Here is a 55,514-nt window from a genome sequence, read left to right on the forward strand (position 1 = left end):
CCCGGTCGACGACGAGGCGAACGAGGCGCCGGTGGAGTCGCCGGGGGTGGGGTCGTGAGCGAGCCCCGGCACGAGCCGCGGTGGCGGACGGTGGTCGCCCCGGCGGCGTTGCTCGTGGCGGTCGCGCTCTGGACGGGGAGTCGCGTGCTGTTCGTCGCCGCGGCGCTACCGCTCGGGTACCTCGCGTACGGCGCGCTGTCGTCGGTGCCGGACGTCTCGTCCGCGGTCGCCATCGAGCGGACGCTGTCGACGGACGCGCCGTTCCCGGGCGAGCACGTCCACGTCTCGCTGCGGGTGACGAACGAGAGCGCGACGGCGATCCCGGACCTCCGCGTGGTCGACGACGTCCCCGACGGCGTCGAACCAGTGAACGGCCGCCCGGAGGCCGTGGTCGGGCTGCGGCCCGGGGAGTCCCACGAGGTGACGTACGATCTGCTCGCGCAACGCGGCGCGCACGAGTTCGGCGACGTCTCGCTGCGAGCGCGGAGCCTGAGCGCGGCTGCGGTGTCGAGCGCGGACGTGACACCCGCCGGGGCGTCGGGGCTGTTCTGTCGCGTGCACGTCGAGGACGCGCCGGTGCGCGACCAGACGATGCAGTTCGTCGGCTCGATCCCGACCCGGACCGGCGGGTCCGGGATCGAGTTCCACTCGACGCGGAACTATCGACGCGGCGACCCGATGAACCGCATCGACTGGCGACGGCTCGCGAAGGCCGGCGAGTTGACGACGATCGACTACCGCGTGCAGGAGGCCGCTCGCGTGATGGTGGTCGTCGACGCGCGCGAGTCGGTGTCGGCGTCGGCCGGTCCCGGCTATCCGCGTTCGGAGGAGCTGGCGTCGTACGCTGCGGAGCTCCTCACGGGGACGTTGCTCGACGAGGGCCACGAGGTCGGGATCGCGGTGTTCGGCATGGACCTCCCGGGGACGCGGGGGACGCGGTCGCCGTCGGTCCTGGAGCCGTCGGGCGGGGAGACGTTCGCGGCGCACGTCTCGGCAGTCTGCTCGGCGGTCGCGGAGGCCGACCCGAGCGTAGCGGACCTCGGCGGGAGAGGCGCGAACGCGTCGGGTGGCGAGGGAACGAGGGCGGCGGCGACGACGAAAACCGACGGCGGACTCGCTGACGCGGCCGTGGAGACGGCGCGGCTGCGCGCGTTCCTGGATCGTCACACGCAGGTCCTGTTCGTGACGCCCGCACTCGACGAGTTCCCGGTGACGGTCACGGAGACGCTGGAGGGTCACGGACACGCGGTGACGGTCGTTTCGCCGGACGTGACAGACGGGGAGTCCCTCGGTGGACGACTCGCCCGCGTGGAGCGCTCGGAGCGCGTCCGTTCGCTCAGGGGACTGGAGGCGACGGTGGTGGACTGGGCGCTCGACGACCCGCTGCCGCTCGCGCTCGCACCGGCGTTCAGGGAGGTGCGCTAGATGGCGGACGGAGTCGGAGACCGTCCGTCGGCGAGAGGTCGCGACCGAACCCTGGTCACGGAGGCAGTGGCGACGACGCCGGTCAGCGGGAGCGTGGTCGTCGGCGCGACCGCGCTGACCGTGCTCGCCGTCGGGGTCGTGCTCGGCGTGCTGGAGGTGGCGGCGCTCGGCCTGGTCGCGGGTGGCGTACTCGCGGTCGCGGCGACGCTCTGCAACCGCGAGGGACCGCTGGCGACGGCCGCGGGGAGCGTCGCGGTCGCGGTCGGCGTGCTCGCGACGGCGGTCGCGCTGTCGCGGCCGCTGACCGATCCGACGATCCCCCTGGAGCTCGGGCCGGCGATCTTCGCGGTCGGCGCGCTCGTCGCCGGACTGGGTGCGGTGGCGACGGTGCCGGGGTCGCTCGGGGACGGACAGTGGCGGCGGACGGTGATGCACGCTGGCGCGTCGACGGTGCTCCCCGGCCTCGTCGTCGCGTGGGCGGTCCTGGGTGCCGTCAGGGAGAGCGGGGAGGTGGTCGACGCGGCCGCGTCGGCTGCCAGGGAGGGCGTCGACGCGCTCGTGTTCCCGCAGGGCCCGAACGCGAACGTCGGCGGGTTCGTCGTCCTCGCCGCGCTGGCGGCGCTCGCGCTCGCGTTCGCGCTCCGGACGCTCCCAGTGGCGAACCTCGTGGCGAAGACCCGGCGAACCGCGGTCTCGAAGCAGGTCGACGTGGCGCGACGCTGGCTGTTCCGCGCCGGAGTCGCCGGCGTCGGCCTCGGCGTCCTCCTGACCGCGGTGCCGACGATGGCACTCCACGACGCCCTCCGCGACGCGGGCGTCGAGACGATGCTCGGCATCGCCGTGGACGCGGGCTGGCTGCGAGCGCTGCTGCTCATGGTCGCGGTCGTCGCCGCGAGTGCGACGGTCGCGACGGTCGCGGTCCGCCGGGTCGCGCAGCTCGACGGCCGCCGGGTCGTCCGCGTGCTCGCGACCACCGTCCCCGGTGGTCTCCTGCTCCTCGCGGGCGGCGCCGTCAGGCCCGAGTTCGTCCTGTCGCGGTTGCGGATCGGGCCGGTGTCGAACGTCGTCGACGCCGGCGTGGACGCGCTCGGTGCGGCGCCGCTCGCGCTCGCCGTCCTCGCGTCGCTCGTCCTCGCCGTCACGGTCGCCCTGTCCGCGCTGACGACCGCGGCGGCGATGGGGTTCGTCCCGAACCGGACGGCCGCGCCGAGCGTCGCCGCCGGGGGCGTGCTGCTCGTCGCCGTCGCCGCCGGCTTCTGGACGGGCGAGCACGCGCTCGCGACGTTCGCCGCGGTGGTCGCGTCGATGGTCGTCTGGGACGTCGGGAACTACGGCGTCGACGTGACCGCGGAACTCGACGGCACGACGTCGCGCGTCGTCGAGGTCCTGCACGCCGCGGGGAGCGCCACGGTCGGCGTCGCGCTCGTCGGCGTCGGCCTCGGTGCGCTGTGGGCGTCTGACACGCTCGCCGCCGGTGGCGGCATCGACGGCCCGGGATTGCTGGGGCTCGTCCTCCTCGTCGTCGCGGCCGTCGCCCTCATGAGCACGCTCCGCGGGTGAGAGTCACGGCGACACCGGGAGGGACGGCGTCCGGCGACAACGAAGAAGTCGACCCGGTCGTCGCCCATCAAGGATAAGGCGACGCCTCGCTACGATTGGGCCATCAGATGGCCGCAATCCGCACGCAGAACCTCCGGAAGACCTACGGCGACGTGACGGCGCTCTCGGACCTCTCGCTGTCGATCGAGGCCGGCGAGCTGTTCGGCGCACTCGGGCCGAACGGCGCCGGGAAGACGACGACGATCAAGATACTCACCGGCCAGCTCCAGCCGGATTCGGGGACGGCGTCCGTGCTCGGCCACGACCCCGTCGGCGACCCGGTGGAGACGCGCCGGCACGTCGGCATCCTCCCCGAGCAGGAGTCCCCGCCGTCGTTCCTGACGCCGCGCGAGTACTTCGACTTCGTCGGAACGGTCCGGGACGTCCCCGGGGACGTCGTCGACGACCGCGTGGCCGAGTGGACCGACCGGTTGTCGTTCGCGGAGAAGCTCGACACCGTGTCGACGGACCTCTCGCGCGGCCAGCAGCAGAAGGTGATGATCACGCAGGCGTTCCTCCACGAGCCCGAGGTCGTGTTCATCGACGAGCCGCTCGCGAACCTCGACCCGATCGTCCAGGAGCGCGTGAAGGAGTTCCTCCGATCGTACCAGGAGGACGGGAACACGATCTTCATCTCGACGCACCACATCGAGGTCGCCGAGGAGCTCTGTACGCGCGTCGGCATCGTCTCGGGCGGGGAGCTCATCGCCGAACGGCGGCCGCGAGAGATGGGTGCGAACGAGTCGCTACTGGACGCGTTCGTGGAGAACGTGGGGGGATCGACTGCCAGTGCCGCCCCCGAGGGCCTCGTCGGGCGATGACGGCGTCGCTGAACCGCCGGTTGTTCGTGGAGATGCTCCGCGAGGAGTGGCGGATGCACGCGGACCTGTTCGGCGGGGTGCGGTTCGCGGCGTTCCCGCTGTTCGTCCTGGGCCTCGGCGGCGGGGCGGTCTGGCTGTTGACGACGACGTCGGTCGCGACCGTCGACGCACTGATTCTCGGCGTGCACGCGCTCGCGTTCGCGTTCGGGCTCCAGACGGGGACGACCGCGTTCCTCGGCCGGGACGCGATGCGGAACCTGCTCGGCGACATGACGCTGCTGTTGTTCACCGCGCGGACGCTACCGGTGTCCCAGCGGCGCCTGCTCGCGGTGTTCCTCGTGAAGGACGCGGTGTACTACTCGGGGCTGTTCATGCTCCCGATGGCGCTGTCGTTCGCGCCGGCGGTCGCCGCCGGCCTGCTCGCGCCCGTCGAGATCGCCGTCCTCTGGGGGACTGCGACCGCGACGTTCCTGCTCGGGGTCACGGTGACGTTCGCGGGCGTCGCGCTCTCGACGCGCGGCGTCAGCGGCCGCGTGGTCGCGCTCGCGCTCGCCATTGCAGTCGGCGTCGCGTTCGCCGCAGGCGTCGACCTCGTCCGGTTCACGCCCTACGGCGTCTACGCGGGCGCGAGCGTCCTCGAAACGGTCGCGGTGGTGGCCGCCATCCCCGTCCTCGGCGTGCTCGGCGTCGCGACGTACGACGCGAACTACAGCGCACCGGCCAGGACCGCAGCCGACGCCTACACGCGCTGGCGCAGTCGACTCCCGTTCGCCGACGACGCCGTCACCGCGAAGACCCTGCTCGACCTCTCGCGGTCCAGCGGCGGCGTGTTCAAGGTCGCGTTCTCGGGCGCAATCCTGCTCGCCGTCGGCGTGTTCCTCCTCGAACTCGCCGGCGAGATCGCAGGCGTCGACCCGTCACCGGGCGTCACGCTCGGCGCGATCCTCGGCCTGTCGGCGTTCACGACGTACAACTGGCTGACGCAGTTCGACAGCCTCGACGAGTACCGCCTCTACCCGCTCGACGTCGCGGACGTCCTCCGAGCGAAGCGTCGCGCGTTCCTCCTCGTCGGCCTCCCGACCGGGCTCGCGTTCTACGCCCTGGCTTTGGCGTTCCAGTTCGCGTCCGTCGGCGACGCGCTCGCGGGCGTGGTCGTCCACGTCGGCATCCAGACGTACCTCTTCGGCGTCACGGTCTACCTCGCGGGGTTCTCGCCGAACGAGTTCCTCTTCGACACCGTCCTGTTCGCGGCGTTCACGCTCGCGGTCGCCGCGCCGCTCGTCCCGATCGTCGTTGCCGGGTTCGTCGTCAGCGCCGGCACGCCCGTCGTGCTCGCGGGCATCGCCGTCAGTGGCGTCGTGCTCGCGTTCGCGGGTGGCGTGCTCGTCCGCCGCGCGACCCCGAAGTGGGAGCGACTCACGCGGACCTGACCGGCGCGGCCGCTGTGACGAACTCCGAAAGTGATCCGCGACGGGAGTTCCCGTCGCGGGCGGCAGCATGGTAGCGATGGAAGTGGTGTTACTTCGCACGCTCTCGCGTGGCGCCATTGCAACCGACGTGGAGGAGTCCCTTGGTGGTACGTCACGGTGCAACGTTTGCCGGTCGATCCGCGAGGTGGACTCTGACCCGCGCGAGCCGCCCAGCGGTCGCGGTGCCGCTGGAGGGTCGTTCCTCGAAGCCCCGGTTCGGGTTCAGGCGCCGCCGAAGTCGCCCGCGACGTGGAACGTCCAGGCGTCGTGTCCCGACTTGCACTCGGCGCTGGTCTCGATGTGGTCGACGAAGGCGACGCCGGGGTTCTCGAGCGTCGAGTCGCAGAACGGGCAGTTGTACTCCGACGTCCAGTTGGCGGTTGGGGTTCCTACTGACATGCCGCTACGTTGGCGGTGAACCCTCAAGAAACCCGCCTACAAAGTAATAGGATACCTTAATTGGCCTATTATGCCAACCCAGTATTTCGGTGAGTCGCGTTCGACCGTTCAAACGAGGGTTTGAGGTTACGTGACTGATACAAATACGGCACGCGACGTCACGACTGCAATGCGAGGAATGCCCTCCACCGCACCGCGAGGTGCGGACCGGTACGTCGACCGACACGCGACCGCGGCGAGCGGGAGCGGGAGCGGTCGGTGCGGCAGTCGAGTAGCGGCCGAGCGGAGGTGGGCGACGTGAGTCGCCGCCCCGCTCGCGAGACAATCGCGTTCGCCGTCGCACTGGCGGCGCTCGCGACCCTCGGCGGGGTCGCCGCAGCGTCCGTCGCGTCAGCGGCCCCCGCAGCATCGACCGCGGGCGGCGGGGGCGCGACGGACGGCGTGGCGCCTGCGAACGTCGACGCGAGCGCGCCGAACGGCTCCGTCGACTACGACGGCGAACGCCTCGTCGTCCAGCCGGCGACCGGGCAGTCCATCACCGGCACGACCACCCTCTCAGAGGGCACGCAGGTGACGGTTCGCGTCCGCTCGAGCGACAGCGCGAACCCGTTCCTCCGGTCGTCGGTCGCCACCGTCGACGGGGACGGAACGTTCGACGTGACGATGAACTTCGACGAGGTCGAGCGCGGCACCGAGTTCGAGGTCTCCGTCCACTACAACGGCACCAGGTTGGCGACCGCACCCGGCGTCGTCGGCGGCTGCGACCCGTCCTGCGACGACGGGTCGGGGTCAGCGAGGTTCGCGGAGCAACTCTACACGGCGACGGCCGGCGAGACGGTGTCGATCCCCGTGACGCTCAGCGACCGCGAGACGGCGACCGTCGTCTTCGGGAGCGACGCGACGAACGTCGTGATCCCCGTGACCGTCGAGGACGGGAACGGCGACGGCAGAGTCGTCCTCCAGTTCGAGACGGCGGTGGACGCGCCGAACGAGCACGGGATGTCCGCGAAGGCCGACGCCGACGAGGTCACCGTGCCGCAGGACGTCGAGCGGCCGGAGTCGCTCGCACCCGGGAACTACGACCTCGAGATCTACGAGAGCGCCGACTACGAGCGCACCGACTACGAGGGCGAACGGCCCGCCGACGTCGGCGCGGTCGTCCTGAACGAGCCGACCGACGACCCCGCGACGACGCGCGCGACGGACGACGCGAACGGGACGACGACCGTCGGCACCATCTACGGAACCGGGACGTCCGCCGTCGGCGACTCCTCGAACGGCGTCTCGCTCGTGACCGTCGGTGCGCTCGGGCTCGGCGGCTTGCTCGCGGTCATCGGCGTCGTGGCGCTCGTCGGCAGCTTCGACTAACGAACCGAGCGCTCGCGCCTGAAACTATATCAGCGGGGCGCTTCGACGTCGGAATCCAACCGTGGTCGACGACACCGACGGCGAAGGCGACGGACGCGGCGACGACGGCGACGTGCGGAGCGGGTACGACGCGCTCTCGCGCGCCGCTGACGCGGACGACCTGTCGGCGACGACGAGTCCCTGGGGCGACAGTCACTTCCAGCGCGAGTACGCCTGGCCGGGGGTCCGCGAGCGCTTGCCGGCCGTCGATGACGCGGCCGTCTTGCTCGCTGGCTGTGGCCGCGGGGACCACGTCGGGTACTTTAGGGAGCGTGACGCGACGGTGACGGGCGTGGACGCGAGCCCCGACGCGCTCTCGACGGCGCGCGAGCGCCACCCCGGTTGCGAGTTCGCCGCGTGCGACCTCGGGACCGGGCTGCCGTTCGACGACGGCGCGTTCGACGTGGTACTCTCGAACCTCGTCCTGAGTCACCTCCCGGACCTCGACCGCGCGCTCGCGGCCGTCGAGCGCGTGCTCGCCGACGACGGCGCGTTCGTCGCGGGCGTGATCCATCCAGCGTACCAGCGCTCGCACTGGGACCTCGAGGCGTACGCGGAACCGACCGCTCGCGTCGTGGACTGGGGCGCGGCCACGCTCCGCTCGCACTACCGGCCAACGAGCGCGATCGTACAGGCGTTCGTCGACGCGGGACTGAAGCTGGAGCGCGTCGCCGAACCGACGCCCCTGGCGTCCTACGCGGACGCGAACCCGGAGCGGTACGCGGCCGCGATGGCGGAACCACAGGTGCTCGTCGTTCGCGCCCGCAAGCAGTAAGAGACGGTCAGGCGGCCTACTCGTCGTGCGTGCCCTCGACGAGGCGCTCGAGGTGCTCGGGCGGGACGGCGCCGCGGGCAGCGTACCCGTCGTACGCGAACGTCGGGACGCCCGTGACGCCGTCCTGCTGGGCGGCCGCGAACTGCTCGTGGAGTTCCTCGCGGAGGACGTCGTCGTCGAGCGCGCTCCGGATCTCGTCGGCGTCGACGCCCGCGTCGGTCGCGAGCTCCACGAGGACGTCGCGGTCGCCGATGTCGCGGCCGTCCTGCCAGAGCGCGTCGAACACCGCCTCGTCGAACGCGAGCCACGTCTCGTAGTCGTAGTGCTCGTGGACGTAGTACGAGGCGACCTGCGCGGACAGCGAGTCGACGTCCGATGCCATCTCGAGGGACATCTCGACGCCGTACTCCTCCTGGAGGCGTCGAACGTTCTCCTTCGCCTGCTCGTAGTACGAGTCGTCCTTCCCGTCGTCGACCGAGTGGTCGATCTCGCCGTCGGGGCCGCGCTGGCCGCTCCGGAGGTCGAACGGCCGCCAGTCGATCCGGAGCGGCTCCTCGCGCCGGTCCTGGTAGCGGTCGAGGGACGCCCGACCGAGGTAGCAGAACGGGCAGACGTAGTCCGAGTAGACGGTGACGACGTCCGATCGCGAGTCGACGTCGCCGGTGGTGGATTCGCTCACGGCGGTATGTAGGCGACGCGAACGGATAACGGCCCGGCCGGTCTGTTCCCGGGACGCACGAGCGCGAGCGGTACGTCGACGCGTTCACAGTGCGGAGGGACGCCGTGGGAGTCCCGTTCACAGTAGCTCTATCTGTACGGCGAGCGTATACGTTGACGATGACGAGCGAGGACGACGGGACACCCCATCTCCTCCTGCTCGCGCACGACGGCGAGATGGCAAAGGAAGACGTCGCCGTCCTGGAAGCCGCAGGTGCATCCGCCGAAGTACGCACGGTCGAGGACGGGCGGGTGCCGGCCGCCGCGGCCACAGCGGCGTCCTGCGTCGTCTGCCCGTACGACCTGGGGGACGCGTCGGGCGTGGAGGTACTCCGGTCGCTCCGCGAGCACGCGGAGCGAGTGCCGTTCGTGCTGTACGCCCGCGACGGCGACGAGGCAGTCGCGACCGAGGCGTTTCGTGCGGGCGTGACGGACTACGTGCCGGTCGAGGACGGCGTGACGCCGACGGTCGCCGAACGGGCTGTCGCGGCGGTCGATGCCGAATCAGGCGCCGAACGCCCAGGGCGCGATGGCTCGGTCGCGGACGATCGCCGGGCGGTCGAGGACCGCGAGCGCGCGCTCCGGCGGGCGTACGAGGTGGTCGCCGACGGCTCGCTGTCGTTCGACGAACGCATCGAGGACCTCCTGGGGATCGTCCGCGAGGCGGTCGGGACGTCGTACGCGACGCTATCGTACGTCGAGGACGACGACTACACGTTCGAGGTCGTCGACGCGCCCGGACAGGACGACGTCGCCGCGGGCGACGTGACGTCGCTGTCGACGACGAACTGCGAGCGCGTGGTATCGACCCAGCAGACGCTCGTCCTCGAAGACATTGAGCGCGACGCGCCCGATCTCGCGGAGCGCGCCGGGAACGCGGACCGGGGGATCTCGTGCTATCTGGGGGCGCCCGTGACGGTGGACGGGGAGCCGTACGGGACGTTCTGCTTCTACGGCATGGAACCGCGCCGGGAGGCGTTCTCGGAGTGGCAGGTGACGTTCGTCGACCTGTTCAGCGACTGGGTGAGTCGAGAGCTGGAGCGCGAGCGCTACGTCGACCGGCTGCGGGCGTTGAACGACCTGCATTCGGTGGTGCGGACGTTGACGGACGCGGTCCTGCATCGCGAGGACGGCACGCGACTGGAGCAGACGGCGGTCGACCGACTGGTGCGCACCGACTCGTACGCGCTCGCGTGGGTGGACGCACCGGTCGACGACGACGCGGACGCGACGTCGACGGTGGCTGCGGCGGGCGCGGACGCCAGCGAGCTCTCGGACGCGAACGCAGGAACGGGCGCGGACGCTCACGGCGATGCGGACGCACACGTCGATGCGGACGCTCACGGCGATGCGGACGCACACGGCGATGCGGACGCTCGCGGCGATGCGGACGCTCACGGCGATGCGGACGCTGACGTGGACGCGGCAGCGCACGTGAGCGATCCGAGTCGGCGGGCGTTCCGCGAACGCGAGACTGTCGCGGTGGCCGTCCCGACCGACGGCGGTTCGGGCGGCGGCGGCGCTCGCGGGCGCGACCTCGCTGCGCGTGGCCTGGAGCGACGGGCGGCGGTCCCGGTCGCGTTCGAGGACGAGTCCTACGGCGTCCTGAACGTCGCGACGGCCCGCCGGGACGCGTTCGGGGACCGCGAGCTCGCGGTGCTCGGGCAGGTCGGCGAGATCCTCGGCCTCACGATCGCGACCGTCGAGCGCGAGCGGTCGCTCGAAGCGGAACGCGAGCGACTGGAGTTCGTGAACCGCTTCGTCCGCCACAACCTCCTGAACGGCCTGAACGTCGTCGACGCTCGCGCGGAGATCCTCGAGTCGCACGTGGACGCGGACGGGCGCACGCACCTCGACACGGTCCGCGATCGGACGGCGGAGATGGTCGACCTCGTCGAGACGCTCCAGGCGCTCATGGAGGCGTTCGTCGCGAGCGAGTCCCGGCAGACCGAGCGCGTGGACGTTCGGTCGATCGTCGAGGCGGAGGTCGAGGAGGCGCGGGAGGCGTTCGAGCACGCGTCGTTCGAGCTGTCCGTGGATGCGGCGGCAGCGGCGGCGCCGGTGCGCGCGGACGCCCTGCTCGGGGAGGTGTTCGGGAACCTGCTCGCGAACGCCGTCCAGCACAATCCCGACCGGGCGCCGTCGGTGTCGGTCGACGTGGTCGCGAGCGCGACGTCGGTGACGGTGCGCGTGACCGACGACGGCCCGGGCATCCCCGAGGACGTCCTGCCGTCGATCTTCGAGACGGGCGAGCGCGGGTTCGACAGCCCCGGGACGGGGTTCGGGCTCTACCTCGTCCGCGAGATCGTGGACGCGTACGGCGGGAGCGTTGCGGTGACGAACCACGACGACGGCGCGACGTTCGCGGTGACGCTCCCGCGAGCGGACGCCGAAGGGACGGGCAGCGAGTAGCGCGGTCGTTCGATCCCACGGGAGTGCTCGGGGCGGTCAGCGACGGACGACGGCGAGCGCGGCGACGAGGGCGAGCGTCCCGAGGAAGAACACGAGACCGGGTTCGAGGACGTCGAGGACGAGGTTCGCGAGCGTGCCGTCGGGTGCGACGCCGTCGACGGCGCTCGCGGGCTGGGCGGCGTCGTCGCTGAGGCGAGCGCCGCGCGCGAGGCGTTCGACGCCGTACTGGACGAGCAGGCCGGCGGCCGCGAGCAGGCCGACGCCGCCGACGATGCGCGTCATCGAGCGCTCGACCGCGGGCGCGAACTCCTCGTTCCCGACGAGGACGATCGGGTCGCTCGCGGGGCCGTAGACGGCCATCTCGTTGCCTTTCTCCGAGTACCGGGCGTCGACGTGCTCGACGAGGCCGGCGTCCTGGAGCGTCGAGAGGTGGTAGTGGACGGTCTGGACGCTCTCGTCGAGGCGGTCGGCGAGCGCGCTCGCGGTCGCCGGCTGTTCGAAGAGCGCGCGGAAGACGCGACGGCGCGTGTCGGCAGCGAGCGCGTCGAGGACGACGTCGGACTCGTCGCCGACGACGTCGAGGACGAGCGGTCGCTCCTCGCTCTCGGCAACGTCCCCCTGAACGCGTTCGATGAGGCTCCCCATTGCTACTCCCTCGTTCTCGCGTGACGGATTTAATTGTGGTCGTAACTCAAACCTCGCCTTGAGTGGTCGTAATCCGGGCGTACCGCGGCCGAACGAGCGGCGAACGGCTCCCTGGCGGCGAACGCGTCGTCGACGACCGAAGGGGCGTCGATGACCGACGGGGCGTCGATGGCTGGCTGGGCGTCGATCACCGACTGTGCGACTATCGCCGATGGCCCGTCGGCCCCGGATGCGTCGGTGGTCCCGGTCGCGTTCGTCTCGTTGCGTGCGTCGCGGAGTGCGGCTGAGACGGCGCGCTCAGGCCTGAGGCGGCCGCCGCCGGTGCGTGCGTCGAGGCCTTCGACGCCGACGTCGCGCGCGGTCGATTCGAGGTAGGATTCGACGGTCGCGGGCGACGCGTTGGGCCGAACGGCGCGGACGAGTGCCGCGACGCCGCCGGCGCGGGCGGCGGCGACCGAGGACCCGTGGAAGCCGTCCTCGGCGCGTGCGGTCGCGAGGACGTCGACCCCGCGTCGCCCGTCCGCCGTGGGGCCGCTGGCGCTGTAGGCGGCGAGACGCCCCCGGACGGGATTCCACGCGCCGACTGCGAGCACGCCCTCGGCGGTCGCCGGGGCGACGAGACTCCCGCGGACGGTGACGTGCTGGAGGTCGTGCGTCACGGACGTGACGCGGACGGACGCGCCAGTCGGGCGGTTCGGGCCGCGGACGACGAGGAAGTGCGTGTCGTCCTCGACGCGGACGTTCAGTCGCGCGTTCGGTTCCGCGTCGGCGTCGTACGGCACCGAGCGTGCGACGAGGCGCGGGCCGTCGTCCGTGACGCGGTAGAGTTCGAGCGCGTACGATTCGTCGGCGTGCGCGCGATCCCAGGACACCCAGGCGCGGACGACGCGCCCGCCGCCCCGGAGGTAGTTCCGCGCACCGTCCTCGACGACGAGCGCGCCGTCGCGAACCCGGTCGTAGCGGTCCCGGTACGTGCCGCGGGCGGTGTTGCCAGCCGCGGCGACGACGACGACGCCGCGGGCGACGGCGCGCTCGGTGACGTTCTCGACCGTCGACTCGCCGGACCCGTGCTTGCCGTGGAACGCGGCGGGGACGACGACGACGTCCGCGCCCTCGCGGACCGCCCACGCCATCGCGCGCCCGTACCCGCGCTCGCCGTCGAACTCGGCGAGGTAGAGGTCGACGTCGGGCGCGACGTCGACGACCTCGCGCGCCGACCGGGTGCCGTGGCTCGCGCCGGCGTTCGGGCCGACGGCGTCGCCGTCCCCGAACGAGCGCGCGGCGCGGACGCGGTCGGCGTACGCTGCGTCGGCGGTGTCGAACCCGGTCGGGTCGAGGACGGCGACGGTGACGTTCTCGCCCGTGACGCCGTCGGCGTGCACGCTGTCGACGTCGTCGTTCGGTGCCGGCGGCGCTTCGGGCGCCGGGGACGAGTCGGGGAGGGCGACGCCGGCGAGGCTGGCGACGAGCGCGAACACGACGAGCGCGACGACGAGGACCGTTCGGGGCGACTGCGTCGACATGTCGGGGTCGTGGCCGGTGGGTCGACCGGTGCCCGAAAAGGTCTATCGATGACGTGCGGGCACCCGTAATCGGGGGAACGCATAAGCCGCCCCCTGTTCAATCGGGGGACATGTATCACGTACTCCTGCCGATCGACGACAACGAGGGGCGAGCGACTGCACAGGCGAACGCGATCGCGGACCTGCCGGCCGCGGACACGGACGTGGAGGTGACGGTGCTGCACATCTTCCAGGACAACCCGTCGGGGGCGTCCGTGCACCAGGTCGGGTCGGTGCGGCGCGCGACCGAGGTCCTCGAGGCGGCGGGCGTGGAGTACGCGCTCGACGAGGAGTCGGGGAGTCCGGCGTCCGAGATCGTCGAGCGCGCCGAAGATCTGGACGTGGACGCGATCTGCGTCGCCGGCCGGAAGCGTTCGCCGACGGGGAAGGCGCTGTTCGGGAGCGTCTCGCAGAACGTCATCCTCGACACGAACCGGACCGTGCTGTTCGCGCACGTCGAATCCGAGGAGTGAGCGCCTCGCGGAGATCGGCGCGTTCGGTCGCGTAGCGACTTCCATTCGGTGTCCGGGCGTTTGCGGGGTCGCGAATCGTGGCGTCGTCCGCTGGCTCGGTCAGGTGCCGTCCGCGGATTGACGGGGTCAGTCGTCGTCCGTGGGCTTCTCGAGGTCGCGCTCGGCGGGCGGTCGCTGGACGTGGAGGACGATGCTGGCGTCGGTCGAGACCTCCATCTCGTACTCCATTGGGGTCTCGTCGGTGGGTTCGAAGCCGAGTTCGCGGTAGACGTGGATGGCGGTCGCGTTGTCGCGGGCGACGTCGAGGGCGACGCCGTCGCAGCCGCTGCTGGCGGCGTGTGCGAGGACGTGCTTGGTGAGCTCGGTGCCGAGTCCGTGGCCGTGATGGTCGGGGTCGACGTACACGAGCATCTCGGGGACGTCGGCGTCGGCGGGCGCGTACCCGGCGTGGCCGACGACGGTGCCGTCGAGGGTGGCGACGAAGTTCCGACCTCGCTCGAGGAGGGTGTCCAGCCAGTCGCGGATCACGGGCTCCTGGGCCGGTGGGATGCCCATCGACCGGTGCTCGGCGGGGTAGTCGCGGTACATGTCGACGACGCCGTCGAGCGAGTCGTCGGCGGTCGGCTGGACGAGGTACGGGCGGCCCTCGGCGTCGAGGAACCGCGGACACCGTGGGGGGCAGTGCTCGGTGCCCTCGCAGTCGCCGTGCCACCACGAACTGCACGCGTTCGACGCCATTTCGCATGAGATGACGTCTCACGGGAACGTGAAGGGGCGGGGGCGTTCTATATATCTGGGAATGGCGTGGGGCGGGGGCCTGGTTCGACGTCACGCGGATCCGACGACTGCGAGGACGTCGGGCGCTTCGTAGACCCGGTAGCGTTCGCCGCCCGAAATCTGTTCGACGATGCCTTCGGCTTCGAGCGCCTCGATGGCGTCGTAGACCGCCTGCCTGGAGCGGCCCGTCGCCTCGATGGCGCGCGGCGCGGTCAGGTACGGTTCCTCGAACACGTACTCGACGACGTCGCGGACCGCGGGGCGCTTCGGGAAGCGCTCGAAGTACGACTCCTGGAGGGACTGGAGTTCGACGCCGCAGTCGTACGCGTCGATCGCCTGTTCGGCGATGGCGTTCAGTACGAACTCGATCCACTGCGTCCACGCGCCTTCCCGACTGACTTCGAGGAGGTAGTCGAGGTACTGCTGGCGGCGGCGATTGAAGTACGCGCTCAGGTAGAGGTACGGCTCGGGGAGGAGGCCGGCGTCGTACAGCTGGAGCATCATGAGGAGGCGACCGAGGCGGCCGTTCCCGTCCCGGAACGGGTGGATGGTCTCGAACTGGTAGTGCGCGAGCGCGACGTCGACGAGCGGCGGATAGGAGCCGCGGTCGACGTACGCGAGGAGCTGCTCGAGGAGGATCTCGACGGTGTCCGGGTTCGCGGGCACGAACCGCGCGTGCTCGATGGAGCCGTCAGGGCTCCCGATGTAGACGGGGACGTCGCGGAGTTCGCCGGGGCGGTCCTCGCCGCCGCGGACGTCGTCCATGAGCGTCTCGTGGAGGTCGCAGACGAGGTCGACGCTGAGCGATTCGCCGTCGCTGAGACGCGAGAACCCCTGGCGGACAGCGTCGACGTAGTTGTAGGCTTCGCGGACGTCCTTCGAGTCGGCCGCGGATCGCTCGGGCGAGGAGTCGATGTCGTGGAGGATGATGTCGGAGACGGTGACGTTCGTGCCCTCGATCTGCGAGCTCATCGCGGCTTCGCGGACGACGAACGGCGCGATGAGGAGGTTCTCGTTGTCGACGTTCCCGTGGAGCGTCGCGAGCCGCCCGAGCGCGTACTGGGCGTCGCCGTAGACGGCGAGGAGGTCGTTCGTCAACTCGACGTCCGGGGGGAGACTCGGTGGCCTGAAGCAGGGGATGCCGTCGTAGTGGTCTATCGAGCCCGGGCCGTTCTCGAACTCCGCCGGATCCATCTTGACGTAGCCTCCGGCCCACGGCAACCTAAGTCTGCTGGCTATCGATTCAGTTGACTTAGCCCCGGACGTTCGAGCGTCTGCGTCTGCCGCCCGCTCGAAGGTCGGCGTCTAACGACCGCTGGCGCCGCGTGGCCGTCGTCGTCGAACGCAGCGGCATCGGAAGCACCGCTTAGTCTACTACACGCCATATAGTTGACTTAGCGCCGGACGGGGCGCTTTCGCGTCCACGGTCGTCACCGGTGCGACGACCCGTCCTCCTCGTCGACCACCTCGGGCGTCCCGCTCAGGATCCCCCGGAGGTCCGAGAGCGGTTCGCCGACCTTGAGGCCGTGCTCGGTGATCTCGAACCGGCGGAGCGTCCGCTCGTAGTCGCTCGTCCGCTTCTTCAGGACGCCGATTGCCTTCCGGAGTTCGCCCTGCACCTCGAGGTGGCGGAGGAACACGATGTTGTCCGCGAGGTAACTGATGTTGTCCTGGGTCACGTGGAACTCGCCGGTCACGTCCGTCGTCTCGTCTATGAGCAGCGTCGTGACGCCCTGGTTCTTGAGGTAGCGACCGAGCGCGTGCAGGCGTTCGGCGGTATGTTCGGACTCACCCCGGAGCGACATCCGGTATCCCGCGATGCCGTCGATCATCACGATGCTCGCCCCCGCCTCCTCGACCTCGCGCACGACCTTCGACGAGAACTCCTGGGGCGACACCTCGAGCGCCTCGACCTCCTCGACGTGGAGCGTCCCCCGGTCGAGCATCCGCTTCACGGGGAGGTTCACGCCCTCCGAACGCTTCAGGAACGTCCGCTTGCTCTCCTCGAACAGGTACACCACGGAGCGTTCGCCGCGTCCCGCCGCCTCCTTCATGAACTGCGTCCCGAGCGTGGTCTTCCCGACTCCGGTCGGGCCGCTGACGACGCTGACGGTCCCCGTCTCGAGGCCGCCGTTCAGTATCTCGTCGACCTCCGGGACGCCCGAGGAGATCGTCTCCCAGTCGAACTCTCGACGTCCCTCGCCGGGTCGAAGCTCCGGGTACACCGTGATGCCGTCGTCTCGTATCCGGTACGCGTGCGTGCCGGGGTTCGTCGACGAACCGCGGAACTTCGGTACCGTGAGCCGGCGACCGACGTCGGTGGTGGCCAGCTGTATCGTGCCGTCGCTGATGTACTGGAGGTCCTCGGTCGGGAGCCGCCCGGTCTCCTGTGCGGTGAAGAGGACCGTCGCGCCGTGTTCCTTCAGGAAGCGCATCACGCCGATGGCTTGCTTCCGGAACTGGTACTCGCCGGTCGTGAGGTAGTGCAGTTGCGTGAGCGGGTCGATGACGACGCAGTCCGGTTCGACCGACTCGACCGTGTCGATTATCGACTCCCGGAGCGGTTCTTGTTCGACGTCGGCCGGCTCGAAGAGGTCGTAGTCGCCCTCCGAACTGAACACCTCGCTTCCGGGACTGAGGTCGAGGAATTCGATGGCGTCGACGTCGAACCCGAACTGTGCCGCGTTCGCCTGGAGTTCCGTTACGTCCTCTTCGAGGTTGATGAAGAGACTCGTCTCGTCGGCCGCGACGCCCGCCTGGAGGAAGTGGAACCCGAGCATGGTCTTGCCCGCGCCCGCCGGACCGTTCAGCATGTAGCCCCGGCCCGGGATGAGTCCGCCGTGCAATATCGCGTCCAAATTCACAAGACCAGTCGATATCCTTTCACTTTCGTCCACGACCATACGCCGTCCACCCGTGGAAGCGCATCAAATGTTTCTGTTCGCCTGGATGCGAGAGAACCCGCCGCCCCCTTCCGGTTTCGGAAGGGGGACCTCGAACTGAAGGGGATAGATTCATTATAGATTGAGAGACGAGTTAGAGCCAGGACATTTGATGGCAGCCGACGAAACAGATGACGTATGTATTCTACTTGATCTCGAGAACCGGCGGAACCGAGAGGAGGCAATCCGGCACCTCCCCGCCGAGTCCGAGGTCGCGTCTAGTGCCGATTGGAACGCGGTCGAGGACGAGGTCGACCTCTGGATAGTCGACGCGGCGACGCTCGAACGACGCGCAGAAGACGTGCGAGCGCTGAAGGAACGAATCGAACCGCTGTTTCTCCCCGTTCTCCTCGTCTTCCCGGAGGACCGCGTCTCGGCGCTCGACTCGTCCATCTGGGACGTCGTCGACGACGTCGTCACTACCCCGATATCGCCAGCGGTCTTCGAGGCGAACGTCGAGAGCGCGCTCCGAACGCGACGGTTGTCCAGGGAGGCGTTGCGGTCCCAGCAGCGGTTCGAGTCGCTCGTCCGGACGACGTCGAGCGCGATCTTCTTCCTCTCCCCGGACGGCGACGTGAAGTACGCGAACGACGCCGCCGAGTCCCTCTTCGGGTACGACCGTGACGAACTCGTCGGCGAGGAGATCACGCAGCTGATCCCACCGGAACACCAGGACGCGGCGGCGGCCGGAATCGAAGGGTATGGTCGGCGGATCGCGCCCGACGTTGGGGGCGGCGTCCTGGAGTCGACCGCCCAGCGCAAGGACGGGGACGAGATCCCGATCCAGCTCTGCTACGGGTGGTTCGAGGTCGACGGCAGGACGTACCTGACGGGCGTCGTCACCGAGATATCCGAGATCAGGAAGCGCGAGACTCGTCTCCAGGTGTTGAATCGCGTCCTCCGGCACGACGTCCGGAACGACATGAACCTCATCCTGGGGCACGCGGAGACGCTCGCCGACGAACTGGACGAACCGTCGCCGCATCTGGAGACGATCCAGTCGGTCGCGGAGGACGTGGTTCGATTGAGCGATCAGGCGCGAGAGCTCGACGAACTCGTCCGCAAGGAGGAGGACGCGACTCGTGAAGTCGACGTCTGTACGCTCGTCGAGGCGAAGTGTCGCCAGTACAGCGAGGGGTGCCCGGTGGCGACGGTCGCGAGCGAGTTCCCGGACGGGACGGCGTTCACGGCCGAGGCGATCGATTTGATCGAGTCCGCGCTCGACAACCTGATCGAGAACGCGATCGAGCACAACGACGACCCGGAGCCGACGGTGACGGTGACCGTGCGGTTGGAGGACGCGACCGACGAGGAGTGGGTGGCCGTCGAGGTCGCGGACGACGGGCCGGGGTTGCCCCCTGGAGACGTCGCCGTGGTCGAGACGAACACCGTGTCTGCGCTCGAGCACGCGAACGGACTCGGGTTGTGGCTCGTGAGCTGGATCGTGCGGGCGTCGAACGGTCGCATCGACTTCGAGGAACGCGAGCCCCGCGGGAGTCGAATCACGGTCCGGCTTCCGCTGGCGCGGACGGCTGCTACGACCGGCGGCTAACCGAACGCGGGAGTTGACGGCCGTGTCCTCGAACTGTAGGGAGTAACGCAAAACCGGCGAGTACCGTAGCTGTGGAGACGTGACTCCTCGATCGCCCGATACGAGTACGACCGAGTGGCGCAACAGCCGGACGGACGACGACGTCGAGCACGACCCGGAGACGGGGGCGTACCGCGTGCGATGCGAAGACACCGCTCGACGCTCGCCAGTTGAAGCCGTCGTCGAACTGGTCGCAACGGTGGTCGGCCGCGACGAGCTCGACGTCGGTCCGCTCTACGACGTCGTCGACGTCGACGCGCTCGAGCAGTTGGTCGGATGGGAGGATTCCCGACCGGCCGTCGCGTCGGGGGACTCCCGGCCGGGGGTCAGGTCCGTGTCGTTCGGGTTCGAGGGGTGCGACGTCACCATCGACGGCGGGTGGGTGATCGTCGCGCCGAACGCGTCGAGCGACCGCTAGTTCGACCGCGACCGCCGCTCGGGAGCGACCATCGCACGGGAGGGGGTCCACAGTCGGCGGCGCGACGCTAGTCGTCGATGAGGGCGCCGAGGAGTTTTCGTTCTGCGGCGTGGATGTGCTCGGAGAACGTCGCCGAGGAGATGCCGAGGCGCTCGGCGACCGCCTTCCCGGTCGTCTGGCGCGGCCACTCGTAGTACCCCATCTCGAACGCGGTCCGAAGGACCTCTTGCTGGCGGTCCGTGAGGCACTCGTCGAGGAGTTCGTCGAGGACGGAGCGCGTGAAGATCGGCGTCACCGCGTCGGTCTCGCGCTTCGCGGTGAGGTCCGCGGTCGGGTGCTCGCTCAGGAACCGCTCGACGACGTCCGCGGAATCGTACGCTGGAGGGATCTCGGCGAGGATGTGGCCTATGCCTTCGACGCCGCGGACGTCCCGCGGGAGGGCGCCGTGTTCGGCGAGCGCCACTGCCGGACAGCCGGCGGAGACGACGAACTCGACGAGGCCGCCGTCGTCGTACTCGCGGATGAGCGAGGCATCCACGGAGTCCACGCTCTCGGCGGCGTCGAGGATGCGCTCCGGGTCGGTTCGCGTGACGTTGAAGTACTCCGAGTAGCTGTCGTCGGTACGCGGGACCATCTTCCCGAGTTCGAAGCGACAGTCCTCGGACTCGGAGAGCGCGACGAAGGGGTGCGGCGAGTCCCGGAACGCGAACTCGACCTCCGTCACCGTCCCGGAAGTTTGTCGTGAAGGGGACCTATCCATGATCGAGTAAACAATGGTTAAAATGGATATTCAGTCGCTTAAACGTGCGGGGTAACTCGGTTAATCACAAATCGCCGCCGCGGTCGACGGGAACCTCGCATGGATGCGGTCGTCGTCACCGCCAGGGATTCGTGCCGAGAGCGTGGAGGCCGGCGACGACGGCGAGGGAGACGCCGAGGAGGACGGCGGCGACGGGGAGCGCGGCGGCGACGCCGTCACCGACGAACGCGCGCCAGATCTGGACGGGGACGGTCCGGGGGTGGTAGGCGACGAGCATCGTCGCGCCGAACTCGCCCATCGAGCGCGCGAACGTGAGCGTGACGCCGGCGAGGACGCCGGGCCACGCGAGCGGGAGGGTGACGCGGCGGAACGTCGACGTGCGGTCGTGGCCGAGGCTCCGGGCGGCGTCCTCGAGGTCGGGGTCGACGCGGTCGAACGCGGCGGTGCTGGTGACGACGACGAACGGCGAGGCGACGAACGTCTGCGCGGCGACGATGCCGAGGTGCGAGCGCGTGAACGCGACGCCGAACGCGGACTCGACGGGCGCGAGGCCGCTCGGGCCGAAGACGGCGACGAGGAGGATGCCGGCGACGACCGGCGGGAGGACGAGCGGGAGGACGACGACGCCGGTGAGGGCGGCGGCGACGCGGCCGTCGGTCCGCGAGAGCCAGTACGCGAGCGGGACGCCGAAGAGGGTGGCGACGACGGTCGCCGCGCTCGCGGTCAGGAGCGAGTTCCCGAGCGCGGCGACGACCTGCGGGTCGCCCATGCGGTCGAGGAGCGCGCCGGGCGGCATCGAGACGACGAGCGCGAGCACCGGCAGCGTGTAGAGCGCGAGGAGCAGCGTCCCGGCGACGACCGCGACGACGCGGACGTCGATGCCGGTGCGCTCAGTATGTTCGGTCGGCGCCGCGGTCGCCTCTGGCCGGTTCGCGGTCATCGCTCCGCGAGGCCGGGCACGGCGCTCGGCCCGTTCGAGTCGACGTTCGACGCGCTCGAGCGATACCGTGGATAGGACTCGGGGACGGCGAACCCGTGCGCGGAGAGGGTTGCGCTGTCGACGAGAGCGTCGAAGACGCGTTCTGCTGCGGCGTCGTCGGGCGATCGGAGCGCGGCGGCGTACTCGACGACGTCGCCGGCGACGACGACGCCGTCCGGGAGGCGGTACGTCGCGGTCGCGTAGGCGTCGGCGCGGTCGGGGTCGGAGAGGTCGACGGCGGGCGGGAGGTCGACGAACTCGTACCCGCGGTCTGCCGCCATGCTCTCGTAGACGACGGCGGCGTCGAGCGCGCCGGTCTCGAACTGCGAGAGGAGCGCGGTCTCGGGATAGAGCTGGTCGGGCGAGAGCACGCCCTCACTGAGGCCGGGGTGGTCGTCGGCGTCCGCTGCGAGTTCGAGCGCGAACAGCGTCCGGTAGCCCAGCGGGTCGAGGTCGGGGTCGGTGCGGCCGAGCGCGGCGGTGCCGTCGAGGACGGGATCGTACCAGTCGGCGTCCTCGCGGTCGGCCGCGTTCGAGACGGCGCGCCCGCCCGGCGTGTCGGCGGTCGCGACGCAGAGCGCGTTCGTCGCGAACGTCGCGTCCCACGGCGAGTCGAGGAGGCGGTCGAAGAGCGAGGGGTCGGCGAGCGCGAGCACGTCGGGGTCGCGCTGGCCGTCCGCCACGAGGCGGGCGGCGGCGGCGGACCCGCGCGCCTCGAGCGCGATCGGGTCGTCGAGCGCGTCGCGGAGGCCGTCGTCGACCGCGGCCTGCAGGCTCCCGGCGGCGAGCACCTCGACGGGCTCGCGCCCACCGCCGATGCAGCCGGCGACGGCCGTGCTCGCGAGGGTGCCGGCGGTCGCGGCGAGGAACCCGCGACGCGATCGCCGCGTTCGCGAACCACGCAGGCGTAACCCGCCCATGCGAGAGCGTTGTGTCAAAACAGACATAACGGTTTCGTCCGTTCCAGGAAACATGGACGCTGGCTTCGAAGCGCACCTGCGAGCGGGCGACGTGACCGTCGACGGCGACGACGCGGCGTTGCTCGCGGCCGTCGACCGCGAGGGATCGCTCTCGGCGGCCGCGGACGCGCTCGACCGGTCGTACTCGCGCGCCCAGAAGCGCGTGAGCGCGCTCGAGGAGGGACTCGGGGCGCTGGTCGAGCGGACGCGCGGCGGCGCAGACGGCGGCGGCAGTCGCCTGACGGACGCGGGCCGGGACCTGCTCGCGCGGTTCGCTCGCGTCCGCGCCGCGTTCGCGGACACCGCGGAGACGGACGCAGCGGTGCTCCGCGGGACCGTCCGCGACCGCGACGGCGAACTCGCGACCGTCGAGACCGCTATCGGCGACGTCACCGCGCTCCTGTTCGAGGACGCGACCGACGTCCAGGTCGCGGTGCGCGCGGACGCCGTGACGCTCCACGACGCGACGACCGCACCGGACGCGGACGCCTCGAGCGCACGGAACCGGTTCGCGGGGACCGTCGCGGCCGTGGACCGTCGCGAATCCGTCGCGCTCGTCGAGGTAACCGTCGGGGAGGAGGACGGGGCCGACGGGGAGGAGGACGGGGCCGACGCCGGCGCGACGCTCCCCGTGCTCGTGACAGTCGACTCGCTCGAACGACTCGCGCTCGAGCCCGGCCGGGGAGTGGTTGCGACGTTCAAGGCGACGGCGACGCGAGCGACGCCCGTGTGAAAGCCAGTCGGCGCGAGACGAGCGTAGAGAGCCGTCGCGGGGAGGTTCCACGTCCCTGAGAGCGGACGCACGCTTTATGCGCGTTCGGTCGCAAGTGCGAGGCGAATGCTCGAGGACGAGTTCGGGCGCGAGGTGTCCGGGGTTCGCGTGTCCCTCACCGACCGGTGCAACTTCGACTGCGTCTACTGCCACAACGAGGGGCTGGGCGACACGCGCGGGCCGCAGGACCCCCAGGACGACGAGATGACCGCGGACGACGTGGTGCGGTTCCTCGAGGTCGTCGATGAGTTCGGCGTGGGGAAGGTGAAGTTCACGGGCGGCGAGCCGATGCTCCGCCAGGACCTGGAGGAGATCGTTCGCCGGACGCCCGACTCGATGGAGGTGTCGCTGACGACGAACGGGACGTTCCTCCCCGGTCGCGCCGAGGGCCTCGTGGACGCCGGCCTGGAGCGCGTGAACGTCAGCCAGGACGCCGTCGACCCGGACGCGTTCGCTGAGATCACGAACTCGGGCGCGTACGAGCGGGTCGTCGACGGCGTGGACGCGGCACTCGACGCAGGGCTCGCGCCGGTGAAGCTGAACATGGTGGTATTCGAGGCGACCGCGGGATACATTCCGGAGCTCGTCGACCGCGTCGCGGAACGCGACGGACTCCAGCTCCAGCTCATCGAGTACATGCCCGAGATCGCCGGTAACCCGGAGTGGGCGATCGACATCGAGCGCGTCCACGACTGGCTCGCGGAGCAAGCCGACCGCGTCGAGCACCGCGACATGCACGACCGCAAGCGGTACTTCGTCGACGGCGGCATGGTCGAGATCGTCGACCCCGTCGGGAACGCGGAGTTCTGCGCGAACTGTCACCGCGTCCGCGTCACGCACGACGGGAAGCTGAAGGGCTGCCTGAACCGCGGCGACGACCACCGCTCGATGGGCGACATGACCAAGCCCGAGATACGGGAGACGTTCCGCGAGACCGTCGCGAACCGCGTCCCCTACTACGGCGAGTACCTCGTCCAGGACGACGACGGCGAGTGGGTCGTCAACGACGCGTACCTGCCCGCGCCAGCGCAGGACTGAGTTTCCCGCTCAGTTTCGCTACTACGTCCCATTAATTGCCGAGGCCCTATTCCAAACAGGGCACGAATCAGTTACATTTCGGTCAATTTCGACGTTCGCGCCAATCGGTAGATACAGGGCACCCATTCATCATTGCGGTTCCGCTCCAGTCTACCAAATGCTGAAAGGAAATAGACCCGAATTCAGTAATCGCCCGCCCTTCTGACTGTATTTTCACCACATTCGAGGCTGTAACGATGCTGTGAGTTAAGTGGATAGGCAGCGACTTTGTCGGTCCATGAGTGCTTCGAGTCGACCTCAATCGACCAAACAAGCACGTGTTCACTGCTCCGTCAGGGTGGCAAAATGAGCCGATCCGGGGGCTGGCGAGGATGGTTACCGGACCCATCAGGCAGACGTGGCGTCAGCCTGGTACAATGGGTGCTCTTGGAGGGGAATCGGCATGCCGTCACCGGGGCGCTTCTCACGATGACGTTCGTCGCCATCCTCGCAATTGGCACGGTTTGGCCGTTCGGAATGCAACGACTCCTCACCGAGACCGCTGCCGTCCAGACGCTTCTTAACACCTTCCTAGGAGGAATTATCCTACTGGTCTCGATAGTCGTCTCGATAAACTCAATCGTCCTCTCGTACGATATTATTTCCATCGGTGCACAGGAAGACCGTCATCGAGGCACAGTCGAGTTCCGACGCGAAATAGGGCATCTGACAGACACCGACCATAGCACCATGGACCCGGCTTCGTTTCTTACTATGATGGTCGGCGTTATCAATCAGCGATCACACGAGTTAGCGACGGTTACAGAGGAACTCGACGGGGAGGCTGCCGAAGAAGTCAGAGAACACACTGAGACGATTCGCCAGACCATCGAAAACATCGAACAGTCCGTTGCTGAAACGGGCGGGGGCGAGTTTAGTGCGCTTTGGCTTGGACTCGATTTAGATCTTGGCCCATTGATGGATCGGTCGCGCGTATTGCATCTGGAATATGCCGATGAACTCTCAGCCAGTGGTGAAGATCGGTTCGAGAGGCTCATCCGGGCGTTCGAAATAATCACGACCGGACGCCATTTTTTCAAGACGCTGTATTACAAGCGGGAGTTCTCTATGTTGTCACGAACGCTGTTAATCGTCTCGCTGCCAGCTATCTTGGTAACAGCGAGCACGATTCTGGCTATAAATGCGAACATCCTCCCACAAATATGGATATTTGGTCTCTCACCGCTCCTGACCTTTGTCGCCGCCGCGTTCACGACCGCTCTGGCACCGTTTATTATCCTCACCGCTTATATGCTCAGAGTGGCGACCGTCACTCTGCGAGCCACCGATACCGAGCCGTTTGTTCTCTAGTCCTGACCGGTGCCAGCCCGTTCCACCGCTGTTCCCACGTTTCGCGTGGGAGGCTGCCCGTGCCGCGCATCTAACCCCACAAGAGAGTCAGTTTGAGGGGGATAGCGTGCGAACGTATCGTCAGAAGTTGTAACAGATTGAAGGCATCAAGTCTTTCCTGCTAACGTGAGGGGATATAGGTATGGCTGGAGCGATTGCCGGGCTGATCTTGGGAAGCATTATCGGGGCAGTCGCAACAATCGCAGGATCGTACTTTCTGTTCTGGCGTCGCCGACAAGCAGCACTCGCGCATCTCCGTCGCGCATTCAAAACGGAACTCTCTGCACTGTCCTACATTGAGGAGATGGCCGAGAGCGGCGACTACGAAACACTCACTCAGACAGTCGAAACACCGGTCGTCTACGAGAGTAATGCCGACGACATTGGTCACCTCTCAGGCGAGGAAGTCGAGGCACTCGTGGCATTTTACACTGACCTGTACTGGATGCGTGATCAACAGGATATCGAGGACAAGAAAGAACGCGTCCATGACATCGTCGAAAAGCGCCAGCGTGCGATAGCATCGATCCGTGACGCAGAATGAGACCCGCAGATACACTCTCGGCGGTATGTACGCAGTTGTAGTGAACAGCCGATTCAGCACCGTTCCGATGATATTTGCACCAAACGATCAGTCAGTACAGAGCGGACACTTAATATCAAGATACAGCTGAGGGTTTTAGTCCTGTATCACTAACGATGCTGTATGCCTCTGATAGCAGCCGGAGAGGGACCAGTATCAGCAACAGCACAATGGCTGGACGAATTGTGGAAGTATTACCGTGAATACACCCATACTGCGATTCATACAGCTTCAGCGGCGGCGCTTACCGCATTTGGACTGCTCATCTTCATCGACCGACTCTTTGTGGTACTAGCAATTGCCGCATATATCTGCCCCCCTCTTTTCCTCTACAGTATTGGCGCTGACGCCGGGAAAACTTCGAACTCATCGAACTCGGCTACCGTCCAAGCCGATTCGAAGCCAAGTTCGGCTACCGACATAGATAGCGATGACGAGGACAGCGATTCCGACAGTGACGATGTTGACGCTGATTCGGATGGAACAGACGCTGACGCAGATGTTGACGGTGAGGATGCCGACGCTGATGGGTGACCAACTGGTACTATCTCTTTCGACCAGAGTCTCACTATCGATGGATAAGCACAACTACCGACCGGCTGTTTCGCTCCCGAAGACGCGGAACGAATGACGCCCGCTTACTTAATGTATCCGCTGTATCTTGCCCGACAGTTCCCTCATCGATAGCGGTTTCAACGGAGTCTAATTGTCGGTGAGGATCCACGAGCGTCGGCTTAGAGTTCGATTCCGTACGTGGCGGCGAGGACGGCGTCCCAGTCGTCGGGGTCGACGGGGCGTTCGCGCGTCCGTTTCTCGACGACGACGTCCCGGTCCCGGGAGCCACGCCGGGCGTGCGGGGCATCGCTGCCGTCGCTCTCGTGGAACGTGACGAGCCGGTGCTCGTTCGCGGAGAGCTTCCGGTAGCCGTCGGGGGAGGCGATGGTGACGAAGGCGCTCCTCGCGAACGTCGAGTCCGGAGAGGACTGGAGGTAGTCGTTCGTCGCGGCGAAGTACGAGAGGTCCCGGGGTTCGACGTCGAACACGTACCGCGTCGTCCAGTCGCGCTCGTGTGGCTCGCGGTACTGGGTCTCGTGCGTGGCGTCCTCGCGGTCGCTCTCGGCGACGCGCCACGTGACGCCGGCGTCGTCCGTGACCTCGGTGCCGTCGAGTGGGACGGGCTGCCGGATCTGTGGCGTGCCGGTGCCGACGTCGACGACGAACGACCGGTGGAGGTGGACGACGTTCGAGTGGTGGTTCGCGGGCGGCGTGTCGTCGCCGCCGCTGCCCAGGACGCGCGCGGCGACGCGGTCGACGTCGTACCCGAGGTCGGCGAGCAGCGAGTGGAAGAGCCCGTTGAGTTCGAAGCAGTACCCGCCGCGCTCTCGCTCGACTACCTTCTCGAAGAGGTGGGTGGTGTCGAGGACGACGCCGTCGTCCTGCACCGTGTCGGCATCGTCGCGGTGGGGGTGCCCGACGATGCTGAGGTTTTCGAACGGGACGGCCTGGACGTGCGCGGCCTGGAGGCGCGAGAGCGCCTCCCAGTCCGGTTCGACGACGCCCTCGGGGTCGACGCCGATCCGCCGGAGGTACGCGTCGGCGTCGAACTCCCCGGTGGGTTCGGTTGCGGTCATCGTCGATCCATTCGACCGCCGGGCACTTGACGGTATCCTGAAAGAGCGTTCACCAGCGGGCCGTCGACGCGAGCGGGCCGGGCTACGCGTCTGGGTGGTCGTGTCGCCAGAACTCGTCGTCGACCGTGACCTCCTTCTTGAACAGCGGGACCTCCTCCTTGAGGCGGTCGATGCCGTCCTCGACGGCGCGGAACGCCTCGCGGCGGTGGCCGGCGAGCACGACGACGAACACGATGTCGTCGCCGGCTTCGAGCACGCCGGTCCGGTGGTGGAGGCGGACGTCGAGCACGCCGTCGCGCGACTCGAGGTCTTCGCGGAGCGCGCGCAAGCGGTCCTCGGCGACGCCGTCGTACTTCTCGAACTCGAGGTACTCGGTCGGCGCGTCGTCGGGGTCCTCCTTCGCGCGGACGCGGCCGGTGAACGTCGCGATGGCGCCCGACCGTTCGGCGCGCGGCGACGCCTTCACGTCCGCGACGAGCGACTCGAGCGTCCGGTGCGGTTCGAGGTCGTCGATGGCGTCGACGACGGCGTCGAAGTCGAGCGCGTCCGGTCCGGACGCGCGTTCGAGGAGGGGGTCGGCGACATCGCGCTCCCCGAGCGCGACCTTCGGGAGGGAACTCCCCGAGTACCCCTCGACGACGGCGTAGTCGTGGCGGGGAGCGAGCCGGTCGAGTGCGTCGGGGAGCGACAGGTCGCGGCCGGTCGCGAACCACTCGCCGCCGCTCGCGACGGTTGCGTCGCCACCGCCGGCGTCGCTCCCGTCGACGTCCAGGGCGTCGTGGGCGTCGTCGACGAGCCCGTACGTCTCGTCGGCCCCGGCCGCGCGGTGCCGGGCGGTGTCCTTCCCGTCGGTATCGACGTCCGGGTCGTGAGTCAGGTGCTTTATCGTCCCGACGGACCCGCGCTCGGCCAGTCGGTCGACCAGCGCCTCCACGACCGTCGTCTTCCCGGCGTCCGACGCCCCGACGACGCTCACGACGTGCATACCGCGGCCTTCGGCGTCGGCGATTGTAAGTGCCACTCTCCGCGGACGCGCTCGATCGCCGTCGTTCACGCCCCCGGCGGATTCGTCAAACCTGAAAGGAATTTTACGGGCGGAACGCGGAGGTACTGGCATGCGTACATCACGCTGGACGTCCACGTCGTCCGTGAGCGACCGATGGTAGACGTCGCGTTGACCGTCGGACAACTGCTCCTCGCGCTGTTCCTCGTCGTCCTCAACGGGTTCTTCGTCGCGTCCGAATTCGCGTTCGTCCGGATCCGCGCGACGTCGGTCGAACAGCTCGCAGAGGAGGGTCGAGCGGGCGCGGAGATCCTGCAGGACGTGATGGCGAACCTCGACGACTACCTCGCCGTCACGCAACTGGGCATCACGATCGCGTCGCTCGGCCTCGGGTGGGTGGGCGAGCCCGCGGTGGCGTCGCTCATCGAGCCGGCGCTGGAGCCGTTCATCTCGGGCGACCTCATCCACCTCGTCGCGTTCGCGATCGGGTTCGGTACCATCACGTTCCTGCACGTCGTGTTCGGCGAACTCGCGCCGAAGACGCTCGCGATCGCGGAGGCCCAGCGACTCTCGCTGTTCGTCGCCCCGCCGATGAAACTGTTCTACTTCGTGTTCTACCCGGGGCTCGTCGTGTTCAACGGGACCGCGAACGCGTTCACGTCGCTTCTCGGCGTGCCGCCGGCCTCGGAGACCGAGGAGACGCTCGAGGAACGCGAGATCCGGCGCGTACTCGCGCGCTCCGGCGAGGAGGGGCACGTCGACACCGCGGAGGTGGAGATGATCGAGCGCGTGTTCGACCTCGACGACGCGGTCGTGCGCGAAGTGATGGTGCCGCGGCCGGACGTCGTGAGCGTTCCCGCGAACGCGTCCATCGCGGAGCTCCGCGAGATCGTATTCGAGACGGAGCACACGCGGTATCCGGTGGTCGCGGCCGACGACACGGATCAGGTCGTCGGGTTCGTGGACGTGAAGGACGTGCTGCGCGCGACCGCGGGCGACGACTCGAGCGCGACGACCGTGGGCGACCTCGCGCGCGAGATCATCGTGGTTCCGGAGTCGACCCAGGTGAACGACCTCCTCCTGCAGTTCCGCGACGACGAGCAGCAACTCGCCGCCGTCATCGACGAGTGGGGCGTGTTCGAGGGGCTGGCGACGGTCGAGGACGTCGTGGAGGCGGTCGTCGGCGACCTCCGCGACGAGTTCGACGTCGACGGCGACGAGCCCGCGATCCGGCAGGCCGGCGCGGGCGAGTACGACGTCGACGCCGGCGTCCCGCTGTCGACGGTGAACGAGACGCTGGACGCCGAGTTCGAGAGCGACGAGTTCGAGACGATCGGTGGGCTCGTACTGGACCGCCTCTCGCGTGGCGCGGAGACCGGCGACGAGGTCGAGGCCGCGGGCCACCGCATCGAGGTGACGGCCGTGGACGGGACGCGGATCTCGACGCTCCACGTGGAGCGGCTCGACGACGAAGACGGCGAAGACGGAGCGCGCGACGACGCAGACGGACCCCGCGACGACGCAGACGGCGACGCGTAGGGAGTCCGCTCGACGGGGCGTCCTCTCGTCGCCTCAGGCGTCGTCGGTGTCGGCGGCGTCGGCGGCGTCGGCGGCGTCGGCGGTGTCGGCGGCTGCGTCGGGTTCGTCTTCGGCTTCGAGCTCCGCTTCGTCCAGTAAGCCGTGGTACGAGCAGACGTACTCGTCGCGGATGAGCTGTTCGTCGACGACGTCCAGTCCGAGCGCGTCGAGTGCCGCTCCGATCCGGTTGAGGTCGTCGTGGTCCTCGCCGATCGCGTTCACGTACACGTTGCGGTGGCCGGTCATGATCTCGCGGACCGCGGTCACGCCGTGAATTTCGCGGGCGCGGCTCGCGAGGTCGTCGCGCTCGGCTATCGGTGCCGTACAGATGATCTTCGTGTAGAGGGGGTAGCCGGCGAGGTCGTAGTCGATGTCGACGTGGTAGCCGCGGATGATCCCGCTCGTCTCGAGTTTCTTCAGGCGCGTGCGGACGGTGCTCGCCGAGATGTCGATCTTCTCCGCGATGTCGCCCGACGTCGTCCGCCGTGCGTCCTGCTGGAGGTAGTAGAGGATGCGTCGGTCGATCGAGTCCAGTTCGCCGTCTCTCATCTGTCGTTCGTGTCCAGTCAGACGGCGCTAATGAGTCTTGCTCTGTTCCGGGACGCTCGACCGACCGATAGTTGCGGACAGATTCGTAATATACAGTTCGTTTGGTGTCAATCTGTGATTTGAATCGTCTTCTTTATGACGTTCCGTCTACAACGTGGAGTCGAGTACTGTACGTGGGGTGTCTCGGCGACACGCCAGTAGACGCTGAAAGATCATGATACGGAAATCGATTCGATCCATCGGGGAGGACTCGAGCGGTGATGCATCCGCCGAGTACCACGTCCTGGGTGGCGGACACGCCGGCGCGTCGCTCGCTCACTACCTATGGCACCAGGGTCGTTCCGTGGTCCTGGTCGACGAATCGGGAGGGTCGTCGGAGGACCCCAGCCACCGGGGCGACCCGTCCGACCGCGAGACGCACGCCGTCTTCGAGAGCGCCGGACGCGAACACATCTGCGCCTCGACGGACCTCGCCGACACGCTCGACGAAGCGCTATGAAGGAACTCGAACGGGACCTCGGCCTGCCGTCCGTGCTCGCGATCAGCATCGGCGCGATGATCGGGAGCGGCATCTTCATCCTGCCCGCGCTGGCGCTGGAGATCGCAGGTCCTGCGGTCATCCTCGCGTACCTGCTCGCTGGCCTCCTCGTCGTCCCGGCCGCGCTGTCGAAGTCCGAGATGGCGACGGCGATGCCTGAAGCCGGCGGGACGTACATCTACATCGAGCGCGGGATGGGGCCGCTCCTGGGCACCATCGCGGGCGTCGGCACGTGGTTCTCGCTGTCGTTCAAGGGCGCGCTCGCGCTCGTCGGCGGCGTCCCGTACCTCCTCCTGATCTTCGACCTGCCACTGAAGCCGGTCGCGCTCGGGCTCGCAGCCATCCTGATCCTCGTGAACGTCTTCGGCGCGAAGCAGACCGGACGCCTCCAGCTCGTCATCGTCGTCGTCATGCTCGCGGCACTCGGCTGGTTCGCCGCGGGGAGCGCAGGGAGCGTCGATTCGGCGAACTACGTCGGCTTCTTCGACGACGGCATCGGCGGGCTCCTGGCGGCGACCGGTCTCGTGTTCGTCTCGTACGCGGGCGTGACGAAGGTCGCGAGCGTCGCCGAGGAGGTCGAGGACCCCGGCCGGAACATCCCGCTGGGCATCCTCGGGTCGCTCGCGTTCACGACGATCCTCTACGTCGCCATCGTCGCGGTCCTCGTCGGCATCACCGACCCCGGGAGCGTCGCCGGGTCGCTGACGCCGGTCGCGGTCGGCGCGGAGGCGACGCTCGGACAGGCCGGGGTCGTGGCCGTCATCGTGGCGGCAATCCTCGCGCTCGTCTCGACAGCCAACGCCGGCATCCTCTCGTCGTCGCGGTATCCCTTCGCGATGAGTCGGGACAAGCTCGCTCCGCCGTCGCTCTCGACGGTCAGCGAGCGATTCGGGACCCCCGTCACCTCCATCACGCTCACGGGAGGCGTTCTGCTGGCGCTCATCGCGTTCGTCGACATCCTGGAGATCGCGAAGCTCGCGAGCGCGTTCCAGATCATGGTGTTCGCGCTCATCAACGTCGCCGTCGTCGCGTTCCGCGAGGGGAACGCGGAGTACGAGCCAGAGTTCACGTCGCCGCTGTACCCGTGGATGCAGATCTTCGGTGCGGTGACGGGCCTGGGACTGCTCACGCAGATGGGCGAGACCGCCTTGCTGGGCGCGCTCGTCATCACGCTCGCCAGCATCGCGTGGTACTTCGTCTACGTCCGTCCGCGCGTTCGGCGCGAGGGTGCTGCGACCGACGCGATCCGCCGGCAGGTCGGCCGGAGTTCGCTCACGGACGTCGAGGCGGTCTCCGAGGAGGGAACGCAGGACGTCCTCGTCGCGCTCACGAAGGGCGTCGACGAGGACCGCGAGCGCTCGCTGCTATCGCTGGCGGCGGACCTCGTCCGCCCGCACGGCGGCCGCGTGCACGTCGTCCACTTCGAGGAGGTCCCGGACCAGGTGCCGCTCACCGACGAGCGCACGGTCCAGTCGTCCTCGGACCTCTCGTTCGAGACGCGAGCGAACGAGCTCGCGGCGGAACTCGGCGTGGACGTAGAGGCGGACGAGGTCGTCAGTCACGACACGAAGCACGCCATCGTCAACGCCGCCGAGGCGCGGCGCGTGGACTCAATCGTCGCGGAGCACGAACCGCTCCGGCTCCGGTCGCGAGTGATCGGCGACCCCATCGACTGGGTCGTCCGGCACGCGCCCTGCGACGTCATCCTCGTCGACAACCTCGGCTACGACGACCCCGAGTACGTCGTCCTCTCGGGCGATTCCGGCCCGTACGACCCGCTCGCGGTGGCGGTCTCGGAGGCGGTGGCTGGCGGCAACGGCGGCCACGTCTCGCTGTGGTTCCCCGACGAGGTCGACGGGACGGACGAACGCGAGCAGACGCTCCGTGACTACCAGTCCGAGCTGTCCGAACAGCTCTCGGTTCCGGTCGTCGTGGAGGCCGTCCAGGCCGACGGTGGTCGTCCGGGTGACGGGGACCTGGTCGTGCGTCGCGGCCAGGACCACCGACTTCGGAGTGCGGCCCTCGACGACCGGCCGACGTACCCGAGTCCGGGCTGTACGACGGTGACGGTCTATCCGCGGAGTTCCCGACGGCCGGGGATCCTCCGCAGGATCGTCGAACGGAACGTCTTCTGACGCGGTCTGGGACCCCCGGCCGCTGGGGGAGCACGGTCCGGTATCGTCGCTGTCCGTCGAGCCGTCTTCGGCAGGAGAGACCGTTTTTTGGACCGAGGCGTCGGTCAGTCGGTCGCGTCGAGCGCGCGCTCGAGGTCCGCGACGCCGGGCTTGTGCGCGCGGTCGCTGGCGGCGACGACGGCGACGCGGTCGGTGCCGAGCGGGACGAACCCGAGGCCGAGTCGGTCCGCGGTTCCGCGCGAGCCGAGTCCGACGTCGACGATACCGTCGGCGACGCGACGCGCGGGACTCTCCGGCCCGCCGGTCTCGAGCTCGTAGCCCCGAATTGCGTCGACGAGGTCGTCGCGTGAGACGTCCCGTTCGGCGGCGAGCGCGTCGAGTGCCGCGTCGAGTCGTGCTCTGAGACCGGACTCTGCGTCGCGGTTCGCGAACGAGACGTCGTCGTCGACGAGCGCAGCGAGCCCGTCGACGCCGACGGGGTTCCCGGCGGGAACGACGAGTCCCCAGTCGCGGTCCCAGAACGCGAGGACGTCGCGCTCGCGGTCGGTCTCCGCGTCGCTATCGCCTGCCAGCGCCTCGTCCGCGTCGCGAACGCCAGTCAGCGCCTCGTCCGCGTCTGGTCCGGCGAGTGCGGCGACGTCGGCGACGTCGTCGCGGAGCGACCGGCGGCCGGCGCGACTCCCCGAAGCGAGGTATCGCGGGTCGGCGACGGCGTCGAGGGCGCGCGAGAGCGTCGGGTCGTCCTCGCCGACGACGAGGACGCGGGGCGGGCGGCCGTTCGCGGAGAACAGTGAGACGGTGACGGCCTCGCCGGCGTCGACGTAGTTCGTGTCCGGGTCGACGGGGACGACGCCGTCTGCGGCGGTGAGCGTCGTCGTCGCTCCGCTGCCCTTGTCGACGGGGTACGCGAGCAGGTCGCCGTCGCCGTCGGCGACGAGGCCGACGGGGACGAGACGAAGTCGGCCCTCCTCGGAGCGCTCGCGGGTCGCCATCCTCGCGTCGACGGTCGCCGTCCGCGCCGGCGGTCGACCCGCGGCCTCGCGGATGCGGGGAGCGACGAACGTCCTGAATATCGAGAGCGCGCTCACTGGGTAGCCGGGGAGGCCGACGTACGCGGTGCCGTCGATGGTGCCGACGAGCGTCGGCTTCCCGGGTTTGACGGCGACGCCGTGCAGGAGGCGTTCGCCGCGGTCCTCGACGACGCGGTAGACGACGTCCATCGCGCTCGCGGACGTCGACCCGGACGTGAGGACGATGTCGCACTCGCTCGCGGCCGTCTCGATCGTCTCGGTCATCGCCGCGCGGTCGTCGCCGACGTGCTCGTACACGACGGGGTCGCCGCCGGCCTCGCGGACGCCCGCCGCGATGGCGTGGGTGTTCACGTCGTGGATCTCGCCCGCGCCGTGGTCGAGGTCGTCGCCGGGCGGCACGAGTTCGTCGCCCGTGGAGACCACCGCGACCCGCGGCCGCGCTCGCACGGGGACGTCGGCGACGCCGAGCGCGGACAGCAATCCGACCTCGCGGGGCGTGAGGAGCGTCCCCGGCCCGAGCGCGCGCTGGCCGGCGGCGATGTCGGCACCGGCGGCCATGACGTGCTCGCCGGGCGCGACCGCGGTCCGAACTGCTACCTGGCCGTCGGTCTCGCTCGTTCGCTCGACCATCACCACCGCGTCCGCGGTTCCCGGGACGACCGCGCCCGTCGATATTTCGACGGCGTCGCCGGACTCGAGCGAGACGGCCGGGCGTTCGCCAGCGTGCACGGCGCCGACGACGTCGAGCGTCGCCGGGTCGGTCTCGGACGCACCGAACGTGTCCGCGGCACGGACGGCGTAACCGTCCATCGCAGCGCGGTCGAACCCCGGAACGTCGATGCCGGCGTCGACGCGCTCGGCGAGCACGCGACCGCGCGCGTCGTCGAGACCCACCGTCTCGCTCCCTGCGTCGACGTCGAGGTCGGCGAGGGTCTCGCGGAGCGTCTCCGGGGTCGCGAGGTCCCGGAACTCCCGGTGGTCGCTCATGGCGCGCACCCGCCGAAGGCGGACTCGTGGACGGCGAATTCGCGGTCGGCGAAATTGCGGACGGCGAATTCGCGGTCGGCGAGTTCGCTGCCGTCCGGTCGACGGTGTCGCTCGCGTTCGAGCCAGCGGAGAGCTGCGTCTGTCACGATACGCGACACGGGGTACCCGAGGAGCATCAGGATTTGGGTGCTCGAGCACGCACGCTGCATCGACGGCTCGAGTCGACGCCGCGTTGCGACCACGGAGTTGATAAGCGGTGACGGGCTATGGGCTCGATACATGCGACACACAGGACTCAAACTTCGGATGGCCGTCGTCGGAACCATCCTCTTCGCGTTCTACGCGGCCGCCGGACTGGTCGTCTACGCGATGTACGGGCCGGGAGTGATCCCGCTCGTCGTCGTCGGCTCGGTGGTCCTCATCGGGTTCCAGTACAAGGTCGGGAAGTGGGCGGCGCTCCGGAGCGTCGGCGCCGAAGACATGCCCGAGCACGGCGAGTACTCGCGCATCCACCAGGAGGTCGGGTCCATGAGTCGGGACATGGGAATCGACAAGCCGCGACTCATGGTCGCGGACATGGGCGTTCCGAACGCGTTCGCGGTCGGCCGGAAGGGCGCCGGGACCGTCGTCGTCTCCACGGAACTGCTCCGGATTCTCGATCGTGACGAGGTCGACGGCGTGCTCGCCCACGAGCTCGCGCACATCGCGAACCGCGACGTCGTTATGATGGTGCTCGGGCAGGGCATCGCGAGCGTCGTCGGCATCGTCGCGCAGTTCGTGGTGCTGCTCGCGGGCGACAACGACCTCGCGGACTTCTTCCTCGCGATCATCGTCGGGAACGTCGTGCAATTCATCGTGATGCTGTTCGTGCTCGCGATTTCGCGGTACCGCGAGTACGTCGCTGACGCGGACGCGCGGCGCGCGATCGGGAGCGGCGACCCGCTCGCCCGAGCCCTCGAGAAGATCTCCCGCGGCGCCGAGGGCCGCGAGAGCAAGGTCGACGACCAGGTCTCCGCGCTCTGCATCTTCGGCGACGGCGGCAGCATGCTCTCGAAGCTCGTGTCGACGCACCCGCCGATGGAGAAGCGCATCGAGCGCCTCCGAACGTAGATGGCCGAACCGGGACTCACCGAGGCGCTCGCGGCCGCTCTCGGCGTCGCGTTCGGCGCACTCATGGTCGCGTACCCCGGCGTCGTGCTCGCCGTGCAGACCGCGGGCACGCGCCCGGACCGCCAGCCGGGTCCCGGGGGCGACGCGCCGACCGACGACGGCGTCTGGGAGACGCTGATCCGCGTCGTCGGCGTCGGGTTCGTCCTCGCCGGCGTCTACTTCGCGTCGCTGTTCGTCGTCTGAGGCACCGCCGTCCGTTCGCGGGGTGCACGCCGTGCGAAGCGTGCACTGAAATGGGAGACCCCCCAATTGTTCTATGCGGTGCCGCGCCCGGGGGGAGCGCGGAACCCGAGTGAGACGCTCGAGCCTGCCCGGTCGTCACCGGCCGGGTATCGTCTCGGACGGCGCCTCGACCGGGGGACTGGGGGCCGCCGTCTCACTCGTCGCGCGACTCTCGAATCTCGTCGACCGTCACCGGTTCGGCGCGACTGCGGAGCGCTCCGAGGCGCTCGTGCGCCCACTCGCGGACGGCGTCGTTCGACGTCTCGAGGAGCGCTCGCGGTTCGCCGGCTTCGTCGACACCGACCTGAACGACGTCGTCGAGCACGCCGAGGTAGAACGGGACGTCGTCGGTCGTCCGGTACAGCTCCAGGGCCTCCACTTCGAGCAACTCTCGCGTGAGCGGCACGTAGTCGGGGTCTGTGGTCATCGTCTCGGCGACGTGCTCCGAGACGACGATCTCGCCACGTGCGTCCCCGTTGACGAACTTCTCGTGGACCGCTTCGTACGCGTGCAGCCCGATCACCGGGATGGCGACGCGGTCGTCGGTGCTCTCCCGGACGCGGTTCACGTGCGCGTTCACCATCGCCCACGGGTTCCCGGGTTCGGGGACGACAACGGTCGCGTCCCGAAGGAGTGAGAGGTCGACGTCGAACGCGTCGCGGTCGGTCCACTCGAGGAACGGCTGGAGGTGGTCGAGCGCTCCGACGGTCTCCTCGAGTTCGAGGAAGTCGTCGAGCACGTCCTCGACGCCGGGAGCGAGCGCGTACGTACCGTCGCCCTGCTGGATCCAGCCGCGTTCGACGAGCGCGTCCAGGTTCCGGGAGACAGTCGTTCGGGACGCCGAGACCGCCGACCGGAGGTCGTCGCGCGTCGCCTGGTCGCGATCGCGGAGCGTCTCCAGCAACTGGACTCTGTTCGTCGACCGTGCGAGGAACTCGATGGCTTCCACGACGCCACTTCTATCAGTCATCGTATCCGTCGCTTCGTACTCACCCGAGTGACCGACATCAGTCCATCGGCCGGGTAGGCGTCGAGGAAAAATCTGGGGGTACCGTCCGGACTGGCGAGCGGCGTCGCGAGACGGAGACCGAGCGTCGATTGGGTGGGCTAGAACGCCTCGACGTGCGGGCGGACGTCGAGTTCGAGCGTCCACGAGGATCGATCCTGTTCGACGAGGTGCCAGTAGGAGTCGGCGATGGCGTCGGGGTCGAGGTACTCGTCGTCGTTGTCCTCGGGTTCGTCGTCGACCTCGGGCGGTCGGATCTGGCCGTCGATTACGACGTGCGCGACGTGGATGCCGGCGGGGCCGAGTTCGCGCGCCATCGATTCGGCCATGCCGCGGGCGGCGAACTTGCCGGCGCTGAAGCCGATGGCGCCGTCGCGGCCCCTGACGGCCGACGTCGCGCCAGTGAAGACGATGGTGCCGCCGTCGTTGGCGAGCATGTCGGGGACGGCCGCCTGCGAGCAGTGGAGGGCGCCGCGGGCGGAGACGTCGAGCGCGCGGTCGAACTCTTCGGCGGAGATGTCCCTGACGCCCTTCCACGCGCCGCCGCTGGCGTGGTTGACGAGGACGTCGACCGGCCCGAACGCGTCGCGGACGGTCTCGAACCCCTCGCGGACCGCGTCCGGGTCGGTGACGTCCACCGCGACGCCGATCGCGTCCGGGCCGAGGTCGGCCGCGAGCTCGTCGACGTAGTCGCCGGAGCGAGCGAACAGGCCGACCTGGCAGCCTTCGTCGACGAACCGTCGCACGATCGATGCGCCGAGGCCGGGGCCGACGCCGGCGACGACAGCCGTGTGCGTCATGTGCTGGCAGACGGCGGCCAGCGACAAAACCGTGTGGGGCTACGGCCTCGGTGGCAGGGAGGTCCGTCGAGAGTCACGCTTTTGACGGGACCGCAAGTGTGTGCGAACGATGACCCAACCCGACGGGACTGGAGAGGGCGCGGGTGCGGAGTCGAGAGGCACGGACGTCCTCGACCCGTTCCGGCAGTTCTTCGCGCTGGAACGGGACGTCCTGGTGCTGTCGCTGGCGATGTTCGCGTTCAGCATCGGTTTCCAGATGACCAACCGATACCTCCCGGAGTACATGGTCGCGCTCGGCGCCTCGGGATTCGTCGTGGGGCTGTTCGGCACGTTCGGGAACGTCATCTCGGCCCTGTATCCGTATCCGGGAGGTGCTATTTCGGACCGAATCGGGTCACGACACGCGCTGACGACGTTCGGGCTGATCTCGACGATCGGGTTCGGCGTCTGGCTGTTCGCGCCGAACGTCGGTGCGTTCACGCTCGCTGGTGTCACGATCGAGCCGTGGGTCTGGGTCTTCGTCGGGCTCGTCCTCGCGCAGGCCTGGAAGTCGTTCGGTCTCGGGGCGACCTTCGCGGTCGTCAAACAGGCAACCGACCCCTCGCGACTCGCTGCCGGGTTCGCCAGCACCGAGACGTTCCGTCGGACGGCGTTCCTCCTCGGGCCGGTCGCCGCCGCCGTCCTCATCGCTCTCCACCCCGACTTCGCGGTGAGTTTCCGGTACGTGCTCGCCGTGGCGGTCGTCTTCGGCGTCGTCGGCACCGCGGTGCAGCACCGCCTCTACGACGCGAGCGAGGACGACATCGGCGGTTCCTTCGAGGGTCTCGAACAGATCCGGCAGGACCTCCGCGAGATGCCCGATCCGCTTCGACCGTTGCTAGTGGGGGACACGCTCGTTCGCTTCGCCAACGGGATGGTCTACGTCTTCTTCGTTCTGGTGGTCACCCAGTTCTTCCAGGTCGGGCTCGACGCGACGATCGCACTCGGTGGCATGTCGTACGACGTGAGCCTCTCCCCGCAGGCCTTCTTCGGCTACCTGCTCGGCGTGGAGATGCTGATCGCGTTGCTGATCATGGCGCCGGCGGCCAAGGTCGCCGAATCCGTCGGGCTCAAGCCGGTCGTCGCCGTCGGGTTCGCCGTCTACGCGATCTTCCCGGTCGTCCTGATCTTCGCACCACGATTGGCAGGGTCGGTCGTTCCGCTCTCGACCGTGATGATCGGCGTCTTCGCGTTCTCCGGGCTCCGATTCGCTGGACTGCCATCTCACAAGGCGCTGATCGTCGGGCCAGCCGAACGCGGAGCCGGCGGACGAGTTACCGGGACCTACTACCTGATCCGAAACCTGATCGTCATCCCGAGCGCGGCGTTCGGCGGCTACCTCTGGGACTTCGTCAGCCCCGAAGTCGCGTTCAGCATCGCCGCCGCGATCGGACTGATCGGCACCGGGTACTTCATCGTCTTCGGCAAAGAGTTTGAGGCCTACGCCTGAGACCACTGGATGTCGAGTCGTGGCGCACTCGCTTCCCGAACCGACCGTCCAACACATTCGCCCCCTAATATTATAATATATCTATCGTAATTTATCAACGTGTCCAGAACGGATTGCGCGAAAGGGGTGTGCGAGGGTGGGGCGAACCGTGGAGGCTACTGCTCCGGCGCTTGGAACGGAGTCTGGATTCGGATACTTCGGTTGCGACGCCGGTTCGGGCTTTCGGGTCGAAGCTGTCAGCGGGCTAATCGGCAAGATAATGGTACTGTGTTCGGTAATCACCATAGATGAGTGGGTCCGAGCACGCGTCGGCCGTCGACGGCGACGACAGGGTGGCTGTCACCGCCGGGGGCGTCCACGTCAGCAAGTGGGTGGCAGAGGCGAACACGAAGGTACCGGTCGTGAAGTACGAGCTCGCGTCGGTGCGGGACGACGACGTCAGGGTCGCGCTCACCGACCGCATCCCCGACCACCTCGCGCTCGACGACGTCGGGTTCCACGACGAGTACCACGGCGAACGCTGGCAGCACACCGACGGGCACACGATACGTTTCGAGACCGAACTCCCCGCGGGCGAAACGCTGACGACGGTGTACGGCGTCCGCCAGGACGGCATCGACGATCCGAGCGCGTTCCTCGGGCGTCCAGAGATGTCCATCTCCGCGAGTTCACGGAGCGCGTCGAGCGAGAACGAATCCGAGAACGACGACGCGGTCGCGGCCGCTGAGGCGGCTGCGGACGCGCCGGCCGATGACGCGGACGACGGTGCCGACGAGACCGAACGCGACGGCGAGTCGGCGGTAGACGGGCCCGACACCGGTGAGTCAAGCGCCGATCCGGCGGACGCTGCTGCCGCGAAGGATGAGGAACCGGACGGCGAGTCGGCGGCGGAAACGGGGGACGAGGCGGTGACGACGCTCTCGCTCGCGGATCCGAGCGGCGACGCGCACGACGACGGTGCGGACGGAGACGATGGTGTCGTCGACGAGTCGGATGCTCCAGGTCGCGACGACGCTGGAGCGGAGCCACCGAGTGCGTTCGCGGCGCCGGACGCGTCCGGCGAGTCGGCCGACTCCGACGCGCTCGTCGAGCGGCTGGTCGCGGAGATGCGTTCGGACGCCGTGGACGCGGACGCGCGGGCGGCGCTCGGTCGCGAACTGAACCTCCAGCTGTCGGCGTCGACGTCGCAGTTCGTCGAGCACCTCCAGTCGCGCTCGAAGGAGAAGCGCGGGCAGCTCGAGGCGGACATCGAGACGCTCGAGGATTCGATCGCGGAACTGTACGGCCTGAAGGCCGACGAGCGGACGGTCGCGACGCTCCAGCAGGAGAAGGCGGACGCGTCGGTGGTCGAGGACGTGCGGGCGGACCTGTCGGACGTCGAGGCGTCGATGGCGACGGAGTCTGCGCTGGAGTCGGCGACGGCGGCGCTCGACGACCGCGTGGACGACGTCGACGAGGAAGTGTCCGAGCTGGCCGCGGCGACGCCGACGAACGAGGAACTCGAGGAGGTCGCTGCGGACGTCGAGTCCCTCGACGGTCGGACGCCGGCGCTGGACGCGTTCCAGTCGCTGCGGAAGGATCACGACGCGCTCGCGGCGGACGCCGCGCGGGCGTCCACGGTCGAGGCCGTCGAAGCTGACCTCGAGGCTACGCGCGAGGACCTCGAGGCGTCGCTCGACTCGCTCGACGCGGACCTCGAGGAGTCGGTGGATTCGGTGCACGAACGCGTGGACGACGAGGTGGCGGTGCTTTCCTCGCGGCTGGCCGACGTCGAGGCGGATGCGGCGTCGGCGGCGGCGCTGTCGGAGACCGACGAGCGCGTGGCGTCGCTCGCGGACGGGAAAGCCGACGCGGACCGCGTGGCGAGCGTGGAGGCGGACCTCGAGGACGAGTACGTGACGGAGGCGGACATCTCGGCGGCGCTGGAGTCGCGCCTGCAGACGTCGCTGTTCGCGCGGACGCTCCTCGTCGCCGGCGGCGTGGCTGCTGGCGCTGGCGTGACCCTGGTCGCGACGGGCGCGACGGCGGGCGCGGTACTCGTCGTCGGCGCGCTCGCGGCGTTCGCGTACTGGTGGTGGCTCAACGATAGCGAACTCGACGCCTCGGGTACGACCGAGTCGTTCGACGCGTTCGATGACGCCGACGGCAGCGATGACGCTGACACTACTGGCGGTACTGACGGCGCTGGTGGCGATGGTGGCGCTGGTGGCGTTGGTGGCGCTGGCGGCGCTGGCGGCGCTGACGGTGCTGGCAGCGACGATGCAGCGGACGCGGACGCCGATCAGGGACCGTCGAACCCCACCGCGTCCGCAGAAGCAGACGTCGAAGACGGCCCCGAGGAGCCCGCAGCGGCGGAGACGGCGGACGCGGACGACGCAGCCACCGGAAGCGAGGTCGACGACGACCCCTCGGACACCACCGTGTCCGCTGAAGCGGACGGTGACGAACCCGACGACGAGACGGACACCACCGCGTCCGGAGAAACCGGGGTCGAAGACGCCCACGGGGCAGTCGACGACGACACCGAAGCGTCGGACGACCACGAAGCCATTTCGGCGGACGACGACGACGCCAATTCGGCGGATTACGAAGACGCCAGTTCGGCGGACGACGACGGCGTCGAGGACGGCAACGAGAGTGCCGACGAAGCCGTCGAGGACGCCGACGACGAGAGCGCCGACGACAGCTGAGGGCAGGACTGGAGAGCGACGGAGGGCCGCGACGTCAACGGGGGTCGGGGACGGTCGGGCGCGCTCAGACGGGGTGGCGTTCGAGAGCGGGCTCGAAGCCACCGGTGACGAGGGAGGTGTCGGGGTCGACGGCGCAGGCCTCCCAGTCAGCGCGCTCGGGGTCGGTCAGGGCGTGCCAGCGGTCGCGGAGCCGGGTGTTCGCCGTCGAGAGCGCGCCGCGTTCGTCGCGGACGAACGCTTCGCCTAGCGCGACCGCCTCGGCCGCGGGTGTCGCGCGAGCGAGGCACGCGCTGCGGGCGACGGTCCGGTTCGCGCGACACGCCGGCTGGTCGTCGATGCGGTCCGCGAGCCGGTGGCGTAGCCAGGCTTCGCGGCCCGTGAGCGGCAGTCGTTCCACGGCGACGCGCGGGTCGCACGTCCACGTCGGGAACTGCGGCGCCCGCCGGTACGTGTCGCCGAACGCGCCCAGGTCTCGACAGCACGACGCCGACAGCATGTCGTAGCAGGGCTCGCAGAGCGCGACGAGGTTCGAGAGCGCCCACGCCGGCTCGCTCTCGCTCGCGACCGAGTAGACGTACCCGAGCGACGTCTCCTCGGCGGACTGCGTGGCGACCGCTGTCCCGCAGCGGCCACAGCGACCGCCGTAGAACGCGAGGATCGCCTCGCGGCGAGCAGCGTAGTCCACGGGCGCGTCTCGCGCGGGGTCGACCGGGCCGTGGTCGCGGTCGCGGTCGACGTCGTACTCGCGGTAGCACTGCGAGCGGTCGTCGACGATGTACGCGACGTTGTACGGCGCGAGACTGGGGTCTGCGATGAACGCGGGCTCTGACATTGGATGTGAGTGTGATCGGTCGAGGGTGCGGTCGAACGACGCGATGCCCCGAGTGCGCCACCAGCGCGGCGCGTGGCTGGGGCCGGGGCTGGTGGCTACAGGGTTGCGGTCGACGCGGGCGGCGTCGACGGTCAGAACTGGCGAAGGATGCGTGAAGTGACCGCCGGCTCGTCGCCGTGTGCGGCGTACTGGTGGTCGCCACCAGTACGGGCCTCGTCGCGGGCGGGAGCGCAGCGAGTCATCTGTGTTCGCACTTAGTACCCCTGTTTACTTAATTTTTACTCTTAATTAGGAGAATTCGGAGCATACGGGCGCCTATTTCTCCGAAGGCTCAAATATCGTCTAAAGAATCGGGTATAGTCGGAGAGTTCGGTAGAACGGTCCAGCGGTGGGCTATCGGAAGGAGCGACGGTCGCTGGCTATAGTTCCGGTCGAATACGGCCGAGGCGGAGTGCATTCCCGGTGACGCCGAGGGTCATCCCGGCGTCGCCCGCGAGCACGGCCAGCGCGACGGAGACGTTCACGTAGGGAACGGCCACGCCGACGGCGAGTACGGCCTTGACGGCGAGGCTCGCGAAGATGTTCTGCCGGATGACGCCGTTCGCGCGATGACTCAGGTCGTACAGGTACGGGAGTTTCCGGACGTCGTCGCTCATGAGCGCGATGTCCGCGGTCTCGATGGCGGTGTCCGTGCCGGCGGCGCCCATGGCGACGCCGACGGTGGCGGTCGCGAGCGCGGGCGCGTCGTTCACGCCGTCGCCGACCATCGCCACGCCGCCGTCGTACTCGGCGTCGAGTTCGCTGACGGCGTCGACCTTGTCCTCGGGGAGGAGGCCGGCGCGATAGTCGTCGACGCCGACCGCCTCGGCGACGGCGCGCGCGGTCCCCTCGTTGTCGCCCGTGAGCATCACGACCTCCAGGCCGAACCGCTGCAGTGCGGCGACGGCCTGTTTGGCACCGGGGCGGACCTCGTCCGCGACGGCGACCAGGCCCTCGAGTTCGTCCTCGGTCCCGACGAGGATCACGGTCTTGCCCTCGCCCTGGAGACGCGGGATGGTGTCCTCGGCGAGGTTCAGGCAGCCCTGGCGCTCGCAGAGGTCCGTGACGTCTGCGGGCACGCCGTGGTCGTCGCCAGCGCCGCCGTCGGTTCCGCCAACGTCGGTTCCGGCGCCGTCCGTGACGGTGTCGTTCGTGCCGGCGTCGTTCGTGCCGGCGTCGACGACGTGCGCGTGCCCGAGTTCGAACCCGAGGTCGTCGAACCACGCGGGCTTGCCGGCGTAGTGCTCGGTGCCGTGGAGGGCGCCCGTGACGCCCTTCCCGGTGACAGCCTCGAACCCGTCGACCTCCGTCGCGGGCGCACCGACGCCGTCGGTCCCGTCGGCGTGCGCGACGATCGCGTCCGCGATCGGGTGCTCGCTGCGGGCTTCGAGGCCGCGGGCGCACCGGAGGACGTCCGCTTCGGTGCGGTCGCCGAGCGGGACGACGTCGGTGACGGCGAGTTCGCCCTTCGTGAGCGTCCCGGTCTTGTCGACGGCGACGGCGTCGACCTCACCCATCGCTTCCAGGTGGTTCCCGCCCTTGACGAGCACGCCGTTCCGGGCGGCGCTCGTCACGCCCGAGACGACGCTGACGGGCGTCGAGATGACGAACGCGCACGGGCACGCGAGGACGAGCATCGTGATGCCGTTCACGAACCACTCGGTCCACGGTGCCCCGAACGCGACCGGCGGGACGACGGCGACCGCGATGGCGAGCGCGACCATGACGGGCGTGTAGTAGCCCGCGAACCGCTCGACGAACTGCTCGCGCTCGGTCTGGTTCGCTTCGGCGTCCTCGACGAGCGAGACGATGCGCGAGAGCGTGCTGTCCGCTGCTTTCGCACGCACTTCGACCTCGACGTAGCCGGCTTCGTTGATGGTGCCGGCGTACACCTCGTCGCCGACGGTCTTGTCGACGGGGACGCTCTCGCCCGTCACGGGCGCCTGGTTGATGGCGGTGTCTCCCTCGACGACGACGCCGTCGGCCGGCACCTTCTCGCCGGGCTTCACGACGACGACGTCGCCGACGTCGAGTGCGTCGACTTCGACCGTCGTCGTGCTCCCGTCGTCGTGCTTGACGGTGGCTTCGTCGGGGGAGAGTTCGACGAGTTCCTGGAGGCTGTTCCGGGTGCGGTCCATCGCGTACCCCTCGAGGAGTTCGCTGACGCTGAAGAGGACGGCGAGCGTCGCCGCCTCGAAGTAGAGGTGTTCGCCGAACCCGAGGCTGGCGGTGACGGCGGCGACGATGGCGGCACTCATCAGGAAGTCGATGTCGAGCTGGCGGTTCTTCGCGGAGTAGTAGCCGCCGCGGAGGATCGCCTGCCCCGCGAGTGCGGTGGCGCCGAGGAACCCGACGTCGGCGACGGTGAGGGGAGCGCCGAGGACGGTTGCGACGGTGGCGAGGCCGCCGAGGGCGAACTCGGCGACGAGCGCGAACGCGAGCAGGCCGGCGCCGACGTAGGTCTTCTTCGCGCGAGCGCTCGCCCAGACGGACCGGTCGGCTTGGTCGGTGCGGTCGTCGCCGCTCGCGTCGGCGGCGTCGGCGTCGCTCCCGGTGACGTCGTAGCCGGCGGACTCGATGGCAGCCCGGAGTTCGTCGGCGTCGGTGTCGTCGTACTCGACGCTGACCCGCCCGGACGTGGGGCTGGTCTGGATGCGTCGGATGCCTGGCTGGCCGTCGAGTGCGGCCTCGACCTTGTTCGCGCACGACGCGCAGTCCATGTCGGGGACGTCGAACGTGGCGCGAGCGACGGAACTCGCTTCGACGTCGTAGCCGGCGGCTTCGACGCCGCCGGTCACGTCGGCGGTCGAGGTCGACGCGCGGTCGTAGGTGACGGCGACGCGGCCGCTGGCAGGACTCGTCTCGATGGACTCGACGCCGTCGACGCTCTCGACGCCAGCCTCGACTTTGTTCGCGCACGACGCGCAGTCCATGTCGGGGACGTCCAGTTCGACGCGCGCCGTGGAGTCGTCTCCCTCCGTGGACTCGTCCTCGTCGGGGGGTTCCGGGGCGTCCGCACGGGTCATAGTGGAGGGTAGCGGCCGTCCGTATATTAATCTCCCGGCTAAAACGAGCCCCTCGATAACCAGATATTAACAATAGAAGTGCCCTGGGTTAGTAACACGGGGCGCAAGGGACAAGTGAACGCGTTGCTAGTTTCACACCATGACCGACGCTGTCATCGTCGACGCCGTCCGGACGCCGTTCGGAGACAGGGACGGTGCGTTCCGTGACACGCACCCGCAGGAGCTCGCCGCCGCGCCGCTGCGCGCGCTGGAGTCGCGCGTCGGCTTCGACCCAGCCACCGTCGAGGACGTCGTGTACGGCTGCGTGACGCCGAAGGGCGACCAGGGGAGCAACGTCGCTCGCATCGCGCCGCTGGTCGCCGGCTGGGGCGAGGACCTCGGCGACGACCCCGAAGCGGGCGACTCGTACACGGGGCGGCACGGGCCGCCGGGCGTCCAGTTGAACCGGATGTGCGGGAGCGGCCAGCAGGCCGTGAACTTCGCCGCCGGCCAGGTCGGCGCCGGCTTCCAGGACGTCGTCGTCGCCGGCGGCGTCGAACACATGACTCGCGAACCGATGGGGAGCGACGGCGGGACGATGGCCGACGCGTACTTCGAGCACTTCGAGGAACTGGTCCCGCAGGGCGAGTCGGCCGAGCGCATCGCGGAACGGTGGGGATTCTCGCGCGAACACCTCGACGATCTCGCCGCACAGTCGCAGTCCCGCTGGCAGGCCGCGTGGGACGCCGGCCGGTACGACGACCAGGTCGTTTCCGTCGACACCGAACTCGACGGCGAGGAACTGACCGTCTCGAAAGACGGCCACCCGCGCCCCGAGTCGACCGTCGAGAGCCTCTCCGGTGTGCCGCTCGCCTTCCGCGAGGAGGGCGAGGGCGTCGTGCACGCCGGGAACTCGTCGGGGATCGTCGACGGCGCGAGCGCGCTCCTCGTCTGTAGCGAGGCGACCGCCGAGGCGAACGGCTGGGAGCCGATGGCGCGGATCGTCGACGCCGAGGTCGTCGGCGTCGACCCGACCACGATGCTCACCGGCCCCATCCCGGCGACGAAGCGCCTCCTCGAGGCGAACGACATCGGCGTCGAAGACGTGGACCGCTACGAGGTCAACGAGGCGTTCGCGAGCGTGCTCGCGGCGTGGCTCGAGGAGACCGGCGCGGACTGGGACCGGGTGAACGTCGACGGCGGCGCCATCGCGCACGGCCATCCGCTCGGTGCGACGGGCGCGTCGCTCGTCACGAAGCTCGCGCACATGATCGAGCGCGGCGACGCCGATACCGCGGTGTCGACGATGTGCATCGGGTTCGGCCAGGGGATCGCGACGCTCCTGGAAGCGCCCTGAGAGCGCGGGGCTTTTGCAGGCGTCGGTCGTTCGGTCGGGCATGACGCTGTCGTCGCTCCCCGACCGTCCGCTCACGGGCGGCGAAGTGCAGGCGTTGAACGACCAAGAGAACGAGCTGTCGGTCGCGCCCGCGAACTACGTCCCCGAGCAGGACCGCGTGTACGCGGTGTACTTCGTCAGGAGCGACCGCGGCCACGCCGTGGTCTTCGACGCGGACGCGGCGGCGTGGACGGTGCTCGAAGCAGTCGACGATTCCGTCGACGGCGCGTTCGGCGTGCTCCAGGACGCGGTCAGCGAGTGGGCCGAGACGGCCGAGTTCGACGACGAGTTCGTGGAGGGCGAGACGACCGTCGACTTCGACGACCCGGACGCGGTCGTCGAGGACCTCGACGCGCGCTGACCGGCCGTCTCGCGACTGCCCGCACGCCGACGGACGACCGTGCCGCCGCGGGTGGCGACCACGCCATCGAAACCGAACCTTGAACGCGCTGAGAACCGCAACCGTCACCATGGACCCGATCGTCGGCGTGGTCATCGGATTGGCGATGGTCGTCGGTGGCGGCCTCGTCTTCCGGCACGCGGAGGAACTCTCGGGGCTGCACGCGGGGGTCGTGCCCGCGGGCGGGACGGGACGACGTGGCGACGCGCTCGCGTTGAAGGTCGCACTCACCCGCTCGTTCGCGCTCGGTGCGGCGGTCCTCGGGGTGGCGACGGCGCTCTCCGTCCTCCTGTGACGAACAGCCACGCCAGCGACCGGGGGGAATGTCGACGAATCACTCTTGTCGATGGACGTACTCGGTGAGGGTATGCGTGACGTTGCGGCGCTCGCTGACGCCGTTCGCGCGGCCGACTCCGTGGTGGCGTTGACGGGCGCTGGGCTGTCGCGAGCCTCCGGTGTCCCGACGTTCCGCGGCGAGGGCGGCCTCTACGAGGAGTTCGACGAGTCCGCGTTCGCCCTCCGCCGGTTCCGTGCGAACCCGGACGCGTTCTGGCGGGACTGGCTCGCCCTCCACGAGCACTTCTTCGACGAGTCCGTCGCCCCGAACGCGGCACACGACGCGCTCGCGACGCTCGAGGCGCGCGGGCACCTGGACGCGGTACTCACGCAGAACGTCGATGGCCTCCACGTCGCGGCGGGCAGCGACTCGGTCGTCCACCTCCACGGGACGGGGTCGACCGCGACCTGCCGGAACTGCGGGGACGTCGTCGACGTGGAGACGGCGAACGCCGTGGTCGCCGACACCGACGCCGCCCCGACCTGCGACTGCGGGGGCGTCTACAAGCCCGACACGGTCCTGTTCGGCGAGCGACTCCCGCCGGTCGCGTTGGCGGAGGCCCGCGACCGAGCGGCGACCGCGGACGTCCTCCTCGCCGCCGGGTCGTCGCTCACCGTCGATCCAGCCGCGTCGCTTCCGGCGACGACCCGCCGCGAGGGCGGCCGGGTCGCGGTCGTGAACCTCGAACCGACGCGGTACGAGGACGCCGCAGACGTCACGCTACGGGACCCCGTCGAGGACGTGCTTCCGACGGTCGTCGACGCGCTCTGATCGAGCGGTCCGCTGCCGCGAACGACTCTCGACCCACACCGTCCCGTCCGCCGTTCTCGACGGCGAGAACGACCGACGGCGCCGGAGTCAGTCCAGGACAGAGTCCGATCGCCTGACGAGCACGACGTCGTACGCGTCGTCGCTCGCGACGTGCTCGCCGACGCTCTGAAGGCTCGAGACGACGCCACCGGCTTCCCTGCTTCCCACGAACACCATCCTCGCGTCACCGTTCCGCGCGAACGACCGGATCTCGTGTGCGATCTTCCCCGTCGGCGCGTAGCGGTCGACGGTCGTATGCTGGAAGACGACGTCGTCGTGGACGGCGTGCGCTCGTTCCTCGAGCCGCGACAGAACCCGTTCGGTCTCGAAGGCCTCCGCTGGCCCCAGCAGGTCGCGTTCGCGCGCCCACGTCGCGTGCTTGCGTGGCACCACGCTGAACGCGACGACCCGCACCGGACCGGGCGCGAGTTCGACCGCGCGCCGGATGCCCCACTCGGACTGCGACGAACCGTCGAACGGGACGACGAAGGTCATGCTCGACTGTTGATCTCGACGCCCCAACAATGAATCGGCCGTTCTCGCCCGGAGAGGATCGGCGGCGGTGGCCGGTCGGCATCGACACCTCGTCAGTGCGAGTACGTGTGCAGCGTACCCTGCGCGCCGGCGTCAAGCGAGAACTCCGAGAACAGGAGCGTGTTGACCACTGCGTCGCTGATCACGTAGTTCGACTTGTCGACCGCAGCGTCGCCGTTGCTGTCGTCGTCGAAGTTGAACGCGGTCGACTCCGCCTTGGCGGTGACCCGGGAGTCGTCCGTGGGGCGGTCGCCGTTGGCGTCGAGGAGACTCGCCGAGGAGTCTAACTCGACGAAGTCCACGGTGCCCGCCGCGGCGCGCGTCCGCTAACTGCCGAGCACCCCTGTCAGCCCGAGTGTGGTTGCAGTGCCCGATAGCGACGCCAGGAAGGTGCGTCTTCGCAGACCAACAGGAACCACCTTACCGTTAGAATTTTTGCTGATTCCCCGCGCTTTTTCCTATCGGACAAATATTGGGTCGAAATATGAGCGGCCGGGTGAGAGTATCGCCGCCCCTGACCGCAGTCATCTGGATCTGACGTTCGGTCGGTGCGCCGGTGGCTAGAGACTTTCCTTGAAGTAGAGCAACGTCGTCCGTCGTGCCCAGACGTCCACGGGATTGGTGAACTCTCGCGTCGGAGGCGTCGACGGCTTTCCACCGCGCGAGATGCGTAGGCTCGTCGACGCGTCTGGTTCCGCACGGTAGAGGTAGACCGTCTCCCCGCTCTCGATAGGCTCGTCGAGAGTCAGGTTGTACGAGCCGCCCACGGATTCGTCCCAGACCGCCACCCACGAGTTCGGCTCGATGCGGTTCCCGCCGGTCAGCGAGAGTTCGACGTACCGGTCGCCGTCCGCGAGCGAGGCCGTCACTTTGGGCCGTCGCTCCCGCACCGTCGCCACCCACGACGGCTCCGAGACGGTAACTTCGCCTACCGAATCGACCGCGAACTCCGTTTCGAACTCGTGAACGGCACCGCCTCGGGCCTCGTCCTCGCGGACGCTTGCAGTCGCCTCAACTTCGCGGAAGAACCCTCGTTCGTCCACGCGCAGCGTTCCCGAGAGCGCGACGGTCTCGCCGTCGTAGTACCCGATGACGGCCGACGGGTCAGCCACCGAATTCGTCGACACCTCCCAGACGGCCGGCCGGTCGTGGTTCAGGCGTTCCGGCGCACTCCAGTCACCTGCCTCGAACAGCGGCTGTATTTCATTCTGCCACATCGGCTTGCCGGTCTCCCACCCTTCGGGATTCGCGCCGTAGGAGTACCCGTCGACGAGTTCCTCGCGCCACAACGACCCGACGCCCTCGACCAGATAGACGTCCGATGGGCCGTAGTTCGTGCGCACCGACCCTCGACCGACCGCCTGCCCGACATCGGAGTCGTACTGCTTTCGCCACTTGAAGACGCCGTTATCCAGGTCATACTTCGACCACTCGGCGTGGAAACTCGTCGACGTCAGCGTCGACTCGTGGACCGCGTAGAGCGTCTCCTCGACGCCGTCGTCGGAGAGCCCCACGGGATACGGTGCGGACTCGGGCTCCCGAGTCGTTTTCTGTTCGGTCTCCGTCCGCGTGGCAGTCTCCGTCGGCCGAGTTGTCGTCTCGAGCGTCGTGGGCCGAGTCGTCGACCTGGCCGTCGTCGACCGAGCCCTCGTCGCCGTACCGCTCTCCGCAAGCCGTAGACAGCCTCCCGTCCCAACGGTTGCCAGTACCGCCAACGCTCGACGTCGATTCATCTCGAGAAGGTACCGACCATCGTCGTAAAACAGTTGTGGCAAGTGACACGTCTACGTTGGTTACACAGCGATCCGCGACGGGACGGATCGAAGGCGGACGACTCAGTTGCCGTGGACGACGTCGGCCGTCAGTTCCCGGACGGTCCCCGTCGTCGACCACGCGGGCGTGTCGACGCGGAGGCGGGTGTCCATTGTGACGTCGACGAACTTGCAGTGGAGCGCGAACGAGCCGTCGCTGGCGACGTCCGTCGACTCGAGTTGTTCGGACTCGACGGGTGACGCCCACGCGTTCTCGCCCTCGTACCGGGCGTCGACCTCGCCCTCGACGGTGAACTTCTCGATGCCGCCGCCGTCGCCGGTGACGGGGTAGCCGCGGTCGGTCCACTCGAAGAAGCCCTCGTCGATGACGTAGACGTTCTCGTACCCCGCGTTGATGAGTTGACTCGCGCGAATCGAGGAGAGGTGGTGCGGGCACCCGCAGTAGCAGACGATGCGGTCCTGCTTCCCCCATCGCTCGACGGGGTCGTCGTCGTCCCGGTAGCGTTCGGCGGCCGAACTGAAGACGGCGCCCTCGATGTGAGAGTTCTCGTACTGGTCGGGACCGCGGGCGTCGGCGAACCGTGCGCGCCGGTACGCCCACCAGACGTGCGTGTCCTCGACGGGCAGCAGCGGCACCTCGACGCCGCCCTCCTCGACCGTGTCGAGGTCGCTCGTGTCGACCTCGCGGTCCTCGGGCTGTTCCGCGACGCTATCGGGATACCCGTCGATCTCTGCGGGGAGGGAGGAGGTCGACGTGCCGGTGCCGCTCGCCCCGCTCGTGCCGGTCGTGGCGGCGCCCGAGTCCGTCGTCCCCTCGCCGGTCGTCGTGCTCTCGCCCAGGCCCAGCGGGCCGCCGAGACACCCCGACAGGCCGGCGAGCGTTCCAGTCGCCGCCGCCGCGAACGTGCGTCGCTTCATACTTTCGCCCTGGGGACGACCGAAAAAGAGGGTTCTGGTACGCGAACCGAACCGGTCGTCGCCGGCAATTGCAGCGAGACCGCCAGACGTGGACGCCACCGACCCCACCCCGTCCGCCGTTCTCGGTGGCCTGTAGATTGGCGGCTCGGAACGTGAGTCAGGGATCGGTGCTTGTGACGGCGTCCGCGTCGACGCCCCGGATCGAATCGCGTCCAGTGAGGGCGACGGAGAGGTCGAGGTCCGCGAGGAAGTTCGACAGCACCGCGCGCACGCCCTCCTCGCCGTCGAGTGCGAGGCCGTAGCAGTACGGACGCCCGAGGAGGACGGCGTCTGCACCGAGCGCGAGCGCGACGACGGCGTCCGCGCCGCGGCGTATCCCGGAGTCGAACAGGATCGCGGCCTCGGGGTCCGCGTCGGCGACCGCATCGGCGATCGCCGGGAGTTGGTCGAGCGCGGCGACGGCGCGGTCGACCTGTCGGCCCCCGTGGTTCGAGACGACGACGCCGTCCGCGCCGGCGTCGACGCACCGCCGCGCGTCGTCGGGGTGCAGAACGCCCTTGCAGACCACCGGGAGGTCCGTGCGGTCGAACAGCCAGTCGAGGTCAGCGAACGAGAGCGTCGGGTCCGCGAACACGTCGACGAACTCGCGAGCGGTCTCGCGCGGGTTCTCCTCCGGGTCGGCGTCGAGGCGGTCGCGAAAGGCCGGGTCGCTCGTGTAGTTCGCGATGCCTTTCCCGTCGAGGAACGGCAGGTAGCCGTTCTGGACGTCGCGCTCGCGCCACCCGAGGTGTGGCGTGTCGAGCGTCAGGCAGATGGCGTCGTATCCGGCGGCCTCGGCGCGGTCGACGAGCGACGCGGTGACGTCGCGGTCTTTCGACCAGTACAGCTGGAACCAGTTCGGCGCATCGCTACCCTCGAGTTCGGCCGCTACATCCTCCAGGGGGTAGCTCGACTGCGTCGAGGTGACGTAGGAAACGTCCTCCGCGGCGGCGGCGCGAGCGCTCGCCAGGTCGCCGTCGTCGTGGAGCACGCCCTGGACGCCGATCGGCGCGAGTGCGACCGGCACCGGCCACGTCTCCCCGAGCACCTCCACGGAGAGGTCGCGTTCGCCGGTGTCCCGGAGCACGCGCGGGACGAGCCGGTGGTCGTCGAACGCGTCCCGGTTCGCGCGCGTCGTCGACTCGCCGCCGGCGGACCCGGCGACGTACCCGTACGCGTCCTCGTCCATCGCGGCCTCAGCGGCGGCCTTCAGGTCCTCGTACGCCACCGGAACGTCCGGGGTCTCGCCGGTGAGCATCCCGGTGGTGAACACCTCCGTCTGGCGGTACCGGCCGTACGGCGTCGACGCCTCGAATCCGTCGTCGTCGCTCATGCAGCCATCCACGAAGCCCGACGTGTTGGTTGTTGTCACTGCTCCCGGAAGGGATCGGGTCGACGATGCGTCGGTGGGAACGGGGACGGCGAGAATCTGGGCGGGGACGGATCCGGCACGGACTCGCGGAACCGCTACTGTCTTGCCACGCGAGGGCGACGTCTGCCGTATGCTGGATGCGTTCTCGCACGAAACCGGCGCGCACTGTGGGTCGACGTCGCTCTTCGACGTCGCGACGTTCGCGTCCTGGGACCTCCCGGAGCCGGTCTGTTTCGGTATCGGCGGCGGCCTCGGGTTCAGTTACTTCGAGCGCGAGCGGTCGCCGAGCCGGGAGTTCGTCGGGCGGACGCCGTGGCTGGAGACGGCGTTCTTCGAGCACCTCGGCGTCGACGTGGACGACAACCGCGGCGACGACGCCGAGACGGCGTTCGCGGACCTCAGGGCGTACGTCGACGGCGGTCGGCCGGTGCTCGCGTTCGTCGACATCTATCACTTGCCGTACTTCGACTCGGACGTGCACTTCGCGCCGCACGTCGTCGTCGTCGTCGAGGTGGACGAAGCCGGCGTCGTCGTCGCGGACAGCGAGTTCGAGTCCCTCCAGCGCGTGACTCGAGAGGACTTCGACGCGGCCTGGAGTAGCGACGTCGGGTTCTACGGCGAACTGGACCGTCGGCGCCTCGTGTTCCGCGGGGAACCGGACGCCACCAAGGCCGACGCGATGCGCGCCGGCATTCGCGCGACCGCGGACGGCTTGCTCCGGCCCGAGCGAGCCTACGACGGCATTCCGGACGCCGGCACGGGGACGAACGGGCTGGACGGGATGCGGGCGATGGCGCGCGAACTCCCCGAGTGGCCCGAGTTCGAGGACGCCGACTGGTGTACGCGGTTCGCGTATCAGAACGTCGAGAAGCGCGGCACGGGCGGTGCCGCGTTCCGCGGCCTGTTCCGGCCGTTCCTCGAGACCGCGAGCGACGTCGTCGACGAGGTGACCGAGGCGGACGTCGACGCGATGCGCACCGTCGAGGACGACTGGCACGCCATCGGGCAGTCCCTCAAGCGCGCCGGCCTCGCCGACGACGCGGACGACTCCCGGGCCGCGTACGACGCGGCCAGCGAACGCATGCTCGCCGTCGCCGAGCACGAGGAGGAGCTGTTCGAGTCGCTCGACGAACGCCTGTAGAACGCGACGCCGAACCGACCGGTCACCGCGCGGTGTCGCCGCCGTACTCGTCCAGGCGGTCCTCGACGAACTCGCGAGTTCGTTCGACGTACTCCTCGACGTCGTCGAGGTCGATGCCGTCGCCGGGTTCGCGGTCGCCGCTCCCCCAGAAGTACGGTTTCGCGGGCGCGAGTTCCTC

At 69.1% G+C, this 55,514-nt stretch carries 53 protein-coding genes (2 of these 53 running past the window's edge); 28 read left to right on the plus strand and 25 right to left on the minus strand.

Annotation, left to right across the window (positions count from 1 at the left end; all coding sequences use genetic code 11):
• From G9C85_RS16480 to G9C85_RS16500, 5 genes are all read left to right on the plus strand, one after another.
• Positions 1 to 58, plus strand: partial view of a hypothetical protein gene (locus tag G9C85_RS16480; RefSeq protein WP_166042010.1) — the 3' portion only. It extends 692 nt beyond the left edge of the window; the window shows 58 of its 750 coding nt (coding positions 693-750); the start codon falls outside the window, past its left edge; its stop codon occupies positions 56 to 58.
• Complete coding sequence (locus tag G9C85_RS19310; protein WP_166042012.1) at positions 55 to 1,425, plus strand: DUF58 domain-containing protein; 1,371 nt, start codon at positions 55 to 57, stop codon at positions 1,423 to 1,425. Before G9C85_RS16480 ends, G9C85_RS19310 begins: the two co-directional genes overlap by 4 nt.
• The gene (locus G9C85_RS16490) at positions 1,426 to 2,985 is read left to right on the plus strand and encodes a hypothetical protein (RefSeq protein ID WP_166042013.1); all 1,560 of its coding nucleotides are present in this window, start codon (positions 1,426 to 1,428) and stop codon (positions 2,983 to 2,985) included.
• Positions 2,986 to 3,092: 107 nt separating this feature from the next.
• Complete coding sequence (locus tag G9C85_RS16495) at positions 3,093 to 3,845, plus strand: ABC transporter ATP-binding protein (RefSeq protein WP_166042015.1); 753 nt, start codon at positions 3,093 to 3,095, stop codon at positions 3,843 to 3,845.
• Positions 3,842 to 5,275 (plus strand): hypothetical protein, encoded by a 1,434-nt coding sequence (locus G9C85_RS16500; protein WP_166042016.1) that lies wholly within the window; start codon positions 3,842 to 3,844, stop codon positions 5,273 to 5,275. Before G9C85_RS16495 ends, G9C85_RS16500 begins: the two co-directional genes overlap by 4 nt.
• Positions 5,276 to 5,536: 261 nt before the next feature.
• On the opposite strand, the gene G9C85_RS16505 is transcribed toward G9C85_RS16500, so the two are convergent.
• Positions 5,537 to 5,713, minus strand: coding sequence for a hypothetical protein (locus G9C85_RS16505; RefSeq protein ID WP_166042018.1), 177 nt, complete (start codon positions 5,711 to 5,713; stop codon positions 5,537 to 5,539).
• A 297-nt stretch (positions 5,714 to 6,010) separates the two neighbouring features.
• Here G9C85_RS16505 and G9C85_RS16510 point away from each other — a divergent pair, with 297 nt between their 5' ends.
• Complete coding sequence (locus G9C85_RS16510; protein WP_166042020.1) at positions 6,011 to 7,081, plus strand: BGTF surface domain-containing protein; 1,071 nt, start codon at positions 6,011 to 6,013, stop codon at positions 7,079 to 7,081.
• Between the two features lie 61 nt (positions 7,082 to 7,142).
• On the plus strand, positions 7,143 to 7,895 hold the full coding sequence (locus G9C85_RS16515) for a class I SAM-dependent methyltransferase (RefSeq protein ID WP_166042022.1): 753 nt from the start codon (positions 7,143 to 7,145) through the stop codon (positions 7,893 to 7,895).
• Positions 7,896 to 7,911: 16 nt separating this feature from the next.
• Here the strand turns inward: G9C85_RS16515 and G9C85_RS16520 are convergent, their stop codons facing one another.
• Complete coding sequence (locus G9C85_RS16520; protein WP_166042023.1) at positions 7,912 to 8,574, minus strand: DsbA family oxidoreductase; 663 nt, start codon at positions 8,572 to 8,574, stop codon at positions 7,912 to 7,914.
• Between the two features lie 158 nt (positions 8,575 to 8,732).
• Here G9C85_RS16520 and G9C85_RS16525 point away from each other — a divergent pair, with 158 nt between their 5' ends.
• The gene (locus G9C85_RS16525) at positions 8,733 to 11,024 is read left to right on the plus strand and encodes an ATP-binding protein (protein WP_166042025.1); all 2,292 of its coding nucleotides are present in this window, start codon (positions 8,733 to 8,735) and stop codon (positions 11,022 to 11,024) included.
• Positions 11,025 to 11,060: 36 nt separating this feature from the next.
• On the opposite strand, the gene G9C85_RS16530 is transcribed toward G9C85_RS16525, so the two are convergent.
• Together G9C85_RS16530 and G9C85_RS16535 are read right to left on the minus strand one after the other, a co-directional pair.
• Positions 11,061 to 11,669 carry a helix-turn-helix domain-containing protein gene (locus tag G9C85_RS16530; RefSeq protein WP_166042027.1) on the minus strand — a complete coding sequence of 203 codons (609 nt, stop codon included), beginning with the start codon at positions 11,667 to 11,669 and terminating at the stop codon, positions 11,061 to 11,063.
• Positions 11,670 to 11,698: 29 nt separating this feature from the next.
• The gene (locus tag G9C85_RS16535) at positions 11,699 to 13,192 is read right to left on the minus strand and encodes a S8 family serine peptidase (RefSeq protein ID WP_166042029.1); all 1,494 of its coding nucleotides are present in this window, start codon (positions 13,190 to 13,192) and stop codon (positions 11,699 to 11,701) included.
• Positions 13,193 to 13,302: 110 nt separating this feature from the next.
• Here G9C85_RS16535 and G9C85_RS16540 point away from each other — a divergent pair, with 110 nt between their 5' ends.
• Positions 13,303 to 13,704, plus strand: coding sequence for a universal stress protein (locus G9C85_RS16540; RefSeq protein WP_166042031.1), 402 nt, complete (start codon positions 13,303 to 13,305; stop codon positions 13,702 to 13,704).
• A 126-nt stretch (positions 13,705 to 13,830) separates the two neighbouring features.
• On the opposite strand, the gene G9C85_RS16545 is transcribed toward G9C85_RS16540, so the two are convergent.
• The 3 genes from G9C85_RS16545 to G9C85_RS16555 form a co-directional block, all read right to left on the minus strand.
• Complete coding sequence (locus G9C85_RS16545; RefSeq protein WP_166042032.1) at positions 13,831 to 14,442, minus strand: GNAT family N-acetyltransferase; 612 nt, start codon at positions 14,440 to 14,442, stop codon at positions 13,831 to 13,833.
• A gap of 90 nt (positions 14,443 to 14,532) precedes the next feature.
• Positions 14,533 to 15,675, minus strand: coding sequence for a Fic family protein (locus G9C85_RS16550; RefSeq protein WP_166042034.1), 1,143 nt, complete (start codon positions 15,673 to 15,675; stop codon positions 14,533 to 14,535).
• Between the two features lie 236 nt (positions 15,676 to 15,911).
• Entirely contained in the window at positions 15,912 to 17,384 is a 1,473-nt protein-coding gene (locus tag G9C85_RS16555) for an ATPase domain-containing protein (RefSeq protein ID WP_166042036.1), read from the minus strand.
• A 151-nt stretch (positions 17,385 to 17,535) separates the two neighbouring features.
• Between G9C85_RS16555 and G9C85_RS16560 the strand changes: the two genes are divergently transcribed.
• Together G9C85_RS16560 and G9C85_RS19025 are read left to right on the plus strand one after the other, a co-directional pair.
• A complete protein-coding gene (locus G9C85_RS16560; protein ID WP_166042038.1) occupies positions 17,536 to 18,975 on the plus strand; it encodes an ATP-binding protein in 1,440 nt (479 codons plus the stop codon).
• 79 nt (positions 18,976 to 19,054) lie between these two features.
• Positions 19,055 to 19,432: a HalOD1 output domain-containing protein gene (locus G9C85_RS19025; protein ID WP_166042040.1), complete on the plus strand. Its 378-nt coding sequence runs from the start codon at positions 19,055 to 19,057 to the stop codon at positions 19,430 to 19,432.
• 67 nt (positions 19,433 to 19,499) lie between these two features.
• Here the strand turns inward: G9C85_RS19025 and G9C85_RS16570 are convergent, their stop codons facing one another.
• From G9C85_RS16570 to G9C85_RS16580, 3 genes are all read right to left on the minus strand, one after another.
• Positions 19,500 to 20,156, minus strand: a complete 657-nt coding sequence (locus G9C85_RS16570; protein ID WP_369680837.1) for a bacterio-opsin activator domain-containing protein — start codon at positions 20,154 to 20,156, stop codon at positions 19,500 to 19,502.
• A gap of 151 nt (positions 20,157 to 20,307) precedes the next feature.
• Positions 20,308 to 21,132: an ABC transporter permease gene (locus tag G9C85_RS16575; RefSeq protein WP_166042042.1), complete on the minus strand. Its 825-nt coding sequence runs from the start codon at positions 21,130 to 21,132 to the stop codon at positions 20,308 to 20,310.
• Positions 21,129 to 22,091: a substrate-binding domain-containing protein gene (locus tag G9C85_RS16580; protein WP_240148935.1), complete on the minus strand. Its 963-nt coding sequence runs from the start codon at positions 22,089 to 22,091 to the stop codon at positions 21,129 to 21,131. The genes G9C85_RS16575 and G9C85_RS16580 overlap by 4 nt, the downstream gene beginning before the upstream one ends.
• Before the next feature lie 52 nt (positions 22,092 to 22,143).
• Between G9C85_RS16580 and G9C85_RS16585 the strand changes: the two genes are divergently transcribed.
• The 5 genes from G9C85_RS16585 to G9C85_RS16605 all read left to right on the plus strand — a co-directional run bounded on the left by G9C85_RS16585 (position 22,144) and on the right by G9C85_RS16605 (position 26,446).
• Complete coding sequence (locus G9C85_RS16585) at positions 22,144 to 22,863, plus strand: LysR family transcriptional regulator (protein ID WP_166042045.1); 720 nt, start codon at positions 22,144 to 22,146, stop codon at positions 22,861 to 22,863.
• A 105-nt stretch (positions 22,864 to 22,968) separates the two neighbouring features.
• Complete coding sequence (gene moaA, locus G9C85_RS16590; protein WP_166042047.1) at positions 22,969 to 23,940, plus strand: GTP 3',8-cyclase MoaA; 972 nt, start codon at positions 22,969 to 22,971, stop codon at positions 23,938 to 23,940.
• A gap of 468 nt (positions 23,941 to 24,408) precedes the next feature.
• Complete coding sequence (locus tag G9C85_RS16595) at positions 24,409 to 25,290, plus strand: hypothetical protein (protein ID WP_205254393.1); 882 nt, start codon at positions 24,409 to 24,411, stop codon at positions 25,288 to 25,290.
• Positions 25,291 to 25,471: 181 nt separating this feature from the next.
• A complete protein-coding gene (locus G9C85_RS16600) occupies positions 25,472 to 25,873 on the plus strand; it encodes a hypothetical protein (protein ID WP_166042050.1) in 402 nt (133 codons plus the stop codon).
• 162 nt (positions 25,874 to 26,035) lie between these two features.
• Complete coding sequence (locus G9C85_RS16605) at positions 26,036 to 26,446, plus strand: hypothetical protein (RefSeq protein WP_166042052.1); 411 nt, start codon at positions 26,036 to 26,038, stop codon at positions 26,444 to 26,446.
• Between the two features lie 200 nt (positions 26,447 to 26,646).
• Here the strand turns inward: G9C85_RS16605 and G9C85_RS16610 are convergent, their stop codons facing one another.
• Entirely contained in the window at positions 26,647 to 27,543 is an 897-nt protein-coding gene (locus G9C85_RS16610) for an arylamine N-acetyltransferase (protein ID WP_166042054.1), read from the minus strand.
• Positions 27,544 to 27,625: 82 nt separating this feature from the next.
• A complete protein-coding gene (locus tag G9C85_RS16615; protein WP_166042056.1) occupies positions 27,626 to 28,528 on the minus strand; it encodes a molybdopterin synthase in 903 nt (300 codons plus the stop codon).
• A gap of 174 nt (positions 28,529 to 28,702) precedes the next feature.
• Here G9C85_RS16615 and G9C85_RS16620 point away from each other — a divergent pair, with 174 nt between their 5' ends.
• On the plus strand, positions 28,703 to 30,085 hold the full coding sequence (locus G9C85_RS16620; RefSeq protein WP_166042058.1) for a hemolysin family protein: 1,383 nt from the start codon (positions 28,703 to 28,705) through the stop codon (positions 30,083 to 30,085).
• Positions 30,086 to 30,118: 33 nt separating this feature from the next.
• Here G9C85_RS16620 and G9C85_RS16625 read toward each other — a convergent pair whose 3' ends face one another.
• The gene (locus G9C85_RS16625) at positions 30,119 to 30,673 is read right to left on the minus strand and encodes an Lrp/AsnC family transcriptional regulator (protein ID WP_166042059.1); all 555 of its coding nucleotides are present in this window, start codon (positions 30,671 to 30,673) and stop codon (positions 30,119 to 30,121) included.
• Between the two features lie 214 nt (positions 30,674 to 30,887).
• Here G9C85_RS16625 and G9C85_RS16630 point away from each other — a divergent pair, with 214 nt between their 5' ends.
• Positions 30,888 to 31,172: an FAD-dependent monooxygenase gene (locus tag G9C85_RS16630; protein WP_166042061.1), complete on the plus strand. Its 285-nt coding sequence runs from the start codon at positions 30,888 to 30,890 to the stop codon at positions 31,170 to 31,172.
• Entirely contained in the window at positions 31,169 to 33,346 is a 2,178-nt protein-coding gene (locus G9C85_RS16635) for an amino acid permease (protein WP_166042062.1), read from the plus strand. The genes G9C85_RS16630 and G9C85_RS16635 overlap by 4 nt, the downstream gene beginning before the upstream one ends.
• 104 nt (positions 33,347 to 33,450) lie before the next feature.
• On the opposite strand, the gene G9C85_RS16640 is transcribed toward G9C85_RS16635, so the two are convergent.
• Both G9C85_RS16640 and G9C85_RS16645 read right to left on the minus strand, forming a co-directional pair.
• Positions 33,451 to 35,364 carry a molybdopterin biosynthesis protein gene (locus G9C85_RS16640; RefSeq protein ID WP_166042064.1) on the minus strand — a complete coding sequence of 638 codons (1,914 nt, stop codon included), beginning with the start codon at positions 35,362 to 35,364 and terminating at the stop codon, positions 33,451 to 33,453.
• A complete protein-coding gene (locus tag G9C85_RS16645; RefSeq protein ID WP_166042066.1) occupies positions 35,361 to 35,540 on the minus strand; it encodes a hypothetical protein in 180 nt (59 codons plus the stop codon). The genes G9C85_RS16640 and G9C85_RS16645 overlap by 4 nt, the downstream gene beginning before the upstream one ends.
• 103 nt (positions 35,541 to 35,643) lie before the next feature.
• Here G9C85_RS16645 and G9C85_RS16650 point away from each other — a divergent pair, with 103 nt between their 5' ends.
• Together G9C85_RS16650 and G9C85_RS16655 are read left to right on the plus strand one after the other, a co-directional pair.
• Positions 35,644 to 36,474: a M48 family metallopeptidase gene (locus tag G9C85_RS16650; RefSeq protein ID WP_166042068.1), complete on the plus strand. Its 831-nt coding sequence runs from the start codon at positions 35,644 to 35,646 to the stop codon at positions 36,472 to 36,474.
• Positions 36,475 to 36,717: a hypothetical protein gene (locus tag G9C85_RS16655; protein ID WP_166042070.1), complete on the plus strand. Its 243-nt coding sequence runs from the start codon at positions 36,475 to 36,477 to the stop codon at positions 36,715 to 36,717.
• 193 nt (positions 36,718 to 36,910) lie between these two features.
• On the opposite strand, the gene G9C85_RS16660 is transcribed toward G9C85_RS16655, so the two are convergent.
• Both G9C85_RS16660 and G9C85_RS16665 read right to left on the minus strand, forming a co-directional pair.
• A complete protein-coding gene (locus tag G9C85_RS16660; protein ID WP_166042072.1) occupies positions 36,911 to 37,726 on the minus strand; it encodes a winged helix-turn-helix domain-containing protein in 816 nt (271 codons plus the stop codon).
• Positions 37,727 to 37,863: 137 nt separating this feature from the next.
• Complete coding sequence (locus G9C85_RS16665) at positions 37,864 to 38,562, minus strand: SDR family NAD(P)-dependent oxidoreductase (protein ID WP_166042073.1); 699 nt, start codon at positions 38,560 to 38,562, stop codon at positions 37,864 to 37,866.
• Positions 38,563 to 38,671: 109 nt separating this feature from the next.
• Between G9C85_RS16665 and G9C85_RS16670 the strand changes: the two genes are divergently transcribed.
• Together G9C85_RS16670 and G9C85_RS16675 are read left to right on the plus strand one after the other, a co-directional pair.
• On the plus strand, positions 38,672 to 40,051 hold the full coding sequence (locus G9C85_RS16670) for an MFS transporter (RefSeq protein WP_166042075.1): 1,380 nt from the start codon (positions 38,672 to 38,674) through the stop codon (positions 40,049 to 40,051).
• Between the two features lie 287 nt (positions 40,052 to 40,338).
• A complete protein-coding gene (locus tag G9C85_RS16675; protein WP_166042076.1) occupies positions 40,339 to 42,741 on the plus strand; it encodes a hypothetical protein in 2,403 nt (800 codons plus the stop codon).
• 64 nt (positions 42,742 to 42,805) lie between these two features.
• On the opposite strand, the gene G9C85_RS16680 is transcribed toward G9C85_RS16675, so the two are convergent.
• Both G9C85_RS16680 and G9C85_RS16685 read right to left on the minus strand, forming a co-directional pair.
• Entirely contained in the window at positions 42,806 to 43,573 is a 768-nt protein-coding gene (locus tag G9C85_RS16680) for a hypothetical protein (protein ID WP_166042078.1), read from the minus strand.
• Positions 43,574 to 43,992: 419 nt separating this feature from the next.
• Positions 43,993 to 46,638: a heavy metal translocating P-type ATPase gene (locus G9C85_RS16685; protein WP_166042080.1), complete on the minus strand. Its 2,646-nt coding sequence runs from the start codon at positions 46,636 to 46,638 to the stop codon at positions 43,993 to 43,995.
• A gap of 139 nt (positions 46,639 to 46,777) precedes the next feature.
• On the opposite strand from G9C85_RS16685, the gene G9C85_RS16690 reads away from it, so the two are divergent.
• From G9C85_RS16690 to G9C85_RS16705, 4 genes are all read left to right on the plus strand, one after another.
• Positions 46,778 to 47,974 carry a thiolase family protein gene (locus G9C85_RS16690; RefSeq protein WP_166042081.1) on the plus strand — a complete coding sequence of 399 codons (1,197 nt, stop codon included), beginning with the start codon at positions 46,778 to 46,780 and terminating at the stop codon, positions 47,972 to 47,974.
• 40 nt (positions 47,975 to 48,014) lie between these two features.
• Positions 48,015 to 48,374, plus strand: coding sequence for a hypothetical protein (locus G9C85_RS16695; protein ID WP_166042083.1), 360 nt, complete (start codon positions 48,015 to 48,017; stop codon positions 48,372 to 48,374).
• A 109-nt stretch (positions 48,375 to 48,483) separates the two neighbouring features.
• Positions 48,484 to 48,708 (plus strand): hypothetical protein, encoded by a 225-nt coding sequence (locus G9C85_RS16700; RefSeq protein WP_166042085.1) that lies wholly within the window; start codon positions 48,484 to 48,486, stop codon positions 48,706 to 48,708.
• A 72-nt stretch (positions 48,709 to 48,780) separates the two neighbouring features.
• Positions 48,781 to 49,521, plus strand: a complete 741-nt coding sequence (locus tag G9C85_RS16705) for an NAD-dependent protein deacylase (protein WP_193570792.1) — start codon at positions 48,781 to 48,783, stop codon at positions 49,519 to 49,521.
• A gap of 87 nt (positions 49,522 to 49,608) precedes the next feature.
• Here the strand turns inward: G9C85_RS16705 and G9C85_RS16710 are convergent, their stop codons facing one another.
• From G9C85_RS16710 to G9C85_RS16730, 5 genes are all read right to left on the minus strand, one after another.
• Positions 49,609 to 50,055, minus strand: a complete 447-nt coding sequence (locus G9C85_RS16710; RefSeq protein ID WP_166042088.1) for a universal stress protein — start codon at positions 50,053 to 50,055, stop codon at positions 49,609 to 49,611.
• A 92-nt stretch (positions 50,056 to 50,147) separates the two neighbouring features.
• On the minus strand, positions 50,148 to 50,396 hold the full coding sequence (locus G9C85_RS16715) for a hypothetical protein (RefSeq protein WP_166042090.1): 249 nt from the start codon (positions 50,394 to 50,396) through the stop codon (positions 50,148 to 50,150).
• 258 nt (positions 50,397 to 50,654) lie between these two features.
• Positions 50,655 to 51,608 (minus strand): hypothetical protein, encoded by a 954-nt coding sequence (locus G9C85_RS16720; protein ID WP_166042091.1) that lies wholly within the window; start codon positions 51,606 to 51,608, stop codon positions 50,655 to 50,657.
• 321 nt (positions 51,609 to 51,929) lie between these two features.
• A complete protein-coding gene (locus G9C85_RS16725) occupies positions 51,930 to 52,784 on the minus strand; it encodes a rhodanese-like domain-containing protein (RefSeq protein WP_166042093.1) in 855 nt (284 codons plus the stop codon).
• Between the two features lie 157 nt (positions 52,785 to 52,941).
• Positions 52,942 to 54,156 carry an alpha-hydroxy-acid oxidizing protein gene (locus G9C85_RS16730; protein WP_166042094.1) on the minus strand — a complete coding sequence of 405 codons (1,215 nt, stop codon included), beginning with the start codon at positions 54,154 to 54,156 and terminating at the stop codon, positions 52,942 to 52,944.
• 169 nt (positions 54,157 to 54,325) lie between these two features.
• Between G9C85_RS16730 and G9C85_RS16735 the strand changes: the two genes are divergently transcribed.
• The gene (locus G9C85_RS16735; RefSeq protein ID WP_166042096.1) at positions 54,326 to 55,336 is read left to right on the plus strand and encodes a BtrH N-terminal domain-containing protein; all 1,011 of its coding nucleotides are present in this window, start codon (positions 54,326 to 54,328) and stop codon (positions 55,334 to 55,336) included.
• Between the two features lie 22 nt (positions 55,337 to 55,358).
• On the opposite strand, the gene G9C85_RS16740 is transcribed toward G9C85_RS16735, so the two are convergent.
• Positions 55,359 to 55,514, minus strand: partial view of a hypothetical protein gene (locus G9C85_RS16740; RefSeq protein WP_166042097.1) — the 3' end only. The gene runs 387 nt beyond the window's last position; the window shows 156 of its 543 coding nt (coding positions 388-543); its start codon lies off the right edge, out of view; it ends in the stop codon at positions 55,359 to 55,361.

The sequence above is a fragment of the Halorubellus sp. JP-L1 genome (assembly GCF_011440375.1).
GTDB lineage: Archaea > Halobacteriota > Halobacteria > Halobacteriales > Natrialbaceae > Halorubellus.

What these genes read in the sequence shown, in the direction of transcription:
- G9C85_RS16490 (WP_166042013.1), top strand. Translation starts at nt 1,426, where the DNA reads ATGGCGGACGGAGTCGGAGACCGTCCGTCGGCGAGAGGTCGCGACCGA.
- G9C85_RS16495 (WP_166042015.1), top strand. Translation starts at nt 3,093, where the DNA reads ATGGCCGCAATCCGCACGCAGAACCTCCGGAAGACCTACGGCGACGTG.
- G9C85_RS16500 (WP_166042016.1), top strand. Translation starts at nt 3,842, where the DNA reads ATGACGGCGTCGCTGAACCGCCGGTTGTTCGTGGAGATGCTCCGCGAG.
- G9C85_RS16505 (WP_166042018.1), bottom strand. Translation starts at nt 5,713, where the DNA reads ATGTCAGTAGGAACCCCAACCGCCAACTGGACGTCGGAGTACAACTGC.
- G9C85_RS16525 (WP_166042025.1), top strand. Translation starts at nt 8,733, where the DNA reads ATGACGAGCGAGGACGACGGGACACCCCATCTCCTCCTGCTCGCGCAC.
- G9C85_RS16530 (WP_166042027.1), bottom strand. Translation starts at nt 11,669, where the DNA reads ATGGGGAGCCTCATCGAACGCGTTCAGGGGGACGTTGCCGAGAGCGAG.
- G9C85_RS16535 (WP_166042029.1), bottom strand. Translation starts at nt 13,192, where the DNA reads ATGTCGACGCAGTCGCCCCGAACGGTCCTCGTCGTCGCGCTCGTCGTG.
- G9C85_RS16540 (WP_166042031.1), top strand. Translation starts at nt 13,303, where the DNA reads ATGTATCACGTACTCCTGCCGATCGACGACAACGAGGGGCGAGCGACT.
- G9C85_RS16545 (WP_166042032.1), bottom strand. Translation starts at nt 14,442, where the DNA reads ATGGCGTCGAACGCGTGCAGTTCGTGGTGGCACGGCGACTGCGAGGGC.
- G9C85_RS16550 (WP_166042034.1), bottom strand. Translation starts at nt 15,675, where the DNA reads ATGGATCCGGCGGAGTTCGAGAACGGCCCGGGCTCGATAGACCACTAC.
- G9C85_RS16555 (WP_166042036.1), bottom strand. Translation starts at nt 17,384, where the DNA reads ATGGTCGTGGACGAAAGTGAAAGGATATCGACTGGTCTTGTGAATTTG.
- G9C85_RS16560 (WP_166042038.1), top strand. Translation starts at nt 17,536, where the DNA reads ATGGCAGCCGACGAAACAGATGACGTATGTATTCTACTTGATCTCGAG.
- G9C85_RS16575 (WP_166042042.1), bottom strand. Translation starts at nt 21,132, where the DNA reads ATGACCGCGAACCGGCCAGAGGCGACCGCGGCGCCGACCGAACATACT.
- G9C85_RS16580 (WP_240148935.1), bottom strand. Translation starts at nt 22,091, where the DNA reads ATGGGCGGGTTACGCCTGCGTGGTTCGCGAACGCGGCGATCGCGTCGC.
- G9C85_RS16585 (WP_166042045.1), top strand. Translation starts at nt 22,144, where the DNA reads ATGGACGCTGGCTTCGAAGCGCACCTGCGAGCGGGCGACGTGACCGTC.
- moaA (WP_166042047.1), top strand. Translation starts at nt 22,969, where the DNA reads ATGCTCGAGGACGAGTTCGGGCGCGAGGTGTCCGGGGTTCGCGTGTCC.
- G9C85_RS16595 (WP_205254393.1), top strand. Translation starts at nt 24,409, where the DNA reads ATGACGTTCGTCGCCATCCTCGCAATTGGCACGGTTTGGCCGTTCGGA.
- G9C85_RS16600 (WP_166042050.1), top strand. Translation starts at nt 25,472, where the DNA reads ATGGCTGGAGCGATTGCCGGGCTGATCTTGGGAAGCATTATCGGGGCA.
- G9C85_RS16605 (WP_166042052.1), top strand. Translation starts at nt 26,036, where the DNA reads ATGCCTCTGATAGCAGCCGGAGAGGGACCAGTATCAGCAACAGCACAA.
- G9C85_RS16610 (WP_166042054.1), bottom strand. Translation starts at nt 27,543, where the DNA reads ATGACCGCAACCGAACCCACCGGGGAGTTCGACGCCGACGCGTACCTC.
- G9C85_RS16615 (WP_166042056.1), bottom strand. Translation starts at nt 28,528, where the DNA reads ATGCACGTCGTGAGCGTCGTCGGGGCGTCGGACGCCGGGAAGACGACG.
- G9C85_RS16620 (WP_166042058.1), top strand. Translation starts at nt 28,703, where the DNA reads ATGGTAGACGTCGCGTTGACCGTCGGACAACTGCTCCTCGCGCTGTTC.
- G9C85_RS16625 (WP_166042059.1), bottom strand. Translation starts at nt 30,673, where the DNA reads ATGAGAGACGGCGAACTGGACTCGATCGACCGACGCATCCTCTACTAC.
- G9C85_RS16630 (WP_166042061.1), top strand. Translation starts at nt 30,888, where the DNA reads ATGATACGGAAATCGATTCGATCCATCGGGGAGGACTCGAGCGGTGAT.
- G9C85_RS16635 (WP_166042062.1), top strand. Translation starts at nt 31,169, where the DNA reads ATGAAGGAACTCGAACGGGACCTCGGCCTGCCGTCCGTGCTCGCGATC.
- G9C85_RS16640 (WP_166042064.1), bottom strand. Translation starts at nt 35,364, where the DNA reads ATGAGCGACCACCGGGAGTTCCGGGACCTCGCGACCCCGGAGACGCTC.
- G9C85_RS16645 (WP_166042066.1), bottom strand. Translation starts at nt 35,540, where the DNA reads ATGCTCCTCGGGTACCCCGTGTCGCGTATCGTGACAGACGCAGCTCTC.
- G9C85_RS16650 (WP_166042068.1), top strand. Translation starts at nt 35,644, where the DNA reads ATGCGACACACAGGACTCAAACTTCGGATGGCCGTCGTCGGAACCATC.
- G9C85_RS16655 (WP_166042070.1), top strand. Translation starts at nt 36,475, where the DNA reads ATGGCCGAACCGGGACTCACCGAGGCGCTCGCGGCCGCTCTCGGCGTC.
- G9C85_RS16660 (WP_166042072.1), bottom strand. Translation starts at nt 37,726, where the DNA reads ATGACTGATAGAAGTGGCGTCGTGGAAGCCATCGAGTTCCTCGCACGG.
- G9C85_RS16665 (WP_166042073.1), bottom strand. Translation starts at nt 38,562, where the DNA reads ATGACGCACACGGCTGTCGTCGCCGGCGTCGGCCCCGGCCTCGGCGCA.
- G9C85_RS16670 (WP_166042075.1), top strand. Translation starts at nt 38,672, where the DNA reads ATGACCCAACCCGACGGGACTGGAGAGGGCGCGGGTGCGGAGTCGAGA.
- G9C85_RS16675 (WP_166042076.1), top strand. Translation starts at nt 40,339, where the DNA reads ATGAGTGGGTCCGAGCACGCGTCGGCCGTCGACGGCGACGACAGGGTG.
- G9C85_RS16680 (WP_166042078.1), bottom strand. Translation starts at nt 43,573, where the DNA reads ATGTCAGAGCCCGCGTTCATCGCAGACCCCAGTCTCGCGCCGTACAAC.
- G9C85_RS16685 (WP_166042080.1), bottom strand. Translation starts at nt 46,638, where the DNA reads ATGACCCGTGCGGACGCCCCGGAACCCCCCGACGAGGACGAGTCCACG.
- G9C85_RS16690 (WP_166042081.1), top strand. Translation starts at nt 46,778, where the DNA reads ATGACCGACGCTGTCATCGTCGACGCCGTCCGGACGCCGTTCGGAGAC.
- G9C85_RS16695 (WP_166042083.1), top strand. Translation starts at nt 48,015, where the DNA reads ATGACGCTGTCGTCGCTCCCCGACCGTCCGCTCACGGGCGGCGAAGTG.
- G9C85_RS16700 (WP_166042085.1), top strand. Translation starts at nt 48,484, where the DNA reads ATGGACCCGATCGTCGGCGTGGTCATCGGATTGGCGATGGTCGTCGGT.
- G9C85_RS16705 (WP_193570792.1), top strand. Translation starts at nt 48,781, where the DNA reads ATGCGTGACGTTGCGGCGCTCGCTGACGCCGTTCGCGCGGCCGACTCC.
- G9C85_RS16710 (WP_166042088.1), bottom strand. Translation starts at nt 50,055, where the DNA reads ATGACCTTCGTCGTCCCGTTCGACGGTTCGTCGCAGTCCGAGTGGGGC.
- G9C85_RS16725 (WP_166042093.1), bottom strand. Translation starts at nt 52,784, where the DNA reads ATGAAGCGACGCACGTTCGCGGCGGCGGCGACTGGAACGCTCGCCGGC.
- G9C85_RS16730 (WP_166042094.1), bottom strand. Translation starts at nt 54,156, where the DNA reads ATGAGCGACGACGACGGATTCGAGGCGTCGACGCCGTACGGCCGGTAC.
- G9C85_RS16735 (WP_166042096.1), top strand. Translation starts at nt 54,326, where the DNA reads ATGCTGGATGCGTTCTCGCACGAAACCGGCGCGCACTGTGGGTCGACG.